Genomic DNA, 57,671 nt, shown 5'->3' on the forward strand with positions numbered 1-57,671 from the left:
CAAGCCAACACTCCCCCCGCCAGCGGTGGACAGCATGACGGTTAAAAAAAAATCGTATTCAATATTGGATTTTTTAGTTTACAGCTGATTCCTAGGCACCCAGTGTCCACCGCTGGTCCGTGGGACTCCATTGGAGCGGGGGAATTAAAGGGGATGGTCCTTCTCAATTATATAATAAGGATGACTAATAATTCTCCGAAAAACTGCCAAATTAAGCTGTATTAATCGTTTTTTAACCTTCACTAGATTATATGGCGAAGACAGTAATAAATCGAAAATGATAATGAAGAGGTTTTAAAGAGGTATGTATTTTCTTAGTACAGACCCTGTTCAAAATCAATTTAAAGGCTCTTTGTAAATCTAAAAAACATTAAATTACAATCGGCTTTAATGAAAAACATCCTCTAAAAAATTATACCATGAAAAAATTATTTTCCTGCATAATTATCTCTGTTCAAATTATTCTGCTCTCAGAAAGACCAGCAGCACAGGAAAACAGCCATTCAGGATGGAAAGCAGGAGTCGCCAGTGTGGTCATAACTCCTGAAGAATCTCTGTGGATGGCCGGATTTGCTCATAGAACAAAACCGTCGGACGGTAAGCTTCATGAGCTTTGGGCAAAAGCACTTGTAATAGAAGATGCTTCAGGTAAACAGGCTTTACTTATTACTACCGACCTTTCGGGGATACCCAAAAGCATTTCTGATTCGATCAGAAACCAACTGGAAAAAAGATTTAAGTTCTCAAGAAGTCAGATTATTTTCAATACCTCACATACCCATTCAGGGCCTGTACTGGTTGATGCATTATGGGATCTGTATCCGCTGGATGATACCCAAAAAGAAAGAATTACAAAATATACAAAGAAGTTTGAGCTACAGATTGAGTCTATTGTAAGGAAAGCCTTAGGTTCTATGAAGCCCGTAAATATTTCATCAGAAAATGGTATTACCCGCTTTGCTGTAAACAGAAGAAATAATATTGAGAATAAAATAGATGCTCAAACGGATCTGAAAGGGCCAAGTGATTATGCAGTTCCAGTTATCAGAGTAAGTGATCAAAAGGGTAAAATTCTCGCACTGGCCTTCGGATATGCATGCCACAATACCGTATTACATGGATATGAATGGTCGGGTGATTATGCCGGATACGCGCAGATCACTTTGGAAAAAGCGCATCCCGGTGCAACGGCATTATTTTTTCAGGGCTGCGGCGGTAATCAGAATGCTTTGCCCAGAAAAACTGTTCCACTTGCTACCCAATATGGAAAGGAACTTGCCCTGGCAGTTGATGCTGTACTTGAGGGGGAGATGAAAATTCTAGAACCCAAATTAAGCACAGCCTATTCAGAGGTTAAGCTTGAGCTGGAAAAGGCACCAAGCAAAGATGAACTCCTGACAATCGTTTCCAAAGAAACTGGTTATATCAAAAACTGGGCACTGAACATGATCAAAAAAGCTGACAAGGGCGAAACATTCATTAGTTCTTATCCCTATCCTGTTCAGTTCTGGCAATTGGGCAATCAGTCGATTGTGGCCCTGGGTGGTGAGCCGGTTGTAGACTATGCCATAAACCTTAAAAAGGTCTTTGGTCCTGATCTGTTTGTCATGGGCTATTCCAACGATGTGATGGCCTATATTCCAACGGCAGAAATATTACGGGAAGGCGGCTATGAAGGTCATACCTCTCAAATGGCCTTTGGAATGCCCGCAAAATGGAAGGAATCAATTGAACCAACCATCATGCGGGAAGTTATGATTTTGGCTGAGCAGCTTGGCGTAAAGGCAAAACCTAAACCATAAAAAATAGTGCAAATCTAAATTCGCATTTATTTAAAACAGATGCGAATTCAAACTCCTTATTTTAAAACATCACTTACCGGCACTCTCATAAAATACAAATCGCCTGAGCCTTCATATACGATACCTAAGGTGTTTTCATCAATCCTCGTTAAGGAAGAATATCCATAGCTGTGGCGTTCGTCAAGTAAGAGTTCATTGGCAGGAAGCCAGGTATTGCCCAGATCAAGACTAGCCTTGATGGTCATGTTTTTCCTTGCAATCTGACTGGCAACATTACTGAAGAATAAAACCTCATTCAACCTGCCATTTACCTTCACCCCGCATTTAATAAGGCTTGCCATACAAACAGGATCAGGAAGTGCTTCATTGGAAGTTGGATGTTCCAGCCAGGTTTTTCCCATATCCTTAGTGGTAGCAACCCTTCTGAATTTCCCGCGGTTATCGCGCATATTCAGCATCAAGGTACCAGGGGTAGTTTCAACAACCTGACTTTCGGTGGTATTTGATTTGGCACCTATTCCGCTTTTCCAGGTCTTTCCATGGTCATCACTATAAATAATGGAGGAATGCGGCATACCAGGTTTTTTACTTTCATCCCAATATTGGGAAGGGAAAACCAGGGTTCCATTTTGCATGACCATTCCATTACCGGGGCCATTGAAATAGATATGCCATTTGGGATCTTTAACCTGTGAGGTGATATTATAGGGCTCCGACCATGTTTTACCATCATCATCGCTACTAACCAGAACCAGCTGACCTGTTGTCTCCGGAGAAAGACCGGGTTCCGATCCTGCAATTGACCGGTTACCTTTACTCCATAATGCAGCTACCCATATTTTTTTGGTAAGCGGATCAATCAATATGGCAGGATCTCCAATTCCACTGTTTTCATGAGGAGGACCCATATCCATAATCACCTTCATTGGTTCCCAGGTCTGCCCACCATCGGTACTGCGGCTCAACCCTACATCAATGTTTGCAGGAAGATCACGGGAATTTACATAGCGAATATCATACACGGAGAGCAGGGTTCCTTTTTCTGTAGTGGCAAGCCCTGGAATTCGATAAGTATGGACGCCATCATCACCTGCCTTGCGGAAAGCGAGACCTGATCTTTTTGCAAAATTGGCCTTCCCGCCTGAGCTATTCAACTCTTTGTTTATTTTTTGTACGGATGTTCCTGTACTTAAAGCAAAAGCACGAATTGTCAGCTGTTTTGTTAAATCGGCAGTGCTTTTCAACACAGGACTGATCCAAATGGTATGCAAGCCGGCCTTAAAATTTATATCAATGGGAATGTTGACCTTACCTGAAAGATCTTTAACCGATCCAAGCAGTGTTGCACCAGTTAAAAAAGCGCGTTCATTATCTTTCCGGATATAAACATCAATCCTTTCAAGCGCATTTACGGCATTCTCATCCAGTAAGCAATGAACACTTTTATAGTTGACTTCTTTGCTTTCATTTACATAGATCCGTATCTGAATCGCCTCATTATAAGTATCACGGATAATTAAAGGAATATCTGCATAAATCGCTGAAAGCTGCGGAGCTGAAGTATCTGTCGCCTTGTTTATTGGCGAGCAGGCTGAGATAACTAATGCCAGAAATAGCAGGGAAAAATTAACAGTTTTATTCATCATGGTTATGATTTTAATTTCAAAGAATTATTGACTTTCCTGCGCTGTAAAGTCGTTATGTTTAGGCCGTAAAAAGGAGATCTGTATGATCAGCGCGACCAGTACAATTCCCGCAAGCATGGCAAAGTCCTTACCCAGGTTGCCCGCATCGGTTGATTTCCCTAAAAGGTTGGTGATATAAGCTCCGGCAAAAACACCGGTCATGTTCATAACACCATAGGCCGTTGCCCGGTGTTTGGCAGAAACAAACTGGCAGAGTATCGGCATATTATTGGCATCGAACATTCCAAAACCAATCCCAAAGCATACCCCTGCCCCAATCACATGCACAAGGCTGTTGCCAAATCCTAATAAAAGCAGCGAAGGAATGGTCAATCCCAAACCGATTGCACTGGTATAAATTCTCCCCTTCAGATTTTTCTGTACCCATCGGTCTGAAAGAATTCCTCCGAAGATTACGCCTATAAATGAAGAAGCAGCAATGGTAATGGTTGACAATGGACCAGCCAGAGTCATTGGAATATTTAAGTTTTCCGCAAATAAGGTAGGAAGCCAGTTTTTTGTGGCCCAACCCGGCAAACTAGGAATTGCAAAATAAAAGAGGATGATCCAGAATGAAACATTAGTAAAAAGCAGGGCTAAACCGCTGAAAAGTGAAGATCCTTTCTTCAGCTGAATCTGATCAGAACTTTCAGCAGCTTGTCCAGAAGATGTTTTATCTCGCAAAAAGAATATGAGGATCATTGAATAAATGATACCAATAAATCCGAATGTGTGAAAGGTCGTTTGCCATGAGTAGGCATTTGCCACTGTTGCGCCAAAGCCTCCCAAAGCCTGCCCCATGTACAGACCTGTCATATGAATTCCAATTGCGAGCGATCGGGTCTTCGTGCTGTGGAAGTCGGCAATTAAGGATAAACCGGCAGGAATATATAAAGCTTCACTTACCCCCATAATTGCTCTTAATACGTAAAGCTGATTAAATGTGGTCGCATATCCCATAGCAAAAGTTACACCTGACCAGACAAATAAACTCCCGATTATGAGCCATTTACGACTGAATTTATCGGCAATAATGCCTGAAACAGGACTCATAAAGCCATATATCCAAAGAAATATGGCCATGAGATATCCAAAACTGGTAGCAGATTGAAGTTCTGAAATATCCATTTGCATGGCAGGGCGCATAGTTGCCAGTATCTGCCTGTCCATGTAATTCAGGAGAGCAACTACCCAGAGTAAGCCGACCAGTATCCAGGGATAATTTTTCGAGTTCATATCTGTATAATGTTTCTAAAAGACAGGTTTCCCCAACATGATATTTGGTGTTCTGACCCCAGGTTTAATTTCACCGCTGGATAGAACAATGCATTCGCCCCATTTAGTGGCAGTAGTTGTTACATGGGCAGGAAATGGCAGTTCTTCAATTTTATTCCATGTATTTGCTTTTGTATCGTACAGTAAAAGTGCTTTGTCAAAGCCCTGATGATTGATTACCAAATGGTTTTTCTTAGTAACGAGCGATTCTTTTTCTTCGGATGATTTAGCTTGTGCGATCTGAACCAGATAGGTTTCTATCTGATGAAAAACTTTGCCATTATCCCCACCGGCAATTAATACTAAATGATCAGCGAGTGGAACAGCGGCACCGGCAGAAAAGTTCATACTAGCTGAACCATCAGAAATTGGAGCTCCACTTTTCCAGGTCTTTGTTTGCGGATTGTAGATGAACAAGGTATTGTGTAATTCACTGATGCCTGAAGGATCTTTTGAACGACCGCCAACAACATAAATATTCACCCCCTCAGGGCCATTTTGCACTACTGCCGCTGAGTTTGCCAGGGCAATTGGCATATTGGGTAGCTGTTTCCACCCTTCCTCCTTTTTATCCAGATCAAGACTTAGGAAAGCTGGGGATGAAAGGCTGGGGCCATCACCACCAATTGCATATACTACATTCCCGATATTGCAGAGAAAAATATTGGTTAAGGGATCTGGCAAATCAGGAAGTGCAGAAATCATTAGTTTGCCTTTCCCGGAATTCAATTTGATCAAAAAGGCTTTTTTTGAAAGTCCCGCTGCATTTTCACCTCCAGCATATATAATGCCTGATTGGGTAGATGTATTCCCGCAATACGCTATTGGTTCAGGTAATTTTGCATTTATTTTTTTGTTCCAGACATACTTACCATCAAGTTTTTGAAGGATATTAATTTCATCCGAATAATGTTTTTTTCCACCTTCCCATGGCATTTTATCAGGGAAATTAGCTCCGCCGGCAATTAGTAATGCATGATCATAAACAGCGTTAATAGCACCAGCAAGGCCTATTGACCTGCTCCCATCTGCATTTTCCAGAGTGGCGATCTTCTCCCACTGAATAGTTGCAATAGCTTTTTCCTGAGAGAATGCCTCTGTATTTATGATCATGATAAAAAGAGAAAGAGAGAATAAAAACTTATTCATGATTAATTAGCTGGTCTTTGCAGGACTTGAATTTGTCGAAATCAAGTGCTTCAACATCCAATTTAAATGATTCGAAATCTTTACTGCTCATATTCTTAACCGGAAGCCTGAATTCACCACAATCCACACCTGCTAATTTCATGTACGCTTTCCCAACAGATATCCCGCCATACTTGCCCAATAAGCGAATGAAATCAATTGATCTTTGCTGTAATTCGCCTGCCGTTTTAAGGTCGTTTGAATTAAAGGCATCGATCAGGGAATAATAAAGCGGAGCGATATAATTAAATGTGCTTCCAACGGAGGCTTTGTTACCAAGTGCCAGTGCGGAAAGCATATTCTCATCGCGACCCCACATCATATCATATTTGCCATTTTGGAAATTCATACAAGATTGAAAATCCATAAAATCTTCATGTGTATATTTTATTCCGGCAAAATTCGGAATCTGACCATCAATAGCCTTCAGCAGGTCATACATGGCAATATTCACTCCTGTTAATACAGGGATATGGTAATAATAAAAAGGCATATCCGGAACTTGCTCTGCTACTGCTTTGCATGAACGTGCGAGCATCTCTGCATTTGCAGGCTTGAAATAGAATGGTCCGGTAAATGATACGGCATATAATCCAATTTGTTGGGCATGTCTTGCGAGATCGATACAATCAGCAATACATGTTCCTCCCAGAAACATCATGACTTTAAACTCTTCATCATGATTTGAACATGCCGCCCATGCTTCTGCGACAGCTTTTTTCTCGGCAAGTGTTAACGAAACACCTTCACCGGTAGATCCGCAAATAAAGGCACCGGTAACGCCATTTGACTTTAAAAATTTATAATAATCTGGAATTAATGACAGATTTAGCTCACCCAAACTATCAAATGGAGTAAAGGGAGCAGATATTAAACCTTGTAAATGATCTTTCATTTTACATAATTAATTTAAACACAATAATATGTGCTTAGCTATATTAAAACTATTTTTCAGGATTATCAATACGGCTCGTTCATTTCGTACCTATTGAATCTTCACTGACCTTATCAGAGCCGAAGCGATCTGATTATCAATTGGAATAATTTAAATTGCAGAAGCTGTTGTTCAGCTCCCGCAATTTATTATACTGATCAGGTTCCCGGGTAACCTGTATTCTGATCATTTTTTAAAGTTTCATCACTCGCAAGAGTGCTCCTGTCGATTGGCCATATTATTTTATGGGCTTCCATAGCCTTATCAAGTACACCTACAAGAGGAAGATCTTTCCTGAAAACCAGAGGCTCAGCAGAACCATCCTGCATGCGGCGCAGATCGTACCAGCGCTTACCTTCAGCAACGAACTCTTTCCCTCTTTCCTCAAAAATAGCCAGCTCATTTTGCTCAAATGATCCGCTGATAAAAATTGGTGCAGCTACAGCTCCATGGGCACGAACCCTGATCGTGTTGATTTCAGCAGCAGGGCTTTGTCCCTGTTTATTTTTTATTTCAGCTAACAGAAGATAAGCTTCTGCCAAACGGTAGATTGGGAAATCATCCGAAAAACTACGGGCACCTTCAACAAAGGTTCCAAGAAACTTCCGGAGATTAAGGGCTTTAACGGTCCCTTTATTAAAGTTTAAGAAAGTAACATTCGCACGGGTATCAGTAATACCATATTTTGCATAAAGCTCATACTTGTATTCATAACGAATGATAGTTCCACCACCGGCAACCTGCAGAGGATCACTTGAAGGAATTGCAACACCTTTATCATCAACATAACCACTTAAAGGGTCAGTTATAGCATAAATAAACTGTCCATAGCTATTTGTTGCTTCTCCCTGCTGATATCTCAGTGCAAAGATGATCTCATTGTTACCGCGACTTGAAGCTACTGCTGCTGAATTGAAAACATTCGCAAAAGAAGACTGTAAACTGTACTTACCAATAACCTGCTCAACAGCTGCACGGGCGGTTGCAAGATCTGCTGCTGTTGTTGTTGGGGCGCTTCCATCAATTTTAACTTTAGCCGACCATAAATAAACTTCTGTTTGCAACATCTGGCTGGCAGCTAATGACCACTGAGCTTTTTGAAATTTAGTAGTGTAATTAGCGGCAAAACTGCTTACCGATTTATTCACATCACTCTTAATAAAATCCAAAGTTTCCTTTTCAGTTTTAGCACGTGCGAGGTATGCATCCTGTGAAGTGGCCGGGGTATTGGTGATCACTTTCGGTTCAAGGGCCAATGGAACTCTACCATAAGTGCGATAAAGATGAAAGTAATAATATGCTCTCAAACCGTAAGCCTGTCCTAAATAATAAGATTTATCAGCAGCGCTTAAATAATCCGCCTTTTCTACCTGAAAAATAAAATTGTTAACCTGAAATATCGGGCCATAAAAACCTGCCCATCCGCTGATTCCGGGGGATGATTCACGTATATCCTGACGGATCACTGCAGCAGAGTTTAAGGATGCCGTTCCAGTAAAACTGGTTCCCTCACGAAGAGTTCCTCCTCTTAGTTCACCCAATGTGAAGAAAGTGAATTGAAAGCCTCTTAGCTGATTATGCAGTCCTACCATTGCCCCATCAACCTGTGATGTAGTTTTCCAAAAACTCTCACTGGCAAAATAATCTTCAGGAGTTAAATCCAGCTTTTGGCATGCGCTGAATGTCAGGATCAGCACAATGCTTAAAATATTTCTATATATCTGTTTCATCTTTTTATAATTTTTATTTAATGGTGATCATTAAAATGTTAACTGAGCTCCAAAAATGATAGTCCGCGGTAAAGGGTAACCTCCTGATCCGCCAATTCCAATACTTCCTGACTCAGGAGAATATAAGGTCGACTGGCTGAAATAGGTCAGGTTCTGTCCTGAAACAGATAAATTAATGTTCTGGCTTTTAATTTTGTTCGCCCATTTAGTTGGCAATGAATAAGTTACATTTACCTCTCTTAAAGCCAGATAATCTCCCTTTTTATAGAACATACTGGATTCTCTGAATGTGTTGTTTTTATACAGCTGATCAGCCCAGTAATAAGTTGGGAAAGTAGCATTTGTGTTCTCAGGAGTATAGGTATCAAATACATCATCTGTGGTATTGAATGTTCCCTGTGCATTACTCAAGAACCATGATCTTGGTCCGTCATACTGAACAAATCCCAAAGCATAATCAAAGCGGGAATATAAAGCAAGGCTTTTCCATTTGAAATTAGCTCCAAAACCACCGATCCATTTTGGAACGGTACTTCCCATTTTAACCCTGTCGAAAGAGTTGATCGTTCCATCACCATTCACATCCTGCCATTTCACATCACCTAAGGCGATCGGGAAAACAGTTGCTTTCTGTGCTGTTGTCATTCCGCTATAAATACCCGGTCCTACTAAGACTTTTGCACCTAAAAGATCTCTTCTGTTTGCATCCGCATCAAGGTCGGCCTGTGTTCTGTAAAGATTCTGAGCAACATAAGCATAAGCAACATTCGGATCCTGACCTTGCTGAGTTCCACCCACAAATACCAATTGTCCGCTTTTCGGATCATATACTTCAAATCCACCAATACGGTTATTTAACAATCCATTTTCAGGAAGCTTTAAAACTTTATTAGTGTTATAAGCCATGTTTGCTGAAAAATTAATGGTCCAGTCGCGTTTGCGAAGCACATTATAATTCAGATCAACTTCAACACCTCTGTTTTGCATACTACCATTATTTGTAGTTAATGAGGTAAAACCTGAAGTTGCAGGTAGTGTGAAGCTTGAAATCTTATCAGTTGTTTTACGATCATAATAGGCAACAGAAACATCAAGCCTGTCTAGTAAGCGTGATTCCAAACCAATTTCATAAGTAGCAGAACGCTCCCATAACAAATTAGGGAACGGTAAACCTCCTGCTAAATATCCTATGCTACCATTGTATTTACCGGTAGAGTAAGAACCCTGCAAACCATACTGACTGATACCACTCACATTTCCATTCTCTCCGTAACTGGCTCTTAACTTTAATGAATTAACCACATTGCTGAAGCGTTTGAAGAAATCTTCCTTGTGAATATTCCATCCTGCAGAAATACCCGGGAAATTACCCCAGCGGTTGTTCAGCAATTTAGAGTATCCATCACGGCGGAAGGAAAGTGTTAAAAGGTATTTCTCATCAAAATCATAATTGGCACGGCTAAAGAATGATAAAATACTCTCTCTGTTATGATATGAATCAATCGCACGTCTGTCTTTATCGGAGTTTGTTAAGGCAAGATCCATGAAATCATCAGAAGGTGCACCAGAACCTGATGCTGAAAGGCCCTTAGCATAACTATCAAAGAATTCTGTTCCTGCCATTAGGTCGAAATGGTGTTTTTCAAGTAAAGTTGCTCTGTAGTTTAAAACCCCATTATAGGTTTGATTGAGGCCGCGGCCGAAAGATGCACTGCTGGCACGGGTAACGTTTATATTTCCCGGACTGTTCAGGTAATCTTTGTTAAAGGATTCACTAAAACCTTCATCATAGTACCAGTTTCCACTTGCCCTGAAACTCAGGTTAGGAAGAAAGTCAACCTTGAAAGCCTGTGATAAAGTGAATTTATTGCTGTTATTTCTTCTGATCAATTTAGCATCATTCACCGCAGGATTACCATCTGAAAGATCCCTTCCTATCAATAATTCTCCTTTTTCATTAACACCTCTCATTGTTGGAGGAGCTCCTAAAGCACGGGTTAAATAGTTCCCTTCTCCTGAAGTGGCAGGGTCACGCCATTTTGCATCTGCAAAGTTCAAACTTGAAATCGATGTTAGCCATGGCTTTACTTTATATTCACCGTTAAATACAAAGGTTAGTCGCTTATAAAAAGTATTGATTGGCATACCTGCTTCATCATATGCCCCTAAGCCTGCATAATATCTTCCTTTTTCATTACCACCTGTCATAGACACATTGTAATCCTGGGTTAATGCCTGATCACGCAAAGCATAATCCTTATAACTGAAATTATTAAAGATCAATTCTCTGCCGGTAACCGGATCGATCATTGTTTCCCAGCCATTCTGTAATTTTATTTTATTCACATCATCCAGGAACATGGTACTCCACACAGCATTTCCTGTTACATTTCCATCTAAGAAATTACCGCTGGCATCCTTAAATAAGTTTCCGGTACCAAAAGGACCAGTGGAAGTCAACTGTGTTAATCTGCTGGGTTCATATAAACCTGAAGTTTGAATGGCCTTCCTCGACCAGTACAGGTAATCTCTTCCATTTAAAAAGTTGAATGGAATATTTAATTTATTGATGCCGGTTTTACCCTTAAAGGAGATATTCGAAACACCCTCTTTGCCCTTTTTAGTAGTAATTAAAATTACCCCGTTATTGGCTCTTGCACCATAAATTGCAGTAGCGGATGCATCCTTTAAAACCTCAATAGATTCGATATCATCCTGGTTTATATCACTAAAGCCTCCGCGAAGTAAACCGTCAACAATAACCAGGGGAGATCCACCGCCACCATAAGTAGTTCCTCCACGTAAAACAATGTTAGGCACAGCACCCGGCCTTCCGGAAGTTTGCTGAACCCTTAAACCCGGGATGGTACCTGCCAGAGCTGAAGCTGGATTTGAACGAATGCCGGTCTCAAGAATCTTAGGATCCAATTTTGATACCGAACCGGTAATAGTCGATCTTTTTTGGGTTCCATATCCCAAAATAACTATTTCATCTAAATGAGATACATCCATTCTTAATGATGTATTTACAATATCAGAAGTACCTACCCGAATCTCCTGATTTAAATATCCGACAAATCGGAACACAAGGATATCGTTTGCTGAAGCCTCAATTGAGTAGGCTCCTTCTGCATTAGTTTGGCTAAGAGCAGATTTACCCTTAACCTGAATAGTAACACCTGGTAGAGGAAGTTTATCATCTTCAGAGATGACGCGACCTGTAATTCTACCGGTTTGAGCCTGTGCCACAGTAAACAGCAATAATGCAATTACCGAAAACAAGCACCTTAATGAGGTATTTTTTGATTTCATAATTCTTTAATTTAGTTTTGTATTATGTATGACATAATACAAACTTGTTTTTTTAAATTTATATTTCCAAATTTTAGGGGAGATTTATTTTTGAGGAACTGAAATACGAATATCGTTTTAGAAAACGATCCCGTTTAATTACTTTGCAGCACGAAAAATGAAAAAAATAAATACAGATAATAAGCTTCAAAAGATAGATACAACCTCATTGGTTGACCGGGTTGAGAAGAGTATTATTGAATTTCTGACAGAGAGGAACCTGAAGGTTGGCGACTCCATTCCAAAAGAACTGGAGCTATCTTCTGCTCTTGGAGTTAGCCGCACCGTTATACGGGAAGCCTTGTCGCGTTTACGCATGATCGGCTTACTTGAATCCAAAAAGAAAAAAGGATCTGTGATTACTAGTCCGGATCTGATATCGATCCTTGGAAAAAGTATGGATCCAAGACTTCTGGACGATGAAACTTTAAAAGAAATTTTTGAAATGCGTCTATCCTTAGAGATTGGAATGGCTGATTTCATTGTGGAGCGTGTTACTGAGGATGATATTAAGGAATTGCGTCAGATTGTAGCCAATGATCCTCCAAGATCTTTTGATACCATGTTTTTAATTGAAGAGGAGATCAAATTTCATGGAAAACTATATGAAATTACGAGGAATGAAACTTTGAAGAAATTTCAGAAACTCCTGCTCCCTGTATTTAATTATGTCCACCTGAGCGGGCTGCTCAAGAAACCAATGATCAATAAAAGATATGCTTCACATAAAGAACTGGTAGATGTAATAGAAACCAGGGATGCTGAGGCTTTCAGAAATGCGATGCGAAACCATCTTGAAAATCATTTTTCTAGATTATTTGGTTGATATAAGACAATTTTTACCTCATTAATACTTTTACACCTCTCCTGCATAGTGAATATCTCTAAAATTCACATGAAATAACCTGCTTTCTGTTAAAGTTCCCTGCAATTATTTATATTTAGATATAACAACAGGTAACAATGAAACGTAGAGAAATACTAAAAGGCTTATCCATTTTGCCATTAGCAGGAGTTGCAGGAAGCGCTATTGCTAATCAGGCAATGGAGGAAAAAGCAGAACCCGAAAAGCCGGCAGCTGAAGAATGGCTGCCAAAGAAAGAACTCGTTAAAACTCCCGCAGGATCCTGCCTGCGATCAGGTCATTTACTATTTATCGGAGGTATCGGAGGCTGGTATGCAAACCAGAGAGCCGAACCGGGAGATATTAAGGTCCAGATCCGCAGTGTTCTGACCACCATGAAAGGAATTCTGGAAGGTGCCGGTTCTTCCATGTCTAACGTCCTGAAGATCCAGATGACTGTGGCCGAACCCAATAAAAACATTCCTGCATTGAATGAGGCATACAGTGAATTCTTTCCGGAAAATCCGCCTGTACGTTCCTACAGCGGATCCAAAACAAGTCAGATGGGTAGAGATGGCATCCTCTGTCAGGTCAGCTGCATTGCCTACGTAGATTGAAAAAATGAACCTTATTTTTAAATTAATACCTACAAAATTTATCATATGAATCGCAGAAATTTATTGAAAAGCCTTTCACTCCTTCCACTGGCAGGAGCTGCCGCAGCAATCCCTAATGAAGCCAATGCTCAGAAAAAATCTCAAAGAGATCAATGGACACCAAAAAAACAAGTGATCCGCAAAAGTAATAGTGGTGGCAACACCAATCCTACAGTTGCTGCTCCCGCAACCGGAGCAAAACCTGCTGCGCCAGCACCTGTTCTTTCAGGATGTATCCGCTCAGGCCACTTACTATTTGTTTCAGGAATCGGAGGATGGTATGCCGAAAGAAGAGCTGAACCTGGAGACATTAAAGTGCAGATCCAAAGTGCATTGACAACCATGAAGGAGGTATTGGAAGATGCAGGTTCATCCATGGCCAATGTATTAAAAGTCCATATGACCGTTGCCGAACCAAATAAAAATATTGCCCTGCTGAATGAAGGTTACCGCGGATTTTTCCCTGATCCACCACCGGTACGTTCCTACACTGGCTGCGGCGTCGACCAAATGGGTCGCGATGGTATACTGGTTCAGGTAGATTGCATTGCTTACGTAGATTAAAAATAGTATTGATATAGGCCCGGGTTAAAGATGTTCTGTCTTAAACCCGGGTTTTTCATTTTTTCTATCCATAACTGAATACTCAGGGTAAACAGAAACTGCCTGTTCAACATTGCATTCAAATACATTCAACAGAAATGGTAAATTTGGTATCCGGAAAATACAAGAACATCCATCCGGTAATACTCAATTTCATTTATAAAAACCCCTTTCATGAGAATCCTGCTTTCCTTCATTTTGATAATTTCATCGGCCATCACATTTGCACAGTCAAAATCTGAAAGTAACAGCAAGCCATTTGTCCTGGGCCAGATCGATGAGATTCATTCTAAAGAACTGGGCGAAAAAAGGATCCTGAACATTTATCTTCCGGAAGGATACCAGGAAGACACTAAGGCCACCTATCCAGTGATCTACCTGCTGGATGGTTCGGCAGATGAAGATTTCATTCACGTTGCCGGACTCATACAGTTCAATAATTTTTCATGGATCGACCGTGTTCCAAAATCTATAATTGTAGGAATTGCCAATATCGACCGCAAAAGAGATTTCACCTATCCCACAACTATTGAAAAAGACCAGAAAAAATATCCTTCTTCCGGGAAATCCGATAAATTCATCGCTTTTATTGAGAAGGAATTACAACCCTATATCAATCAAAAATTCAGGACGAATGATTCCAAAATGATTATCGGGCAATCATTTGGCGGACTATTAGCTACCGAAATCCTGCTAAAGAAACCGGCACTCTTTAATAAATATATCATCATGAGTCCGAGTTTATGGTGGGATAATGGCTCTCTGCTAAATATCACATCAGAAATTTTCAATGAAAATTTTCTCCAAAAGACAGACGTCTACATCGGAGTTGGAAAAGAAGGGCTTGCACCCAGCGACATACCACATGTGATGGAAGTGGATGCAAATCTGCTCTCAGAAAAAATAAAAGGTACAAAAAGTAAAAACGTTCAGGTTTACTTCGACTATTTACCACAGGAAGACCATGCCACGATCACGCATCAGGCAATTTTCAATGCACTCAGACTTTTATATCCGCTTAAACCGGCAGAAAATTAATACCGGATAAAAGCCGGCCGTTCGGTTTTCCTAGTTCTAAATCGTATTCAAATAAAAATGTTGAAATACATTAGCAAAACAGTTTGGATCCTTTCCTTTATCAGTTTGCTGACGGATACGGCAAGTGAAATGCTATACCCAATAATGCCGATCTATTTGAAGAGTATCGGCTTTTCAATTGTACTGATCGGAATACTGGAAGGCTTTGCTGAGGCTACTGCCGGACTAAGTAAAGGATATTTCGGAAAGCTTTCGGATTCATCCGGCAAGCGTGTCCCCTTCGTTCAGATCGGTTATGCTTTAAGTGCCATCTCAAAACCAATGATGGCCATTTTCATTTACCCCATCTGGATATTCTTTGCCCGAACAATTGATCGTTTTGGGAAAGGTATCCGAACAGGGGCAAGAGATGCCCTGCTTTCTGATGAAGCCAGCATATCAACAAAAGGAAAAGTCTTTGGTTTCCACCGTTCAATGGACACCCTGGGAGCAGTTTTGGGACCCTCACTAGGGCTGGTTTACTTATATTTTTATCCTCAGGACTATAAAACACTCTTTTTTATTGCGTTTATTCCCGGACTTCTGGCCGTTTTTGTTTCCATACTTTTAAAAGAATCAAAAATTAATCATGGTGATCAAAAGAGAACTGTACCGCTATTTTCATTCCTGAAGTATTGGAAAGAAAGTCCGGAAGCCTATCGGAAATTAGTAGTCGGACTACTTTTCTTCACTTTATTCAATAGTTCTGATGTCTTCCTGCTTTTGAAAGCAAAAGAATCCGGTCTGGAGGACACCGCAGTGATCGGAATATATATTTTCTATAATCTTATCTATGCTTTATTTGCGTTTCCTCTGGGAATCCTTGCCGACAAACTAGGTATGAAACCAATTTTCATTAGCGGACTACTAATTTTTGCAGCTGTATATTTTGGGATGTCGATAAGCACTGACCTTTATCTGTTCATTGCACTGTTCTTTTTTTATGGCATCTATGCATCAGCTACAGAAGGGATCTCCAAAGCATGGATAAGCAATATCACGTATAAAAAAGATACTGCTACTGCCATTGGAACTTATACAGGACTACAGAGTATTTGTACCATGCTGGCGAGCTCACTAACCGGACTAATATGGTTTCAATTTGGGTCGAAGGCCGCATTTTTGCTAACTGCAACGGCAACTTTGTTAGTAGCCATTTATTTTCTGAGGGTTCCAAAACCGGCGGCAGAATAAATATTCAGTATTAAATTTCTTATTACAACGTTTTATACACCAGCCTTTTGAAAAACTTCAAGTGTTTTTCTGAGCCCTGTTTCAGCTACTTTTTGCAGGTCGCCTTTCCAATATTCCGGATTATATATTTCCAGTGAAACACATCCTTTAAAACCAGTCCCTTTGAGATCTTTAAAGATCTGTTCCAGAGGCAAAATACCATCACCAGGATAGACCCGATGCTCATCATTAAGCTGTGCCAGTGCAGGAGATGCCGGAGCATCATTGAACTGAAAAATAGCGATCATCTCACCTCTTAGCAGTTTGATGGCTTCAAAACCACCCTCACTAATATACATATGATAAACATCAGGAATGATCATTGCATGGGGATGATTGGCATCCATGGCTATGCCTGCTGCCTGCCCCAAAGTTTTGACAGGAAAATATTTAACAAATACCAGTGCAGGGTATATTTTAAATTCATTTATCCCGATTTCTATGATATCCCGGTAACGATCTGCAACCCACTTCTGACTGTAGTTTTCACCTACTGTGTTCGGAATTGTCTGGATGTGCTCTGCACCAATATCAGCCGCCATGCGCATCCGGTTACGGGTATCTTTAAGAGAACTTTCCCATAAATCTTTGGTAGGAGGCAAAGCATTCCAAAGTCCGATCACACTGGGTACGAACAAACCAAGGTCTTTTATTTCTTTGCCCAGATCTTTCAGACTACCACCTTCCGCCTCAAACTTCTGCAATTCACCATCCCATGGTTCGATGGCGTCATAACCCGCTTTGGCTGCAATTTTAACCTTATCTTTTAAAGAGGCAGGCCTGATGGTAGCGGTATCCAGGCAAACCGGCCAGGGACTAAGCCCCTTCTGATACCTTTTTCCCGGCACTTCAATTTTTGGAGTCCCGGCAAGAGTAGATCCGGGTAAAGAACCTGCAGCAATACCTGCAGTTACCCCAAGGGTGATAAATTTTCTGCGCTCCATTTTCGGTTGAATTAATTATTTAGGTTTTAAAACTCAAAAACAGAACTGCCCATATATTTTCCTCCAAGTTGCTCGTTGATCCTGAGTAGTTGATTATACTTGGCAAGTCTGGAAGATCCTGCTACTGAGCCGATCTTTATTTGTCCGCCATTCAGACCAACCGCAAGATCGGACAGTGTCGCATCCTCCGTTTCACCGGATCTGGCAGAAACAATTGTCTTAAAGCCCGCATTCTTAGCCATGTTCAGAGTAAATACGGTTTCTGTAAGCGTGCCTATCTGATTCATTTTTACAAGAATAGAATTGCCCGCCTTCAGATCAAATCCTTTTTGTAAACGTGCCGGATTGGTAGTAAACAGATCATCTCCAATCAGCTGAATATGTTTACCCAGCCTTTGGGTCAATAATGTCCATCCTTCCCAGTCATTTTCAGCAAGACCATCTTCGATGGAAATTACAGGATGATCTTTAGTCCATTTCTCCAGCATATCAATCATTTCCACGGAGCTCAGGGAGCGGTCTTCGGAATTCAGGCGGTAATTATTTTTTTCTGCATCATAAAAATGAGAAGAAGCAACATCCAAAGCAATGGCCACATCTGTATGAGGTTTATACCCGCATTGATGAAAGACTTCCGACAAAACCTCGAGCGCTTCTTCATTCGATGAAAGCTGAGGACCAAAACCGCCTTCATCAGCAAGCAGGTAGGCATTATGTCCTTTTTTGATCAGGACTTCCCTGGTCTTCCAATACACGTTGTAGATCATTTCCAGCGCTTCCGGATAGGATGTAGGTGATACTGGAATAATTAAGAAGTCCTGCAGATCGATATTTTTACCGGCATGCAATCCCCCACTGATGATATTAACCATGGGAACAGGAATTGAAAGCTCTTCTCCTGCAGGAAGATATTTTTTAGCCAGATGTCTGAACAAGGGCAGACCTGCCTCATTTGCTGCGGCGTGGATGCATGCAAAAGAAGCCCCTAATATAGCATTGGCACCAAGATTCGACTTTTCTGCAGTTCCATCTATTTTGTTCATCAGATTATCCAGATGTGCCTGATCCTCAATATCCTGACCAATAAGAGCAGATCTGATGATGGTATTGGCATTTTCAACCGCCTTCATTACTCCCTTTCCTCTATGACGGGTTCCGCCGTCCCTTAATTCAAGCGCTTCAAACTGCCCTGTAGAAGCTCCTGACGGAACCATCATCCTGCCCGATATTCCGGATTCCAGAATGATATCAACCTCAACTGTAGGGTTACCGCGTGAATCAAATATTTCTCTCGCTCTTAGATCTTTAATTTTAGACATGATGCTTTTTATTCCCGGACCCAAAAAGATCCATTTTATTAAATTAATTATAATTTTTAGTTCAAATTGTATTGCTGCTCAATAGCATTCATGACATGGGTATCAGGTGCTGTATTTTTGATCCAGCTAATCGCTACCATCCTGATGATTTGCTTCAGATCTTCATCCTGAATATAATTTACCGGTGATTTACCATCCATTCTTGCCAGCAGCATCAGTCCGAGATGAGGCAAAAGATTGCTAACCTTCCCTCTGTACGAATCGAGAAAGGCCCTGATCAAACTTAAAATCTCTTCATATTTCTTGAGATGCCAGGCTTTCAGCATGAGGTGTCCAAGACAATAGGCCAGATCAAAAACAGGGTTTCCCCAGTGCGCCACCTCAAAATCGATCAGAACAATTTCGCCATTCTTTTGAACGAGCATATTCTTGGGAGAGAAATCACCATGCACCAAACAGGTCTTTTCCAACGTGAGCTCGTCAATTAATTTATTGATAGCTGAAGTAAGTTCAGGATACTTTTGAATCAGGAAGCGGTGAAAAGGATCTATTCTAAGCTGGTTGAAATATTTCTGGTCGCTGAATTCGGCCTTCTGCTCTTCATCAATTTTAAAACTCTGAGAATGTATCTGGCTCAATAAAGAGGCTGCACTCTTTGCAGTGCTGACATTAAAAACACCACTGATCAAAAGATCCTTCCAGGTTTCGACACCCTCTTCAGCGCAGGTCATCATATACACATGATTGGTATAATCTGTATGCAGCACCTTAGGAACATTTGAATCAGGAACGATACGTTCGATCTGCTTCATTACATGATGCTCCCGGTGAATGCGTTCTACATCAGAGAACCAATCTACTTTTACATCCAATTTTTCAAGCGCCTGCTTAATCACCCAGCGGTCATTGTTCCGGACTATCTTCCAAACCCGGCAGGATACCCCGCCGGACAGATACTCCACCTGTACAACATCATCTGAACTAACCAGTCCTTCTGCTAACAGGTATTTCTTTACTTCTTCAATAGTATCAAGTGTCATCAGAAAAACTACCAGTAAATACCGTACATAGCAGCAACGAAGCCAATGACCAGCAATGCTCCAACTGTAAATGCTGCTGTAGGACGGAACATGCTCTTGTCAACCTCCAAACCATTAGGTGTAACTCCATTGCGATTTTCGTACATGCTGATAAAGTACATCAAAACCACACAGATCAGGAATACAAAACCCATCCGGTCAATGAATGGAATTTCATATACTCCATCGGCATTCGGAATTGCATAACCGGATGCGTAAAGGAATTCCAGATCTATATAGTTGGGTGAGATCTTAAACAATACTGATAAAATAAAACCACCTACCGTTGCAAACAAAGCCGCATTTGAAGTGGTCTTTTTCCAGAAGAATCCAAGCAGGAACATGGCAAAAATACCGGGTGAAACAAAGCCGGTATATTCCTGAATGTACTGGAATCCACCCTTTTTATCTATCCCAAGGTAAGGGGCAATGGCTACTGCCATGATCATGGAGATTACAATTACAAGGCGTCCTACCTGCACCTGCTTATTTTCACTTGCCGAAGGGTTTATTTTCTTTTTATAAATATCAAGAGTAAAAATTGTGGCGATACTATTTGCTTTACCCGCCAGGGAAGCCACAACAGCGGCAGTAAGGGCTGCGAAAGACAGTCCTTTTAATCCCACAGGAAGGAGGTTCAATAATACCGGATAGGCACGATCGCCTACTACTTCCCCATTCAAAGTCATCTCAGTAGTAAAGACCCCTTCTTTGTAAAGAACAAAGGCTGCAATTCCAGGTAAAACAACAATTACAGGCATCAATAATTTCAGGAAAGCAGCAAAGAGAATTCCACTGCGTGCTGTTTGCAGATCTGCACCAAGCGCCCTTTGAGTGATATACTGATTACATCCCCAATAGTTCAGGTTTACGATCCACATACCTCCAACCAATACAGCAAGTCCCGGAAGATCCATATAATAAGGGTCGTCCTTCTTAAAGATCATCTTAAAATGATCCGCTGAATTCTCTGTCATCAAATTGAAACCGTTAAGTGCTCCGGATGATCCGTAATGTTCAGCAACCAGGTCCAGTGCAAGGTAGGTAGTGACCAATCCGCCAAGAATCAGAAATACAACCTGAATCACATCCGTATAGCCGATCACATTCATCCCCCCCAGGGTAATGATCACAGCAAATACTGCCAGAGCGATCATACAGAGGCCGAAATCAAGTCCCGAGATACTACTGATTGCCAGAGCCCCAAGGAAGAGTATGGAGGTAAGATTGACTACTACATATAAAAGCAGCCAAAATACGGCCATGATCATCGCTACTGTATCATTATACCTCGTTTTTAAAAACTGAGGCATCGTATAGATCTTATTCTTGAGATAGATAGGAATGAAAAATACAGCCACAATGATCAGGGTTACTGCTGCAAGCCATTCATAAGCCGCAATAGCGAGTCCCATAGTAAATCCAGAGCCGCTCATCCCAATAAATTGCTCTGCCGAAATATTGGATGCGATCAATGATGCACCAATGGCCCACCAGGTGAGCGAATCTTTCGCAAGAAAATAATCTTTGGAATCTTCATGCTTCTTTTTCTTGTATACATACCATCCGTAGGTACTTACAATAATGAAATAAATAAAGAAGACTATATAGTCAGGAGTTTGCATACTCTTAATAGATTGAATTACTAAACCTATTAAAAATTTTGCAATAATTTACATCAGGAAGCAGGGATAAAAAAGGAATGTATTTTTCCTGCATAATCCTGCTAAAATGATTTTTTCATACTAGCTAAAATCAGGTATTCAAGCTTTTAAAGTAGTGCAGAGCAAAGGCAAGATTGCGGGAGGGAGTTCTGAAACAGCTGCCACAATCTAATGCCAATGGGCATTGGATTGAAGTTTTATTAAATTAATTGCGGTATGGATTAGCTAAAAATAATTTGAGGTTATCAATAATCATAAATTTATAAGGCAGACTCATTTTCATTTAAATAATTGTAATTTGGATATAAACTAAATGAAAATCGGAAATTAGGATTAGCATATCTTAAAAAGATTTTACACGTAGTTTAGCAGCTTCCTGCTCATTTTGTATTGCTAGAAGCAGGCTTCAAAATTATTTATTCAGGTGCAGCGTATTGTTAATAACAATTATAAAATCACAGCTATGAATCGTATAAAATTTCTGATATTACTGATCATACCCTCCTTTATTGTCGGTATTCTAATTGGTTATTTAGATGAAATGTATGGAGACAAATATTTCAACCTCGTAATAAGTCTTTGGATAATTGTCTATATACCTCTTCTGCTTATTTTCAGAATGAGAAACCTGGGCTTTACAATAAAAGAAGGGTTCAAAGCAATGGTTCCATTTTGGGGTTCTAATCTTAGAAATAGAATTTGGTTTGAAAAATAAATAATTAAGTACCCTAAATCCAGCCCATGATTATCAGGATAACAATTCCACAGATTTTCAGCAAGCTATGGGATGAGTTTTTTTTCAGTTAAGTATTCTAAAAATTACGAGTATTTTTAATAGGCGGTAAGCTCACCGCGCAGGTCTGTTTCAAGGTACTCAGCAATTTTTTTATTGCTTCTTACATTGCCCAAAAGGTACATCAGCTTTGTAACAGCTGCTTCAAAGGTCATGTCATAACCACTTACCACACCCATTTCAAGGAGTTCTCTGCTGGTTTCGTAACGGCCAAGCTCCACAGTACCAACCTTGCACTGGGAGATATTCAGGATCAGCTTACCTCCGCTTATTGCTTCTCTTAAAAGATCAAGAAACCATTTCTGAGTAGAGGTATTACCCGAACCGAATGTCTCCATGATCACGGCTTTACATTCTGCTGAAAGAGCGGCTTTTACAATTGCCGGACTAATACCCGGATATAATTTCAGAATTCCTATTGCACTATCCAGTTTAGTATGAAATTTGACCGGATCTCCACTGGGTTTCAAAATGACATTTCTGTTGAATTTCAAATAAACACCGGCCTCGGCAAGTATTGGATAGTTTGGAGATCTGAAAGCTTCAAACTTTTCTGAATTATATTTGAATGATCGGTTAGCTCTAAAAAGTTTATAGTCAAAATAGATGCAAACTTCAGGGACCATTGTCTTTCCCTTACGTTTTTCTGCTGCAATCTCCAGAGCAGTGATCAGATTTTCCTTGGCATCTGTACGGATCCCATTGACAGGAAGCTGTGAACCTGTAAAAATAACAGGCTTACCCAGATTTTCGATCATAAAACTCAGAGCCGATGCAGTGTAAGACATGGTGTCTGATCCATGCAAGACTACGAAACCATCATAGTTGTTATATTCCTTTTTGATCAGTTGAGCAATTTCCTTGTAAACCTCAGGGCTCATATTGGATGAATCGATCAATGGATCAAATGAATGAACTTTAAACTGGTATTTCAGCCTTTTCAGCTCGGGAACATGATCTGTGATCTGCTCAAAATTGAAAGGTACAAGTACCCCCGATTTTGGATCATTAATCATACCGATGGTCCCTCCGGTATAGATAATCAGAACATTGGTCATGGAATGTTTTTATTTTTGGTTAGGGATAGTAAAGATATAAAAAGTGTTCAAATGAGGCTATTTATGAAGAAATATTTGGTTTTTTTGATTTTTGTCTGGTCTTAACGGGGTAATTTATATTTGTTTCAGGCGATGAGGTAGCTTATTGTGAAGAGAATTTGTTTTTTGCCTGTGGCAAAGAGAATTTGATACTTTTTCTTGATAAAAAGTATCCAAAAAATCAAGAAAGAACCCCGAATGAAGATCGGGACAGGCTTCGCTTCCATCGCCGAGGGCAAAACACCTGGCCCGCCGTTCTTTCATCCCACCGCTCGAGTATTCTGCTTCATTTGGGATTAATTTTCATTAATCGAAATCACACAGGGTACTAAGATGATCATTTCCAAGTTATGAATGTTCATCCATCAACAGCTGCGTACAGGGCTATGATAGTTTCTTTATGAGATGCTATTGGATCTTCCGCCCTGTCCAATGCCGCGCAAAACGTTTATCAAGGCTTAGCACAATTATTTTTATCCGACACGCTAGCACCGAACTTTAATAACCGTTCTTCCGCCTTGGCTGGTGCGGCACGCACACAACTAGCCAAACCACTGCCTTTCATAGCATCAGGCGCAGCGGTGGGATTTTGGTACTTTTTTCCTACAGAAAAAGGACTAGGCCCCGCGGCTATGAGCGGGCGAAACATCATAGGTGGTTGGTGGGAAACACCAACCAGGAAATCTAAACCCCAAACACTAATCTTGAATTCCTGGTAGTAACTTCCGCTATCTCATCCAAACTAACATGCTTCAAATCAGCCAGTTTCTGTGCAACATAGATTAAATAACTGCTTTCATTCGGCTTGCCACGAAATGGAACAGGTGTCAGATACGGAGAATCAGTTTCAAGAACGAGATGCTCCAGTGAAATATCCTGAACAACCTTATCCAATCCGGAATTCTTATAAGTTAGTACTCCCCCAATGCCAAGGTAAAATCCAAGTCCAATTACTTTTTCTGCTTGATCTAAAGTACCTGAAAAGCAATGAAATATTCCTCTTAGCTTTTCATCCTTCAATTCACAGAGAATTTCAAAGATCTCATCAAAAGCTTCACGGCAGTGTATCACAATTGGCAGATCCAATTGCTTTGCCCATCCGATCTGGGTACGAAAAGCTTCCTGTTGTATAGTTAAAGTTGTCTTATCCCAATGGAGATCAATACCTATCTCACCAATTGCATAGATCTTTCTTTGCGCAATTTCCTTGTTGATTATGGAGAGCTCTTCTTTAAAGTTTTCCTTCACATCGCAGGGATGAAGTCCCAGCATAGGAAAACAATACTCCGGATACTGTTCTGAGAGACCAAAAACTAAAGCCATTGATTCAGAATCTACATTAGGAAGGAACAACCTGCTGACCTTATTATCAAGGCTTCTTTGCATCAGATCAGAAAGTTTCTCCGGATCTGTTTCGTAATATAAATGAGTATGCGTGTCGGTTAAGATCATGGTGCAAATTAACAAAAATGCCCTCAGGTTTCGCTGAAGGCATGTAATCTTATTTTATCAGGTGTTTAAGCTGAATAATTTCCTTTTCTTCAAGGTATCTCCATCTTCCTCGCGGAAGATCCTTTTTTGTCAGGTGTGAATACACCACACGGTCAAGTTTCACAACTTCATAACCAAGGCTTTCGAAGATCCTGCGTACAACTCTGTTTTTTCCGCTATGGATCTGAATACCAACTTCTTTCTTACTTCCGCCAGCTACATAGCTTACCTGATCAGGTTTGATCAATCCGTCTTCAAGTTCAACACCAAATGCGATCTTATTCATATCACCCTGGGATAAACTCTTGTTTAGTTCAACCTGATAAAGTTTAGTGATGTTATTACGTGGATGAGATAATTTCTCAGCAAGGTCCCCATCATTGGTCATCAGAAGCAAACCGGTTGTATTACGATCCAATCGTCCAACAGGATAGATCCGTTCACGGGACGCTTTTTCAACAAGGCTCATCACTGTCTTACGCTCCTGCGGATCGTCGGTTGTAGTGATATAATCTTTCGGCTTGTTCAATAATACGTAAACATTTTTTTCACGCTTAAGTGCCTCACCATTATAGCGAACTGAATCTTTAGCAGGGTCTACCTTAAAACCAAGCTCTGTTACAGGTTCACCATTTACAGAAACTACACCTGCCGCTATCAGCTCATCAGCTTTACGCCTGGAGCAGATCCCTGCATTTGCAATGAAACGGTTTAAGCGAATCAGGCCGTCATCTTCCTTAAGAGGAGCCGGCTTTTTACTGCGTTTATTTACAAAACGCTCTTCGGAACTCCATTTATTATCTTCCGATCTTAATTTCGGACGATCAGATGAAGAATATTCTTCTTTTACCCTTGATTTGAATGGCTTGTCATTGAATCGCTTAGCCGGAGCATTTTTATCTGAGTATTTATTTTCGCGGGCTGCGAATGGTTTATCGCCCTGTGGTCTGTCACTTTGAGGTCTGTCGCCAAATGGTCTCTTCTCTCCTGATGGTCTGTTACCATAAGGTCTGTCACCCTGAGGTCTGTCGCCAAATGGTCTTTTCTCACCTGAAGGTCTGTTACCGTATGGTTTGTCGCTCTGAGGTCTGTCGCCAAATGGCCTCTTCTCTCCTGAAGGTCTGTTACCGTATGGTTTGCCACTTTGAGGCCTGTCACTTTGAGGTCTGTCGCCGTATGGTCTATCACCCTGTGGCTTTCTGTTAAATGAACGTTCTCCTGAGGGCTTATCTTCAGCTCCACCAGATCGGCCAAAGCTTTTCGGACTTCTTTTCTCAGAAGAGAAACTTGATCCTGGCTTATCGTCTGTCTTCTTAAAACCGGTTTTAAACGGTCTTTTTGAATCATCCGAAAACAATTTCTTTTTTGTGTTGTTTGTACTTTCAGTTCTGTCTGTTTTAAAAGAATTACTTTTTGCAGACGAACCAGAAGTACGTTTTGATTTTTCGGATTTGTCGTCCCGACTGTTCCTTTTGTTTTTGAATGGCATGATAAACTTTTTATCTCTTTAAAAGAGGACCACAAATCTAATCAAAAATACCGAAAGAGAGCTGATAAATCGAGAAATACGCCGGAAAATATAATCCGGAAATTTATAATAAACCAGGCCCATTTACAAGGGCCATTTCATAACTATTTGATAATTAGATATATATTTATATCTTTGTCAAAATTTTACTGTTTGGAATTAAAAAGAGAGGTTAAAATGATAAGGAAACACATAATAACGTGTTCGGGGATGTTGGGCTTGCTGTTGACCGCCAAGTTGTTTATTTTTAGTACACCAGCTGATTTTGATACGTTCTTAAATATCAGCTTAGTCCCCCAAAAAAGCGAAATTACTGTCGAACCATACTTTAATACACTAAGATTCGCAGATGAGAGTCTACCCCTTGGCGACCAGAGGATCAAGACCAGAATGAATGCTTCACTTCGTGCTCATTCATACCAGAAGCTACAGACTTCAAAACTTCACAAACAAGCAGAAAAATGGTTTCCGGTGATTGAACCGATATTGAAAAAATATGGAGTTCCTGCCGACTTTAAATATATGCCATTGGTAGAAAGCGGACTTAAATCAGGCACTTCACCAAAGGGAGCATCCGGTTACTGGCAATTTATGCCGCAAACAGCCCGTGATTTCGGATTGCGCGTTAATTCTGAGATGGATGAACGCCAGAACATGAAAAGATCAACAGTTGCCGCCGCAAAATATTTAAAGTCTTTGTATCGTGAGTTTGGAAGCTGGACATTAGCTGCAGCTGCCTATAATATTGGCGAGGGAAGCCTCAAGAGGCAGATCAACAAGCAAAATCAGGACAATTATTTCAAAATGAAGCTGAACAGGGAAACGGCATCTTATGTGTATAAACTGATCTCCATGAAAGAGATCATCGAAAATCCAACCCGCCATGGTTATACCAGCCGGGTGAGCAGGCTTTTGGCAAAAAATGCTAATTCAGACGAGGAAAATTTTCCGTTTGAAGCAAAGAAAACTTTAAAATCGCCGCAAATTTTAAGAAACTAACAATTATAAACTGGACAGAGAGGGCTGAAGAAATTCAGCCCTTTTCTGTTTAATACAGTATAGGCTTGCGAAATAATCCGCACCACCTAAAAAATCTCGTCCCCATATCTCTAATCCACAGCGAATTCCCATTATTTGTGACCCTGAAAAAATAATCCCTACCTGAAAAAATCGCATCTTTGCAAAAATTCAGAGCGAGTATTCAATTTATGAATAAATCTAACCCCGATCTTGGCGAGCAAAGTGAAGTAGAAGTATTTGGTGCCAGGGTTCATAATTTAAAAAATATAGATGTTTCCTTCCCACGAAATAAGCTGGTTGTTATAACCGGCCTGAGTGGAAGCGGGAAATCATCACTGGCATTCGACACCATATACGCTGAAGGACAGCGCAGGTATATGGAGACTTTCAGCGCCTATTCCCGTCAGTTTTTGGGAGGAATGGAACGTCCTGATGTAGATAAAATCTCCGGCTTAAGTCCGGTGATCGCTATTGAACAAAAAACAACCAGCAAAAATCCTCGTTCAACAGTCGGCACAATTACTGAGATCTATGATTTCATGCGCCTGCTTTATGCACGTACAGGGGAAGCTTATTCCTATGTCAGCGGCCAAAAAATGGAACGCATGACCGAGGATCAGATCCTGAAAAGCATTCTCGAAAAATTTGAAGGACAGGCAGTAAACATATTGGCTCCGGTAGTAAAAGGGCGTAAAGGACATTACCGAGAATTATTTGAACAGATCCGCAAGCAGGGTTATTTAAAGGTTAGGGTCGACGGAGACATTTTAGACCTCTCTCCTAAAATGCAGCTCGACCGCTATAAGATCCATGATATTGAGATGGTCATCGATCGCTTACTGGTAGCTGAAGCAGATAAAAAGCGGCTGTACGATTCTATCCAGTCGGCATTGAAGGTTTCAAAAGGTATTATCAAGATCAGCGATAAAGAGAACAAAGAATTTTTCTATAGTAAATATCTGATGGATCCTATTTCCGGGATATCCTACGATGAGCCTCAGCCGAATACATTCTCATTCAATTCACCTTATGGTGCTTGTGAACGATGCAGCGGACTGGGATATATATTTGAGGTGGACCGCCATTCGGTTATCCCGAACCCAAAGCTCAGCATTATGCAGGGTGGTCTGGCCCCGCTAGGTGAATACCGTGAAACATGGGTTTTCCAGATCCTGAAAGCACTTGCCAAAAAATACAATTTCTCGCTCTCCACTCCGATCGAAAAAATTCCTGAAGAACTTATCGAGATAATTTTAAATGGATCGGAAGATATCATCAGCGTTCCGGTAGAGTACAATAAATGGAATGTACAGAACTATCAGATCTCCTTTGACGGTATCATTAAGATGCTGGAAGAACAGACTGAGCGTCGTGGTGATGATGTTGGGGAAGACCTGGAGAACTTCCGGGTACTGAAAACCTGTCCGGAATGTTTTGGTGCACGCCTCAAAAAGGAATCACTTCACATTAAGGTTGACGAGAAAAACATTTATGAGCTTGCCTGTATGGATATTTCCACGCTGAGCAAGTGGTTCGAGGGACTGGAAAGCCGTTTAACAGAGAGGCAAAATACCATTGCAAGAGAAATATTAAAGGAAATACGTTCCAGAATTGGTTTCCTGCTGGATGTGGGATTGAACTACCTGACCCTGGACCGTACTGCCAAAACATTATCGGGCGGTGAGGCACAACGTATCCGATTGGCAACACAGATCGGATCGCAATTAGTAAACGTGCTTTATATCCTGGATGAACCAAGCATCGGACTGCATCAAAGGGATAATGCCCGATTGATATCTGCCTTGAAAAACCTGCGTGATATCGGAAATACGGTACTCGTTGTGGAGCATGATAAAGACATGATCATGAATGCCGATCATGTGATCGACATGGGTCCGGCTGCAGGTGAACATGGTGGTGAAGTAGTTGGGCAGGGAACTCCTGAAGAGTTTTCTAAAGCTAATACATTAACCAACGACTATATCAGCGGAAGGAAAGAGATCGCTATACCTGCAGAAAGGAGAAAAGGTAACGGAAAATCACTGATTCTTAAAAATGCAACCGGGAATAACCTCAGGGATGTTTCTGTTGAATTTCCATTGGGAAAACTGATCTGTGTGAGCGGAGTTTCAGGAAGTGGTAAATCCACTCTGATCGCTGAAACGCTCTACCCTATTCTTAACCATCACTTTTTCAGGGCTAAGAAAAAGCCAATGCCCTATAAAAAAATTGAGGGACTTGAACATATCGACAAAGTTATAGAAATTGACCAGACTCCTATCGGACGTACTCCAAGATCTAATCCATCTACATATACCGGAGTTTTTTCAGACATCAGAAACCTCTATGTTATGCTTCCTGAAGCAAAGATCAGAGGTTATAAACCGGGACGATTCTCTTTCAATGTAAAGGGTGGACGTTGCGAAACTTGCCAGGGTGCCGGAATGAAACTCATAGAAATGAATTTCCTGCCTGATGTACAGGTTCCATGTGAAGAATGCAGCGGAAAGCGCTATAACAGGGAAACATTGGAAGTTCGCTACCGTGGTAAATCGATCAGCGATGTGTTAGATATGAGCATCGAAGAGGCCGTGGCTTTCTTTGAACCTATACCAGCTATTTACCGTAAGATCAAAACATTGCAGGAAGTCGGCCTTGGATATATTCGCCTGGGACAATCATCCACTACTTTATCAGGAGGCGAGGCACAACGGGTTAAACTGGCGACTGAACTTTCTAAAAAAGATACCGGAAACACCTTCTATATTCTTGATGAACCAACCACAGGACTCCATTTTGAAGATATCAATGTGCTTTTGGGTGTACTGAACAGATTAGTAGATCATGGAAATACTATACTTGTTATCGAACATAACCTGGATGTAGTTAAAGTTTCCGATTGGGTGATCGATCTTGGTCCGGAGGGCGGTTCAGGTGGTGGTCAGATCCTGTTTGAAGGCACACCGGAAGACCTTATAAAGGTTAAGGATAGCCATACGGGGAGGTTTTTGGCTGCGGAGATGGGTGTTGGGGTAAGTAAATAGTTTGTTTTATCAACAGGCTGAACTGAAATCATTATGCGTGGAGAAATCCCCAACCGATTGTCATCTGTCCCGAGTTGAAGCAGGCATTAATATTAATTTTTATGAAAGTCAAATAACCTTTTTATTCTAAATTATCTCAGGTGGCTCCTATTGCTGTTCAGGGCTGTCAAACAATTATCCAGTTCTGTCCAAAAATCTGAGGGATTGAAATGTCTTTCAAAAAGAATATTGCTCAAAAGCACACTTATGCCCTTCCTTCAGCTCCTCAATTAATGACTGAGGCTCAATTACTTTCATAGCATCACCGAATGAAAGCAATTCCTTTACCAGATCAAATGCAATGTAAACCTTTAATTGAATGCGCAGTTCTGTTTCATTATCAATGATAATCTTCTGGCTATGATGCAATGGCAGGGTTTTGAGATATTTACCCTGGTCCGGCCTGATGGACAGAACAACTTTTTCAGGGATAGAACCGACAACTGAACTGATAATCCCAAAACTATCCTTAAATATATCTCGTGGGTTAAACTCGACAGGGATTCTAAACTTCTTTTTAGTGATTTCGGGATTGCTGAGCCTGTCTAAAGCATAGGTTTTGATCATGCCATCTGATAAGTTCTTGGCAATCAGGTACCAGCGACCCCTAAACTCCTTTAACAAAAATGGATTGGTTTTTCTTAAATGAGGCTTATCCTGCTCAAAAGACTGATAATCAAAATTTAGCTGCAGCCGGTTTTTTATTGCGTGAAGTAATCCGTGAAAATTCTCCAATCCGATGGATTTACGTTTCTCAAAATCAATGTACTTCGAAACATCACGGCTGACTGTTAATGCACTTAATGTTTCAAATGCTTCTAGAGTACGCTCATTAAATCCTCCATTCTCAGCAATTCGGATCAGATATTTCTTCCGTGAATAATCATATTCTATTTCAATCTGATAGAGGGAATAAATATCATCAAGGTCACGCTGAAAAGTACGGGCTGAGATATTCAGATCATAACCCTGAATATTAGACTCATTCTCCAGGTATGCCTTTATTTCCTTCAAGCTTGCAGCCGAGGAACGAAGACAACGGATAATAGCACTATAGCGCAATAAAGTTTCTCTTTTAGACATCAGAAATATAATAAGAACCTGTTCATTAAAACCATTTTGCGGGTCAAACTACCGGCTTAGTTCATCTTTATATCTTTCAACGATGCGCTCAAAATAATCCTGAAAGTCAGGTTCATTAAAGCTTTCAAATAGGTTGATCCAGTTATTGTACGGGGAATCAGATTTTTTAGCTGTTTCTAACCATTTATTTTGAAATAATCCATATCTCAAATCAGAGTAAAATGAATTCTGAAATTCAAAACACAAGGCTTTAGTATTACGAGATTGAAATTTAAAAGCCCCAAACCTTGCACTTAACTTATCTCTGTCTATATGGAGTAATAAGTCCTTACTGTCTGCTATTTGTTTAAGTATCCTTAATATTTTCGTAATTGTTTCCCCCATACTTGCCATAAGGGGTTTGCTAAACCAGTCGGAATATAAAGCCAGTCCTATAGTTTTTCTTCTGTCATCCGTTATTTTCCAAGCAGAAGGATGGGTCATACCATAAACAGGGATATTATTTATTTCAGTCTTTTGTAAATCTCCGGCAATTAGTACTTCCGACTTTGAACCGGATGTAAAAGATTTAAAACACTTATCAATCCCTAAGCACAGTATTTGCTTTGGCTGAATTATTTCAAAAATTAAATATTTTGATAATTGAACACATGTATCATATATTTCCTTCCAGTGTTTACCGGTACTGGCTATAAACTCTTTATAATCATCGGAGTTGAAATATAAAATATTCATATAGACAATCTTATCCACAGTAAACAGAACTTGGAGATCTGGATGTACTGCAACAGTTTTCTTCAGATTCTTTAAAATATTCCATTCTTTTTTCTCCTCCTGACAGTATCTACCTCCGTAATACCATTGGTTCTGCTGAACAAATACTTCTGGCGTCATCCTTCCGGCTTCTTTCAAGCCCCACTTTTCATTACTGTATTGAGCCTTATAACTATCCTTTCCTCTTGGATTCAGGCCTAAAATAAGAACCTCCGGGTTATATTGGGGCATGGATTGAAAAGCAAAAAAAGCTCTGTCAATTTTCTTCTCCATATTCAAATTATGGCAGTATTCAACGGTTAATTCAGCCCATTTATTAAGCTTTTCATTATAGTCAGAGTATTTAGCAACTTCAGTGCTAACCTCGTTCAGTAAATCAATATTCATGATTGGATTGGGTTTAAATTTAAAATATTAAGATAATATAAGTTAGGATATATTAGTTGAGAGTGTCATTAATTTTATAGAGGTTTTAATTAAGCACATTTGCACGAAACCCAATAGAGCTCAGTCTAACTAACTCCTTAAACTCCTTTTCCTCCTGGTTATAGATGGCCGTAAGGGTTTGCGGACTATCAATCTCCGATTTAAAACCCAGTTTATTGGAAAGTGCCTGCGCCTTATTTACTTCCAGTTCTTTGAACTCGTACTTAGCGATCAGTCTGCCCTTCCTTAATAAGGCACTATCCACCTTAGAAATATCGGTATTAAATGAGCAAATGATCTGAATGTTCAGGCAATCGGAAAGTAGTCCATCAGAGATATTAAGCAAGGTTGAAACCGGAGAATTTCCGTCTTTCTCCCGGTCCACGATAATATTCTCAGCATCTTCAATAACAAATATGGAATCCGGATTTTCTATCAGGACAGAGATCAGGTTTGGATCTGCAATAACCGCCGCCATATTGGGAGGAAGAAAAATAACACTCTTTTTTACTGATCCTATAAGATAACGGATGTATGAAGTCTTACCTGTACCCGGCTTTCCGTGTAATAGAATTAATCCCTTATCCTTTTTCTTAGAAAGCCTTTTTAAAATGGTCTGATGTATTTCCATGAAATCATCATTGTAATTATCCCTGATATTCAATTTAGGTTTCGATATTTCCAATTCCTTGGTATCAATTCGTCCATGCGAATTAACGAGCAGTGAAATTTCAGGTCCTGCTTTTGCCCTTCTGAATTTTTTGACCTTCATAACAAGCGCTTCAACCTTTGATATCTCTGTTTGTTTAAAAAGAAATCTGACAGATAAATTATTAGAATCAAAATATACCAGTAAATCTTCATACAAAAAGTATATCATATCATCGGCCTTAGACTCTTTAATATTATTATCCCACGTTCTTTTATTAAAATAGCTTTCCACTATTTCATCTTTATATGTGTCTGCGAACCATTTTATTGATCTTTTACAATCTATCCCTCCCTCCAAGATTATGTTCGGTATGCGATTGAAATGCCCTATGAACATAGTGAATTCATTATAAGATCCTACCCTGGGGTCAAATACATGAGCGAGATCCATTTTCACTGTTGTTTTGTCCAGATTAAATGCCTGATCCTGTCCCTGATTTAGATTTATTTCCATATTTTTTTCTTTAATCATACGAAGGTAGATGTAGACTAAGTCAAAATATGGCGTAGTAAAATTATTTAAGATAGATTATGTTTTGCAACTTTTAGTGTCTTTAGATAATTATTATTTCTTCGCTATTGCTACTATCACTAATCCTTCCACCCTTTTCCGTAATTTAGTACATGCTCCAGCTACTCACGTCTTCCCAAACCAGGGAAGCAGATGCCCATACCATTAAAAACAAGCCCATCAGTTCGCTCGATCTTATGGAGTCAGCATCCAATGCATTTATCTATGCATTTAAACAAGATGTGCCCACTATTGACAGCCTGATCAGCGTTTACTGCGGGACAGGAAATAATGGAGGAGATGGGCTAGCAATTGCCCGCTTATTAAAAGAGAATGCATACGATCGGATCTCTGTTAAGATCGCCCGATTCTCAGCAAAGGAAAGCGCTGATTTTAGTGCTAACCTTGAACGCCTGAAATTGACAGGAATTCCCATCACTGAAATCACAAATACGGATGTCTTTCCTGAAGAAAATGCAGAAGTAATCATTGACGCATTAATTGGTTCGGGATTGAACAAGGCACTGCAGGGTGATTTGAAATCACTCGTCATTCATCTCAATCAGCTTCAAAAAAAAGTTATTGCAGTAGATATTCCCACCGGATTGCCATCTGAAGGCCCCATTGATCCGGATGCCTGCATTTTAAAAGCATCACTTTGTGTCTGTTTTCAAAGGCCAAAGATAAATTTCTTCTTCCCTGAATCTGCAAAGGCATTAGAGCGGTTCAAAGTTGTTGAGATCGGCCTGGATGAGCAATTCATTCAGTCACAAGCTGGTCCATGGAAATACATCGAAGAAAAAGACATCAGATATAGTATCAAACCACGAAAAGCATTCAGTCATAAAGGAACATACGGACATGCCCTGATAATTGCCGGTTATACGGAGACCATGGGCGCTGCACTTCTTTGCGCAGATGCCTGTCTGCATTCAGGTGCCGGACTCACTACTGCATGTATCCCTGAAAATGGCTATAGTGCATTGAACAGTTTTGCTCCGGAAGTTATGATCTTGCCAAGGTCTGAACTAATTTTAGGTAAATCACTTGAAAAGTACAGCTCAATAGCAATAGGACCAGGCTTAGGTACCGACAAGGAAGCTACAGATTTGCTTGAATATGTACTGAATTTCAATAAGGCCCGGATAGTTATTGATGCAGATGCGATCAATATTTTAGCCGCAAATACTGAACTTCTTACGAAGCTGCCTAAAGATTGTATTATCTGTCCGCATGTTAAAGAATTTGACCGGCTTTTTGGCAAATCTAATTCCTGGTGGGATCGGGTGACATTGGCTCTGAAAAAAGCAAAAGAGTTCAATCTGATCATCCTCTTAAAGAATCAGTATACCTTTATTGTAACTCCTGATGGAGATATCTTAATCAATCCTACCGGAAATCCAGGAATGGCTGTGGGTGGCATGGGAGATATTCTGACCGGTATGATCGCTTCATTTTTGGCACAATCATATCCAGCAATAGAGGCTGCGATGCTAGCCGCTTATATTCATGGAGCAGCAGGAGATCAGTTAATTCAAATGAATTCAATCCCCCCAAGATATATAACAGAACAGATCCCTGCGTTAATAAAAAGATTTACTGCTCCTGATTGATCTGAAAAGTTTAATGACCCGGCTTTTTTTTCAGCCGGTATGAATAACAGTTAAGATGCTTGTTTAAAACTCGAACAAATGTTTTTCTGCATGATAAGAAGAACGAACCAGTGGTCCGCTTTCCACATATTTGAAACCCATTTCCATACCGACAACCTTGTACTTCTCAAACTGCTCAGGAGTGATCCAGTCAACAACAGGATGATGACTACGTGATGGCTGCAGGTATTGCCCTAAGGTTAAGATATGAACACCAACGGCAAGAAGATCTGCCATTGCTTCCAGAACATCCTCTTCAGTCTCTCCCAGTCCAAGCATAATACCTGATTTTGTCCTTAATCCTGCTTCATTTATACGGCGAAGACACTCCAAACTACGGTCATACTTAGCCTGAATCCGAACTTCCTTCGTTAAACGGCGTACTGTTTCCAGATTATGTGAAACCACTTCCGGACGGGTAGCCAGTACACGGTCAAGATTATCCCACACACCCCTGAAATCAGGAATTAAAGTCTCTAAAGTAGTATCGGGGCTTTCCCTTCTGATCGTATTGATTGTCTCAGCCCAGATGGTAGAACCGCCATCTTTCAGATCATCACGGTCTACCGAAGTGATCACGCAATGTTTTACCTGCATCAACTTCACCGAATTGGCTACACGGTTAGGTTCATCAGTATCCACCGCCAATGGTCTTCCTGTTGCAACAGCACAAAAAGAACATGAACGGGTACAGATATTCCCCAGTATCATAAATGTAGCTGTTCCCGCCCCCCAGCATTCACCCATATTAGGGCAATTACCACTCTCGCAAATGGTATGAAGTTTATGGGTATCTACAAGGCTGCGAACATGAGCGTACTCTTTTCCAACCGGAAGCTTAACACGAAGCCAGTTTGGCTTGCGCTGCATTTGATTAACTGGGATAACCGGTAATTCGATCATGGGGCAAAAGTAAAGAATTTTAGGAAGATTTGAGAGTCAATTATTCAGTTCTGTTATTTTGACATTGGAGTGTTATTCTGCAGAAGATTCTTAAAAATGATAGGCATACACTCATATATTTATTTATTTTTGAGAATAAACACTATTACAATCTGTAAAATGGCAACTATTGAGACCACCTACCTGGGCGACCTGAGAACTGAAGCAAAGCATGTTTTATCCAGCAACGAAATAATTACTGATGCACCATTAGATAATCAGGGCAAGGGAGCAGCATTTTCACCAACCGACCTTATGTCGGCATCATTGGGAAGCTGTATGTTCACGATCATGGGAATTGCAGCCAGAGAGCATGGGATTGAAATTGACGGTAGCAGCTGCTCCATAACTAAAATCATGGCGTCAGAACCAAGGAGAGTAAGTGAAATTCAAATCAGCTTCAACTTTCCGGATATCAGGTATACCGACAAACAAAAATTAATTCTGGAAAGAGCCGCAAGAAATTGTCCGGTGGCAAAAAGTCTGCACCCTGATCTGATTCAAAGCATCAGCTTCAACTTTCAGGAATAATTAAACCGAAAAGAATATTTCTTAATATTTGACAGTTTAGGATATCTGTTCCGCAAGATCTTCTGCAGAGATCTCACCATGCGAAGTTTCGTAGATACATTCGCCATTTTTTATCAGAAGTATCTGAGGTGATTCGTGATACACATTAAATTGCTGGGCAATAGTATTGGAGACCTCTCTGTTACTTATCAGATCAAGAAAATAAACAGAAGTACCTTCAGGAATAGCATCCCAATCATGCTCAAACCTTTTTTTCGCCATCATACTTACAGGGCAACGTGTACTATGCTTAAAAATTACACTATAGCCTTCAGCATCACTTATACTTTTTAATTGCTCGAGATTATTTAATGTGATCCAGTTCATTATAATACCTTATAAATTAGGATACAAAAGTATCAAAAATGGAGATTTGGCCGGTCAGATTCCGGTCAAATTGAATTAAGAAAAAAAAATGCAGAATTAACGTCTTGACTTTGGATAAGTTCCATAAGCCGGACATAGTCTTGACGAACATGCCTGTAATACTGTTGTGGCTAAAAATAAGGCAATTACGCCAATAACTATTTTCTTCATGTTTGAAGTTTTTTTAAAACTATTGAATTAAGTCCAATAATCAAACTTTATTTTACAGATTCAGGGAAGGCTTAATTCCTGCCATCATTATTGCTGTTACAGCAGCTTCTTCACCCTTATTTCCATGCTTGCCTCCGGCCCTGTCAAGTGCCTGCTGCAAATTATCAGTTGTTAACACGCCGAAGATGACCGGTTTAGTATGTTTGATCGAAACTTTTGTTACTCCATTGGCTACAGCATTGCAAATAAAGCCAAAATGAGGGGTTTCTCCCTGGATCACACATCCAAGACAAATAACCGCATCCAGGTTTTTAGAGCCCAGCAAAATATCAGCACCAGAGGTCAGCTCAAAACTTCCCGGAACTTTTATAGTTGTGATATTTTCTTCCAGAGCACCATGCTTCAATAGTGATGAATAAGCACCTTCATATAATGCTCCTGTAACTGCGGCATTCCATTGTGAAACAATGATCCCAAATTTGTAAGCCTCTGCTGAAGGGACTTCGATATGGGAGAAATCTGATAGACTCTTTAAGCTTGTAGCCATAGCTGAAAATAATAAATGGCTGTTACCGGAATATCAGGTAACAGCCATTTGAAAAAATATTTTTACTGTTGTGCTTCTGCACGTGCAATGTAGGTATCAACTGAAGCAGCTTCAACGCTTTCAGGAAAATCAGTTCTGATCTTATTATAAGCATCAGCTGCAGATTTAAAATCCTTTTGCTCCTCGTAAACCAATCCTAGTTTTTTAAGGAATAGCGGACTGGTAAAGGCATTTTTACTTTTATCAGCAGCTTTTTTATAAAAAGTTATTGCTTTTGAATAATCTTTCAGTTCGCTATAAGCATCACCAAGCATTCCAAGAACTAATGGATCAATGATAGGACTACCAGTGCTGCTGTATTTACCCAAAGCATCAGTAGCTTTTTGAAACTCACCCTTCTGAAGATACAAACCACCCAGGTATGCGTTTGCAAGATTGGCAGATTTTGTATTTGAATACTCTTCTACGATCTTCTCAAAACCAGGATATGAACCATCGCCCGATATCGCCCTGTCTTTAAGCGAGTCGATAGCTAAATATTCTTCAGCTTTAAACATTTCATTAGCTGCTTTCTCTGCTCTTGGAGCAAGATAGAAATTCTGATAACCAAAGTATAAAAGCACTAAGGCAATAATGGCGGCACCAATTACGGCTAAGCTCTTTGCATTTTCCTGAACAAATTTGCTTGTGTTTCCAAGCTGATTGTCAGTTTCTGTTATGTTATGTTTTTGATCTTTTGACATTGGTATTTTAAAAATTGTAAACCCTCTCACTTAAACAATCCCGCAAAAATACATTTTTCAGACTAAGTATCAACTTTTAAATCAGAGAGATTGATTTTTTTTAAGGAAGATACCTCTAAAGATGGTCAGGATGATTTTATTTATTACAAAAGACATTCTTAATAGCCGCTATGTGATTAAAGGAAAGGAGCTATCTGTAAAAGATCATTACATTTTAGAAGAACTAAAAAACATTCAGTTTTACGAACTTAAAGAAACGAAAAGAGTAAATTTGCTGATTAGCTCTCAGTACTGGTATCAATATGTGGCTCCAAAAATTATCCGTAATAAATTTCAAAAATTATTCTGAAGCTGAATTAATTTTTTCGGATACAGTCAATGCCTTTACAGGAAATAATGGTGCCGGAAAAACCAATATCCTCGACGCCATACATTACCTTTCTCTTTGTAAAAGTTATTTCAATCCCATCGACAGTCAGCAGATCCGTCAGGGTGAAGATCTTTTTATGATTCAGGGAACATTTCAAAAAGACCAGAATGATGAAGTGATCTTTTGCGGGTTAAAGCGTACTCAAAAGAAGAAATTCAAACGCAATAAAAAGGAGTATCAGCGTCTGGCCGATCATATCGGAATTTTTCCATTAGTGATGATCTCTCCCAATGATATCAGTCTGATCATTGAAGGAAGTGAAGAAAGAAGAAGATTCATTGACAATGTGATCTCTCAGACTGACAGTCAATATCTCGATGAACTCATCAGCTATAACAAGAGTTTGATGAACAGAAATGCTCTCTTAAGACAGATCGCAATTTCGGGGAGGTATGATCCGGCATTGATGGAGATCTATGATGATCAGCTGATCCTTTCCGGAAATAAGATCTTCGAAAAACGGAAAGCTTTTATGATTGAATTTACGGAGATTTTCAACAAGCACTATCAATACCTGAGTGGGGATGCCGAGCAGGTGGAGCTGGTATACGATTCCCCTTTACTTCTGAACGACTTCTCCGACATCCTGAAAAAGAACCTGGAGCGCGACCGTATTCTGGAGCGTACTTCAAGCGGAATTCATAAAGATGAACTGAATTTTACCATACATGGGATGGTTTTGAAAAAATTTGGATCGCAGGGACAGCAGAAATCATTTTTGATCGCCCTGAAACTGGCACAATATACGTTCCTGTACAGGCAGAAAGGCTTCGAACCTTTACTGCTGCTGGATGATATTTTTGACAAGCTGGATGATGCCCGAACAACCAAGTTAATGAAAATGGTATCAGACAAAGATTTCGGACAGATCTTTATTACTGACACGAGCAGGAAAAGAATTGAAGCAATTTTCAGTGAACTGGATGTGCCGGTAAGTATTTTCGATATTGAAAAAGGAAATATTGTTGTTTAACATCAATTGAAAACAAAAGGTTAATAATTAGCACAATACATGGGCCGCACAAACGACAGATCATTAAAGGATGCCATAGAGCAGATGCTTCAGGTTTACAAGCTGAGAAGGAAGTTTGATGAGACCTCATTGATCGTTGCCTGGCCAGAAATGATGGGCAAAGCCGTAGCTAACCGGACTAAAGATATCTTTATCCGTGACCGTAAATTATTCATCAGACTGGAGTCGGCGGTAATTAAAAATGAATTGCTGATGATGCGCTCAAACATCATAGAGAAAATGAATGAACGTGCGGGAACCAGTATTATCGATGAGATAATATTCCTGTAAACTATCTGCCCCGTTCGCTAAAGTTCTTAACCAGGAGGTAGTATAGAACGGTAATAAAGAAGGCGATTGAAAATGCCTTGAGAACAAATAAATAATCAATATTACGGTCCCAGCCTCCAAAATAAGAAACCGTACCGGGAATGATAAGCATTACCAGAAAAAATATCAGGTAACGGGTTTGTAATATCTTCATTCTATTTATATAAATATTATCGCCCTGCACAAGCGAAAAACAGCTCCGGGCAGGGCGATAACAAAGGTTTCTTAGAAACGCTCGAATGCAGTGAAGAAAAAGCTTCCCTCTATCTGTGCATTTTCATCAGAGTCAGATCCGTGGATCGCATTAGCATCAATAGATTTTGCATACTTATTACGAATAGTTCCAGGCTCAGCCTTTGATGGATCAGTAGCTCCGATCAGTTTACGAAAATCTTCAACTGCATTGTCTTTTTCAAGAATAGCAGCTACAATCGGACCTGAGGACATGAAGTCAACAAGATCATTGTAAAAAGGACGCTCACTGTGAACAGCATAAAACTGTCCGGCGATATCTTTACTCAAACGAGTGTATTTTAAAGCTATAACTTTAAATCCGCCCTTAATAATATCATCTAAAATAGCTCCGGTGTGGCCATTGGCTACAGCATCGGGCTTAATCATTGTAAAAGTTCTGTTCGTTGCCATCTTATTATTTGAAAATTGCTGCAAAAGTACAGCTAATAAATCAAAGGCTAAAGGATTTTAAAAAATCAGCCCGTGTAAATCAGTAATTTTAATAGCTTTGCATTCCTTTTGACCGTACATGTTGGAAATAACCCATTTAAAAGAGTTTTTAGCTGAACCTAAGCACATTGTAATCACAACACATCCCAAGCCGGATGGTGATGCAATGGGATCTTCACTGGGTTTATACAATTATCTGATCCAAAAAGGACACCAGGTAAAGGTGATCACTCCTACCGATTACCCAAGTTTTTTACACTGGATCCCGAATAATTCTGAAGTGATCATTTTCACTGAAAAGCAGGAAGAATCTAAGCAGTTTGTAGCCAATGCGGATCTGATTTTTTGTCTCGATTTCAATGCGCTGGTAAGGATCAATGAATTAGGCATCTATGTTCGCGAATCAAAGGCAAAAAAGGTGTTGATCGATCATCATCTGGAACCTGAGGGCTTTGAAGATTACCGTCTTTGGACCACCAGCGCCTGCGCAACCGCACAATTGGTCTATGATTTCATTGTAAATATCATGGGCGACAGACATCTGTTAAATAAAGATGTAGCAAGCTGCCTTTATACAGGAATCATGACTGATACGGGATCCTTCCGTTTTCGTTCAACAACTGCTACTGTACACCAAATTGTGGCTGACCTGATCGAGTGCGGAGCAGATAATACGCTGATACATCAGTTGGTATACGATGATTTCTCACTTAACAGACTACGTTTTCTGGGACATTGCCTCCTGAATAAACTGGAAGTTTTACCGGAATATAATACTGCAATAATCGTGATCACTGCTCAGGAACTTGATCAATTTCAAATCTCGACAGGTGATACCGAAGGCATTGTCAATTATGCACTTTCCATCAGCGGAATTCGTCTGGCAGTGCTGATCATCGAACGCCAGGATGTTGTTAAATTATCTTTACGTTCAATAGGAGATTTCCCGGCCAATGAAATTTGTAAAAAATATTTCAGCGGAGGAGGACATAAAAATGCATCAGGTGGAATTTCATCAGAGAAAATAGATGCGGTAAGGGAAAAGTTTAATGTAATTTTACCGGAATATAAATCACTTTTAGTAAAATAGTACGTTAAACGATTTAGTAATAAACACAAACAGCAAATAATTAATAAACGAATAAACCAAAAAAGAAGATATCAGGAGTAAAAATTAAAATCTCATGGTAGAATCATTAAAAAAACAAATGTATATTTCAAGATGAAAAAATTAGTAATCGTATTAGGGCTGGCAGTTACGGGATTAGCCGGTTGCAGCAATTTTGAAAAAGGTGAGGGAGATATGTTGTATAAGATCCACACTGACAAATCAGGAGAAACAATTAAAGAAGGTGATTTCGTAGCGTTCAAAGCTGTTGAAAAAACTGAAGGAGATTCAGTGTTGTACAGTTCATACGATTATGACCGTCCGTCATTATTAGTTAAAGAAAAATCTGTATTCAAAGGAGACCTTTTTGCTGCTCTTGGTCTGTTAAGTGAAGGTGATAGTGCAACATTCAAAATCAACATCGACTCAATGGTTCAAAAAATGGGCCGTCCTCAACCTTCAGATACCACAAAGAAATATCTGATCTACACAATTAAAATTGACAAAGTAATTCCAAAAGGTAAATTGACCGACAGTCTTTTCCGTGGAAAGATCGATGCTTTCCTGAAAGCTGAAATGGACCAGGCTAAAACTGGTGAAGTAACTAAGTTGAAAGCTTATGTTTCAGCAAAAAGTTTAAAACCAACAGTAACTGCATCAGGATTGAATTATGTTGTTACCACTCAGGGAAGCGGTCCAAAAGCTAACCCGGGTGATACTGTATTAGTAAATTATACAGGAATGTTCTTAAGCGGAAAAGTATTTGACAGCAGCTTAGCTGATGTAGCTAAAAAGAACGGAACATTTAATCCTCAGCGTCCTTATGAGCCACTTAAGCTTCCGGTTGGAATGAATGGTTCAATCGCTGGATTCGAAGAAGGATTAATGCTATTACCAAAAGGCGCTAAAGCAACCTTGATCTTACCTTCAAGCCTGGCTTATGGTGAGCAGGGAAATCAGGGAATTCCTCCATTTACTCCTCTTATATTTGAAGTGGATGTGGTGAATATCATCCCTGCAAAAGCAGGATCTGTAATAGCTCCTCCACCTGCACCAGTACCTGCTGTTAAATAATCAGAATTATAATCATATAAAAAAGGCTTCCCGGATATCCGGGAAGCCTTTTTTGTATTACTGACAGGAGTTTAGCACCTGTGAGCAGAATATATTAAACCTTTACGGCATTAGCCATTACATCCTTATAATACTGTTCGTAAATAGGAAGGATAAGACTCAACTCAAATTCTTTTGCACGATTAAGAGCTCCCTCTTTAAATAAAGCCAGTTGCTCATCATCCTTTAAAATGAAGATAGCATGAGCAGCCATGGCATCGATATCGCCCACATTATCCATAAAACCGGTAACACCATTAATATTTAGCTCTGGCAGACCACCAGCATTGGATGTGATCACAGGAACCTTACAGGCCATAGCCTCGAGTGCAGCCAATCCAAAGCTTTCTGATTCAGATGGCATAATGAACAGATCAGAAACAGACAGAATTTCTTCTACTGCATCCTGTTTTCCTAAAAAGCGAACACTATCACATATTTCAAGATCACGGCAAAGCTGTTCGCAATACACACGCTCCGGTCCGTCGCCAACCATTAAAAGTTTGGAGGGTATCTCCTTTTGAATTTTTTCAAAAATATGGACCACATCCTGAGTCCTTTTTACCTTTCTGAAATTTGAAGTATGGACTACTATTCGCTCATTATTGGGTGCGATAGCAAGTTTAAAGTGATCTTTTGCCTTCAGACTAAAACGCTCCAGATCAATAAAATTCGGTATTACTTTGATGTCCTTGTTAACTTCAAAGTGCTTATAGGTATCTTCTTTCAGGTTTTCTGAAACGGCAGTCACACCATCAGACTGATTGATAGAAAAAGTAACAACAGGCTTATAAGTAGGATCTTTCCCAACAAGGGTAATATCTGTTCCGTGTAGTGTTGTCACAACCGGAATATGAATTCCGAAGGTGGCCAGGATCTGCTTTGCCATAAATGCTGCCGAAGCATGCGGTATGGCATAATGTACATGCAAAAGATCTAGCTTCTCAAATCGTACCACGTCTACCAGCTTACTTGCTAAGGCAAGTTCATAAGGCGGATAATCAAACAGCGGATAGTTGGAAACTGAAACTTCATGGTAGAATAGGTTCTCGGAAAAAAAATCAAGACGCGCCGGCTGTCTGTACGTTATAAAATGTACCTGATGCCCGTTATCAGCGAGGGCCTTTCCTAATTCGGTGGCTACCACCCCGCTACCGCCGAAGGTAGGATAACATACAATTCCAATTTTCATAGTGGATCTTAACTGTAGGCAAATTTAATAAAAATGTAGCTAACAGTCCGTAATAACAGATTAACCTGATTTTAAGCAACAACACAAAGTAAATTGATTAAGTGGATAGTATTGTTAACTTAATGTAACAAATACTATCCTGAAAATGACAAAAAAAGATCAGTTCCCTATGGCCTCATAGATCACATCCTGAATTCTTCCGCGGATATTCAGTTCGATCAATTTTGTGCTGACACCCGGGTTTACCCTGTTCGACAAGAAAATATAGACCAGATTATACTTCGGATCGACCCAAACGCAGGTTCCTGTATAGCCGGTATGACCAAAGGTTTGTGGTGATGCCAGTCTGGAAGGATATCCCTTGGTACTTTCAGGATCCCAGCGATCAAAACCGAGGCCGCGGCGGCTCACATCCGATTGTTTTGCCGTGAACATATCAACCGTACCCGGTTTAAAGTATTCAGTTCCACCGTAAGAACCTCTGTTCAATAGCATCTGGTATAAAATAGCGAGGTCATTCGTGCTTGAAAATAGTCCCGCATGCCCCGAAACACCCCCAACCATGGCAGCTCCCTGATCATGTACATAACCTTCAAGCAATGTTTTCCTGAAGGCCTGATCATCTTCGGTTGGAATGATCTCATCCTTTGAGAACCGAAGACGCGGATTGAAACCAGCTCTGGTCATCCCCAAAGGCTTATAGAACTGATCCATGACATAATTTTCCATAGGCTTACCGGATTGCCTCTCAACCATCTCCTTCATGAAATACATGCTCAAATCGCTATAAACATATTTTCCACGATTTGCCAGTGTTGAATTAAGCATCTGGGGCCACATCACCTTTGCGAAGTACCCTTTTCTGATAAAATAATTATCTGCCACCTTGGTTGGAAAGGCTGCTGTTGAATCGCGTCTAAAATCACTTTCAATCAGGTTTCTGTAGAATGGAATATATGGAATAAAACCTGCCTGATGAAGCATAACCTCACGGACAGAGATCTCAGTTTTATTGGTACTGCGAGCTTTTGGAATGTAAGCCCCAACATTTGTATCAAGCTTAAGCTTTTCCTGTTCAAAAAGACGCATCACAGCCATGGTTGTAGCGGATGTTTTTGTAACTGACGCAAGATCATAAATGTCATTGATTCGGGTAGGTGTGCTGTCTGTATAGGTTCTGGTGCCAAAAGCCTTATTATAGATAACCTTACCGTCAAGCACCACCATCACAACCGCACCGGGAGCTGCCTTTGAACGGATAGCTTCGGCAGCGATCTCATCAATCCCTCTCAGCGCTGCACTATTGATACCGACTTCCTCGGGAACGGTATATTTTAACCTGTTTACAATGCTTTCAAATCCCGAGCCCGAAGTATAGTTTGCAGAAATATCCTGCTTAAGTTTTGCCATTGCCGCTACTCCTCCGAAAATAAGCTGAGCCGCAAAATTGGAAGACTCATCAGATTTTTTTTCTGACCAGATCAAGGGTGCTTTTAAAAAATTCAATAATTTAAGACTTTGCACATCGCCAGAAAGGCTAACAATAATCTGTTTATTCAATTGAAGATCTAATAATAAAGGAATGGTGCGCGGGTCATTCAGAGATTGATCTGTAACCTGAATAATTATAGTATTATAAAACTTAAGATCATCATTCAGCTCATTGAAGCTCAGCATATCATAATTATAAGCTGAAGACTCAAATCGCCTGACCAGTGTGTACTTATTTAAAATACTATCAAATTCCGATGAAAATGCAGACCCAATATTGACACTTGCAATGGTCAGATTCTGCAAACTTTTTAAAGGAATCAGCTTCCCCTCATTATTAAGTAATACTGTGGATCTTTCAATATTCTTCTCTTCCTTCAAAAAAGCTTCATTCCTTAAATGCTCAGTAGTTTGAGCACAGGCAGACACCGAAAATAAAACTACCACACAAAAAGCGGTAACAACAGGACTAAACCTGAACAAATTATTTAGTATAAACATTTTCACCATTTAAATACGTTTTTAAAACCTTAGCCTTAAAGAGCGAGGCTGCATCCGCTTTCATGAGATCCTGATCAAGGATGACAAAATCTGCAAACTTCCCGGCTTCCAGGCTACCCTTTTCTTTTTCCTCAAAATTCCCCTTTGCTGCCCAGATGGTCATCCCTCTGATCGCCTCTTCCCGGCTCAGGGCATTTTCCATCTGATACCCATTTTCAGGATAACTCTTCATATCCTTCCTTACAACTGCTGCATAAAAGGTTAACATCGGATTAATATCCTCAACAGGAAAATCCGTTCCCAATACCAGCCAGCCATTTTGATCCAGCAATTGTTTAAAAGCATAGGCACCTTTTACACGATTGGGACCAAGCCTGTCGGCAGCCCAATACATATCTGAAGTGGCATGAGTGCTTTGAACGGAAGGAATCACACTATTATTGCCGAATAATTTAAAATCCGCTTCATTTACAACCTGTGCATGCTCTATCCGCCAGCGGGCATCGTTTTTGCCTTTTAAAACTCTTCCGTATACATTTAAGATCTCACGGTTTGCTGAATCACCAATAGCATGGGTATTCATCTGAAAGCCCTTTTCAGCTATTTTTAGTGCCACCTCCTCAAAATGCTTTTTATCACTCAACAGAAAACCTGAAGTGGTCGGCTTATCCGAATATGGCTCCAGAAGACAGGCGCCGCGGGAACCCAAAGCACCATCCATATAAACTTTGAAAGACCTGACATTTAAACGATCTGTTTTGATCGCTCCGGTCTTGAACAGGTATTCATAATTGGCGGCATTGTCTGAAAGCATTCCATAGATCCGCATTTTAAGCTGATCACTTTTTTGCAGGTCAGTTATTACCGGAATAAGCTCATGGCTGATACCACAATCCGTTACAGTAGTAAGACCTACAGCGAAACAATTCTTCTGAGCATCTAACAGTGATTCGCTAATCTGCTTTGCCGAAGGGGGTGGAACCTTCGAGAAAACCAGTCCCTCAGCATTATCCACAAGTATTCCTGTTAATTTTCCATTAACAGTCTCTATTTCGCCGCCACCAATCTTCTGACCAGGTTTTAGTCCTGCCAGATCCAAAGCAAATTTATTAGCAATAGCAGCATGTCCATCAACCCGGGTAAGAATTACGGGCCTGTTTGGGAATAATTCATTGAGTTTTTGATTATCAGGAAACTCTTTCACAGACCAGTCGTTCTGATCCCAGCCTCTGCCGATGATCCATCCTTCAGGATTTTCAAGGCTAAATGCTTTTAACTTTTCAAGAATCTCCTCCCAGCTTTTTGTCCCGACAAGATCTGCATTCTGCAAACCTGTTCCGTAACCATAAAAATGAGCATGCCCATCAATGAAGCCCGGAAAGATAGCCTTGCCTTCTGCATCGACCTTCTGCCCCTGATACTTTTTCAAAATATCTTCAGAAGTGCCCAGCTCAAGGATCTTTCCATCCTTAACGGCAAAAGCCTCTGCCCTTGAAAACTGTTCATCAACAGTATAAACCATCCCATTGTGAACGATAAGATCAGCCTCTTTTTGAGAACTGCATGAAAACAAAAAAACAAAGCTTAATAACCAAAGAATATTCCTTGCCATATATTTTTTTGAATTAGGTGATCATTTGATCGGTAAATATAAATCATTGCAGAGAATATGACCTTTAAATAAACATTTAAAATAATCTGATCGCAGTTCAAAGACAAATGATGGGATAAAAAATATTCTATTTTAAGAGTAAATAATATTTTATTTTTTAACTATCTTTAATACAGTTACTTGTAAGGTCAATAATGATTTTTACATTGATAATTGAATCGTTCTAATTCGGTAATTCCAAATTCTTATAAGATGAAAAAGAAGATCATAAAAGGAATTAAGTACTTCGTACTATTGGTTGTTGTCGCTATAACAGGATTACTTAGTTATATCAGCTTCGCACTTCCTGATGTTGGCGATCCGGAAGCCATTAGCATTGAAATAAGCCCTGAGAGGGTGGAAAGAGGAAAGTACCTGGCCAACAGTGTCAATGCCTGCCTGGATTGCCATTCAACCCGCGACTGGAGTAAATTTGCTGGTCCTCTGGTAGAGGGTACTCTTGGAAAGGGCGGTCAGGAATTCAACCAGGATTTTGGGCTACCGGGCACTTTTTATTCCAAAAATATCACTCCTTTTGCATTAAAAGACTGGACTAACGGTGAAATATTGAGAGCAATATCTTCCGGAGTAAGCAAGGATGGCAGTCCCATATTTCCGTTGATGCCACATCCTAATTATGGTAAGGCAGACCGTGAGGATCTATATTCAATTATAGCCTATATAAGAACTCTGCAGCCTATAGATAACATAGTCCCAAAATCAAAACCTGATTTTCCAATGAACTTTATCATTCATACTATCCCTCAAAAGGCTCAATTTTCAAAAATTCCAGACCAAAATGATCAGGTGGCCTATGGTGCCTACCTTTTTAATTCTGCCGACTGCGGGACCTGCCATTCGAAGCATGAAAAAGGTGTACCCGTACCTGGTATGGAACTGGCCGGAGGATATGAATTTAAAATGCCCCGCGGCGGTATTGTTCGTTCTGCAAATATAAGTCCGGATAAAGAAACAGGGATCGGTAACTGGTCGGAAGAATTCTTTGTAAACCGTTTTAAAACCTATGCTGATAGTGCCTACAAGCCTATTGAAGTAAAACCCGGAGAGTTTAATACAGTGATGCCATGGATGATGTTTGCAACTATGACACAGGAAGATCTGAAAGCGATCTATGCCTATCTGCGCACTGTTAAACCAATTAAAAATACGGTTGTAAAGTTCAGTAAGGAACAGAGCAATTAGTTCGGAGATCACTTTCATTAAAAATTTCCAATGCCAGGATGTAAAAAATATAGCAAGCTATATTTTTTACATCCTGGCATTATCCACATTATACCTCCCTTAAGAGTAAAAGACCTTATCTTTGAAGACTGAAAACAAGCGATCAGAAATCTGATATTTTCCTAAGGGTTTTCAGAAGAATTTAATTATGTTACGGATCACCCCGGGGTGTATTCAAGAAATAAATAAACAGAACTATTTTGTCTGATATCATAAAGCTTTTACCCGATTCGGTCGCCAATCAGATTGCAGCAGGAGAGGTGGTGCAAAGACCAGCCTCAGCACTTAAAGAACTTATTGAAAATGCCATTGATTCGGGTGCTGATAAGATCCAGATACTGATCAAGGATGCCGGAAAATCACTTATTCAGGTAATCGATAATGGCTGTGGAATGAGCCTTACAGATGCACGCATGTGCTTTGAGCGCCATGCTACTTCTAAGATATGCAAGGCCGAAGACCTGTTTGCGATCCGTACCATGGGCTTCAGGGGCGAAGCGATGGCTTCGATTGCCGCCATTGCCCAGGTTGAGTTAAAAACTCGTCGTCATGAGGATGAGCTGGGAACCTGTATTCGGATCGAAGGATCAGAGATCATCGGCCAGGAGCCTGTTTCTACCATGCCCGGAACAAGCATAAGTGTAAAAAACCTGTTTTATAATACCCCGGCACGCCGTAATTTCCTGAAGGGAAATCCGGTTGAGATCCGTCATCTCAATGATGAGTTCCAGCGTGTTGCTCTTGCAAACCCGGATATATTTTTCACACTGCACCAGGATGGAAATGAAATATTTCATTTGCCTAAAGGAAGTCTGAAACAACGCATCATCCACCTCTTTGGAAATGCCTATAATCAGAAATTAGTACCGGTTGAGGAAACAACATCCATCATTGACCTCAAAGGATATATCGGCAAACCAGAGTTCGCAAAAAAAACAAGGGGGGAGCAGTTCTTCTTTGTGAATAATCGCTTTATAAAAGACCCTTACCTTAATCATGCGGTTTTGAATGCCTTTGAAGAGGTATTAAGTGCCGACAGTTATCCGCTTTATGTTCTCTTTATTGACATCGACCCCTCGAAGATCGACATCAATGTGCATCCAACTAAAACGGAGATCAAGTACCAGGACGAAAAGGCGATCTATGCCATTATCCGTTCAGCGGTAAAACGGTCACTGGGCCGGTACAATATCAGTCCGACGCTGGATTTTAATCAGGAGACAGGCTTCAGCCAAATGATCAGCCCCAAGGCTCATGAAGACATTGTACCTCCTGCTATTTCATTCAATCCTGATTTCAATCCATTCAGCCCCGAAAAAAAGGAACGGGAGATCCCTTTTTTAAGGAACAGTCAGGAAGAAAGGAAGACCGTTACAAAAAACTGGGGTTCATTATACGAAATTGTTCAGCCCGAAGCACAACAAAACGGGCTTGAACTTGACGGGAATCGTCAGGTTGAGATTGGAAGCCAGGTATTCAAGAGCATTGGAAAACAGATATTTCAGCTGCATAATCGTTTCATCATTTCGCAGATCAAGTCTGGTTTCATGCTGATCGATCAGCAGGCCGCCCATGAGCGAATCCTGTTCGAGCGTTTCCTGGAGCACCTCGAAAGCAGACAGGGAGCCAGTCAGCAGAGTTTATTTCCTCAAACAGTTACTCTGAATGCCGTAGATTTTGAGCTTGTCAAAGAACTGTTAACAGACATACAATCCCTTGGCTTTCAGATACGTGAGTTCGGCAAAAACACCATGATCATTGAAGGTGTACCTGCAGATATCGGTACAAACATCAGCGAGCTTGAAATCCTGGAACACCTTTTAGAAGGGTTTAAAAATAACCAAAGTGCATTAAAACTCAATAAGCGCGATAGCCTGGCACGGGCTCTTGCACGCAATACATCGATCAAATCAGGACAATCACTATCGTCAGAAGAGATGAATCTGCTGATCGATGAATTATTTGCCTGCGAAATGCCTAATACTTCACTTAGTGGAAAGCCTGTAATCAGTACCTTTACGCTGGAAGAGTTATTACAACGATTTGAAAAGTAACACCATCGACATTTATCTATGACCCCATTCGCCAATATTCCTCCGGTAGTAAAGAATCTGCTGATCATCAATATCATTTTCTATGTAGCAACGCTGATGTTTGGCGGTCCTATGATGACCCAGATATTGGGAGTGCATTATTTTGACGGGCCAGACTTCAGGATCTGGCAGGTGATCACCTATATGTTCATGCATGATTATTCTTCGCTGTTCCATATCATGTTCAATATGTTTGCCCTTTATACTTTCGGATCATCACTGGAGTACGTTATGGGATCCAAACGGTTCCTTAACTTCTACCTGATCACCGGACTTGGGGCATTGGCATTGCAGCTGATGGTACAGAGTATTGAAGTTTACAACATTACCGGAAGCGCCGTTAATAATGGTTCATTCATGATCGATTCAGTTAAAAGGACCATCTCCTTTAATCCCGACCTTATCAGCCAGGATCAGGCTTCTACACTTTTAGGAATTTACCTCACCCCAATGGTTGGTGCATCCGGTGCGATATTTGGCTTATTGATCGCCTTTGGAATGCTGTTTCCCAATGCAGAACTCTTCATTATGTTCATCCCAGTTCCTGTAAAAGCAAAATATATTATTCCAGTTTATGTTATCCTTGAGTTATTCCTGGGTGTAAAACAATTTTCAGGTGATTCTGTTGCTCACTTTGCCCATCTGGGCGGAGCATTATTTGGTTTTATTTTAATTAAAATGTGGCACTTTAAGCGCCGAGACAATTTTTATGAATAGATCAATTTTTAGCGAATTATTCAATAAAGCATTCCGTTCCGGGAATCCGCTGTTCCTCTTTATCGGGATCAATATTCTGGTTTTTACTGCCATCAACCTTTTTGCACTAGGCGAATACCTGGTTGGGGGCCAATCTTCAGGTGCCGACTGGCTCACAAGCCAGGTATCAGTGCCTGCCTACTATGCTGATCTTCCACTTAAATTCTGGACCATCATTACCTATATGTTCGTGCAGCGTGATTTCTTTCATCTTTTGTTTAATATGCTCTGGATGTATTGGATGGGGCTCATTTTCATGGACTTCCTGAATAAACGCCAGTTCATATTCGTTTATTTTTCAGGTGGAATAGCAGGTGCCCTGCTTTATTTACTGGCATACAATACAATCCCTGTATTTATGAACAGCGCACAGAACTCTATCCTGCTTGGATCTTCAGCGAGTGTAATGGCCATTGTGGTAGCTACTGCAACACTGGTACCTGATTTCACTATACGTCTCATGCTTTTCGGTACTGTGCGCTTGAAATATCTGGCCATGGCCTATTTTGTGCTCGATATTATTGGTATGGGTGGTGGGAACCCAGGTGGAAGTATTGCCCATATCGGGGGTGCATTAATGGGATTTATTTTCATCAAGCAATTGCAAAGCGGAAATGACCTCAGCAAAATTCTAACTAAACGGTCAAAGCTAAAGGTTGTTAAAAGCACCGAAAGCAAACCTGTAAAGAATGATTTTACTGATCAGGCTACTATAGACAGTATCCTGGATAAGATCTCAAAATCAGGATACGACAGCCTGAGTAAAACAGAAAAGGAGCAATTGTTCAAAGCCAGTAAAAAATAATGAACCGCCGTATAAGAAAAAGACCGGGCATCCACATCTTCAGCAAGTTCGTCCTTACAATGAATGTTTTTGCTGTTGCAGCACTTCTTTTAAGCTATCTGGCATCCTATATTGACCCTGCAAAATTCTGGGTCATCTCCTTTTTTGGTCTTGCCTACCCTGCCATATTAGCCATCAATATTCTATTCATAATCTATTGGCTTTTACGCATGCCTAAACTGGCTATGATATCCGGAATAACGATAATTGCAGGCTGGAGCGTGATCCTGAATTACATAGGATTCAGAGAAAGTACGGCAATCATGGTGCCTAAATCATCTGAGAGCTTTTTAAGGGTAATGACCTATAACGTACATAATTTCAAGCAGTTCGGGGATAAGAACGATAAATTCACCAAAGAACTTATCCTCGACATTATCAGAAATGAACAACCCGATGTTATTTGTTTTCAGGAGTTCTTCAGCAGAAAAAGAGGTGAATATAATTTCAGGAAACTGATCCTTCAGATCCTTGAAACTGAACACTATTACTTCAAGCCTTCTACAGATAATGGTTATGAGGCTATAGGAATGGCCATATTTTCAAAATTCCCAATCGTTAATAAAGGCAATATTCAGTTTGCTAAAAAGATGAACTGGAATGAGGCAGTGTATGCTGACATAAAGAAAGGTGATAAGACCTTCAGAATTTATAATGTGCATTTCCAGTCTATAAATTTTCAGCCGGAAGATTATCGATATTTAAAGAAGGTAACCAGTGAGATCGAAACAGATGTAGAATCCTCAAAAAAGATTGGTTACAGGCTTAAACAGGCATTTATTAAACGCAGTAATCAGGCAAGAATGCTGAAAGAGCATACTGAAAAGAGCCCTCTCCCTTATATTATAGCAGGCGATTTTAATGATACGCCTATCTCTTATACGGTAAAGACAATTTCAAGGGGTATGAATAATAGTTTCAGAGAAATGGGTAGCGGATTTGGTGTAACCTATAACGGGGCATTCCCAAACTTTCAGATAGATTATATATTCACTTCGCCGGAATTTACTGTAAAAAATTACCTGATCATCAACAAAAAATTATCAGATCACTATCCTGTCCGGACCGACCTGGAATTAAAATAAAAGCTGTCAATATCCCCGAAAAATCGATTTCCAATTTTTAAATTTGCACTATGGATAGTAATCTGGTCATTTATAATACCCTTTCGAGAACTAAAGAAAAATTCGAGCCTCTTCATCCGCCATTGGTTGGATTGTATGTTTGCGGCCCAACTGTTTACAGTGATGTTCATTTAGGAAATTGCCGCACTTTTGTCTCGTTTGACCTGATCTACCGCTATCTGCTGCATTCCGGATATAAGGTAAGATATGTCCGTAATATCACAGATGCAGGTCATCTTGAGGGTGATATGGATGAAGGAGATGATAAATTCGCCAAAAAAGCCAGGCTTGAGCAGCTGGAGCCGATGGAGATCGTTCAAAAATACACACTTGGTTTCCATGATGTAATGAGGCTTTTTAATGCTCTTCCTCCCAATATTGAGCCAACCGCAACGGGTCATATTATTGAGCAGATCGAAATGGTTAAGCAGATCCTTGAGAATGGATATGCCTATGAAGTAAATGGCACCGTTTATTTTGATGTAGAAAAATATTGCAAAGAGTTTAATTATACAATATTAACTAACAGGCAGTTAGATGATCTGCTGGAAAATACCAGAGAGCTGGGCGGTCAAAATGAAAAGAGAGGAAGGCTTGATTTTGCACTCTGGATCAAAGCAAAACCTGAGCATATTATGCGCTGGCCTTCCCCATGGGGAGTAGGTTTCCCGGGCTGGCATATTGAATGTTCTGCTATGAGCAGTAAATACCTGGGCGATAATTTTGACATCCACGGAGGAGGTATGGATCTTGCAGCTACCCATCATACCAATGAGATCGCACAATCCCAGGCTTGTAATCATGTTACTCCGGCTAAATACTGGATGCATACCAATATGCTTACAGTGAATGGTACCCGAATGTCAAAATCAAAAGGTAATGGGTTTTTACCCTATGAGCTTTTTACGGGTGAACACGAACTGCTTTCCCGCGGCTTCTCCCCTATGTCTGTACGGTTCTTTATGCTTCAGGCACATTACAGAAGCACATTAGATTTTTCCAACGAGGCATTAGAAGCATCCGACAAGGGCTTTAAGCGCCTGATGAATGCCTATTCATTACTTGAGAAATTAAGTCCCGCACAGCAATCTGAGATCGATCTGAAAAGCTTGTCTGACAGATGTTACGCAGCCATGAACGATGACTTTAACAGCCCCGTTCTTATCGCCGAGCTATTCGAAGCTGTTCACCTTATCAACAGTATCTATGATGGTAAAACAGCTGCAACACTGGCTGACATTGCTGATCTGAAGAAACTGATGAACAATTTTGTTTTTGAAGTGTTAGGACTTAAAGAAGAAAGCGACCAGACCGATGATATGGGAAAGCTGCTTGATTTCATCATCGGATTACGAACTGAAGCTAAGTCAAATAAAGATTATGCTACTTCAGACAAGATCAGAATTGGCTTAAACTCTTTAGGGATCCAATTGAAAGACAATAAGGAGGGTACTACCTGGAACAAGATCTAAATCGAATTTAAAAAAGACCAGTGTTACCGGCAATAATTCATTGCGGAACTCAGGTTTTTATTTTGACAATGGCTATTTTCTTTATTATGGCATCATTCATGCCTACGTACTATTAATAAAAAAAATGGTATGAACCGATATCTCCTGCTTATAGCTTTATTCCTTTTAGCTTCAAAGAACAATTTTGCTCAGTTAAGCAATGGAAGAGTCAATTCACTGCTTGCAGCCGAGAACTATTTTGCTGCATATGCCAAAGATAAAGGGATCAGGGATGCATTTTTAAAGGTTTCGGATAATGAAACTATTCTGTTCAGGCCCAATCCTGTAAAAGCCGAAGACTTTTTCGACAAAAAATCAAATGATGATCAAGGTCAGCTGGACTGGACGCCTGTATTTGCCAAAATATCCAAAAGCGGCGACTGGGGTTTTACAAGCGGGCCCTATTCTTATACTTCAGCAAACGATTCAACGACTTCTTATGGGCAATACCTTTCTGTTTGGCGAGCAAATAATAAAGGAGTATGGAAATTGGCGCTAGATCTGGGTATTTCCCATCCCAAACCATTAACTGAAGCCAGTTTAAACTTTACGGACCCAAAAAGCTTTAAGTTTTTCAGACAGCCTTCAGAGGGCAGGCTGAAGCAAAGAGAGGATATGATCCTGACAACCGACAAACTATTTTCCAATACACTGATCAAAAACCAGAGTTTGGCCTATGATTCATTTTTTGCAGATGAAGGCCGACTTTTGTTCCCCGGTCATGAGCCTGTTACAGGCAAAACAAAGATCAATAATTTCCTTAGAAAACAACAGGTTAGTATTGAAACTAAACCTACCGTTGCCAACCGTGCCCCAGGAAGCGACCTTGCCTATACCTATGGAAACGCATTAATTACAAGAAATAATGTGAGCACCAAATTCCATTATGTCAGAATTTGGGAATCACAGGAAGGATTTAAATGGAATGTTATTTTGGAGATCTTCAGTCCGGCAGGAGAGTAATTGGCTCGATTTTAGCTGTAATACAGGGGCTGACAGTGTAGTTCAGGAGTGTGATCGCACTGATTCATAAAATCCATTTTGTCTGAATCTTTCTCCAGATCAGGTGACACTTAAAGCACATTACTTTAAATCTTAATGAATATAATTATGAGCACAAATCCACACAACTATAAAAATCTGCTTGAAGCTGTTGACGGCTTGCGGAACAGAGGCTTTACCTTTGATTTTCAATATCAGGATTCATGCCTGCATTGTGATAAGATAAGTGAAAAATTTGCTGCCGATGATCTTATGATCACAGAGTATTATCGCTTTGAAGGAATGAGTGATCCGGAAGATAGTTCGGTGATATATGCTTTAGAAAGCAAAGATGGCCACAAAGGAATTATTATCGATGCCTATGGCGCGTATTCCGACGAGCACATTTCAGCATTTTTATCAAATGTTAAAGTAAAAGATTAAAGCAGGTTACTGATGATCATTTCAGTACTGATCCCTTCGGCTTCCGCTTTATAATTACGGACGATACGGTGTCTGAGAATTGATTCAGCAACAGCACGTACATCTTCCTTATCAGGAGAATATTTACCGGAAATGGCGGCATGACATTTTGCACCCAGTACTAAAAACTGAGAAGCCCTTGGGCCTGCACCCCAGCTTAAGAATTTATTAATCTCATCTGTTGCTGTAGCAGTACCGGGACGAGTTTTTGCGGCAATTGATACCGCATATTC

General features: G+C 40.3%; 49 protein-coding genes (1 of these 49 running past the window's edge). 23 read left to right on the top strand and 26 right to left on the bottom strand.

Annotated features, from left to right (window positions below):
- Positions 1-419 precede the first annotated feature (419 nt).
- Positions 420-1,802, top strand: coding sequence for a neutral/alkaline non-lysosomal ceramidase N-terminal domain-containing protein (locus tag BLR27_RS14160; RefSeq protein WP_090705946.1), 1,383 nt, complete (start codon positions 420-422; stop codon positions 1,800-1,802).
- A gap of 56 nt (positions 1,803-1,858) precedes the next feature.
- On the opposite strand, the gene BLR27_RS14165 is transcribed toward BLR27_RS14160, so the two are convergent.
- The 6 genes from BLR27_RS14165 to BLR27_RS14190 form a co-directional block, all read right to left on the bottom strand.
- Positions 1,859-3,448, bottom strand: a complete 1,590-nt coding sequence (locus BLR27_RS14165) for a sialidase family protein (protein WP_221406350.1) — start codon at positions 3,446-3,448, stop codon at positions 1,859-1,861.
- Between the two features lie 24 nt (positions 3,449-3,472).
- Entirely contained in the window at positions 3,473-4,723 is a 1,251-nt protein-coding gene (locus BLR27_RS14170) for an MFS transporter (protein ID WP_090705948.1), read from the bottom strand.
- A 15-nt stretch (positions 4,724-4,738) separates the two neighbouring features.
- On the bottom strand, positions 4,739-5,911 hold the full coding sequence (locus BLR27_RS14175; RefSeq protein WP_090705949.1) for a kelch repeat-containing protein: 1,173 nt from the start codon (positions 5,909-5,911) through the stop codon (positions 4,739-4,741).
- A complete protein-coding gene (locus BLR27_RS14180; protein ID WP_090705951.1) occupies positions 5,904-6,845 on the bottom strand; it encodes a dihydrodipicolinate synthase family protein in 942 nt (313 codons plus the stop codon). Before BLR27_RS14180 ends, BLR27_RS14175 begins: the two co-directional genes overlap by 8 nt.
- Positions 6,846-7,042: 197 nt before the next feature.
- Complete coding sequence (locus BLR27_RS14185; protein ID WP_090705953.1) at positions 7,043-8,614, bottom strand: RagB/SusD family nutrient uptake outer membrane protein; 1,572 nt, start codon at positions 8,612-8,614, stop codon at positions 7,043-7,045.
- A 30-nt stretch (positions 8,615-8,644) separates the two neighbouring features.
- Positions 8,645-11,926 carry a SusC/RagA family TonB-linked outer membrane protein gene (locus BLR27_RS14190; RefSeq protein WP_090705955.1) on the bottom strand — a complete coding sequence of 1,094 codons (3,282 nt, stop codon included), beginning with the start codon at positions 11,924-11,926 and terminating at the stop codon, positions 8,645-8,647.
- A 157-nt stretch (positions 11,927-12,083) separates the two neighbouring features.
- Between BLR27_RS14190 and BLR27_RS14195 the strand changes: the two genes are divergently transcribed.
- The 5 genes from BLR27_RS14195 to BLR27_RS14215 all read left to right on the top strand — a co-directional run bounded on the left by BLR27_RS14195 (position 12,084) and on the right by BLR27_RS14215 (position 16,339).
- On the top strand, positions 12,084-12,791 hold the full coding sequence (locus tag BLR27_RS14195; RefSeq protein WP_090705958.1) for a FadR/GntR family transcriptional regulator: 708 nt from the start codon (positions 12,084-12,086) through the stop codon (positions 12,789-12,791).
- A gap of 137 nt (positions 12,792-12,928) precedes the next feature.
- The gene (locus tag BLR27_RS14200; RefSeq protein WP_090705960.1) at positions 12,929-13,426 is read left to right on the top strand and encodes a RidA family protein; all 498 of its coding nucleotides are present in this window, start codon (positions 12,929-12,931) and stop codon (positions 13,424-13,426) included.
- A 45-nt stretch (positions 13,427-13,471) separates the two neighbouring features.
- Positions 13,472-14,029 (top strand): RidA family protein, encoded by a 558-nt coding sequence (locus BLR27_RS14205; RefSeq protein ID WP_090705962.1) that lies wholly within the window; start codon positions 13,472-13,474, stop codon positions 14,027-14,029.
- A gap of 213 nt (positions 14,030-14,242) precedes the next feature.
- A complete protein-coding gene (locus BLR27_RS14210) occupies positions 14,243-15,106 on the top strand; it encodes an alpha/beta hydrolase (RefSeq protein ID WP_090705963.1) in 864 nt (287 codons plus the stop codon).
- 57 nt (positions 15,107-15,163) lie between these two features.
- Entirely contained in the window at positions 15,164-16,339 is a 1,176-nt protein-coding gene (locus tag BLR27_RS14215) for an MFS transporter (protein WP_221406351.1), read from the top strand.
- Positions 16,340-16,371: 32 nt separating this feature from the next.
- Here BLR27_RS14215 and BLR27_RS14220 read toward each other — a convergent pair whose 3' ends face one another.
- From BLR27_RS14220 to BLR27_RS14235, 4 genes are read right to left on the bottom strand one after another with little or no spacing between them, the layout of a single operon-like run.
- Positions 16,372-17,322, bottom strand: coding sequence for a sugar phosphate isomerase/epimerase family protein (locus tag BLR27_RS14220; RefSeq protein ID WP_090705965.1), 951 nt, complete (start codon positions 17,320-17,322; stop codon positions 16,372-16,374).
- Positions 17,323-17,348: 26 nt separating this feature from the next.
- On the bottom strand, positions 17,349-18,641 hold the full coding sequence (gene eno, locus BLR27_RS14225) for a phosphopyruvate hydratase (protein ID WP_090705967.1): 1,293 nt from the start codon (positions 18,639-18,641) through the stop codon (positions 17,349-17,351).
- 56 nt (positions 18,642-18,697) lie between these two features.
- Complete coding sequence (locus tag BLR27_RS14230) at positions 18,698-19,681, bottom strand: phosphotransferase family protein (protein ID WP_090705970.1); 984 nt, start codon at positions 19,679-19,681, stop codon at positions 18,698-18,700.
- Positions 19,682-19,689: 8 nt separating this feature from the next.
- Complete coding sequence (locus tag BLR27_RS14235; protein ID WP_407641188.1) at positions 19,690-21,345, bottom strand: sodium/sugar symporter; 1,656 nt, start codon at positions 21,343-21,345, stop codon at positions 19,690-19,692.
- 502 nt (positions 21,346-21,847) lie between these two features.
- Here BLR27_RS14235 and BLR27_RS14240 point away from each other — a divergent pair.
- Entirely contained in the window at positions 21,848-22,099 is a 252-nt protein-coding gene (locus tag BLR27_RS14240) for a hypothetical protein (RefSeq protein WP_143007753.1), read from the top strand.
- A gap of 116 nt (positions 22,100-22,215) precedes the next feature.
- Here BLR27_RS14240 and BLR27_RS14245 read toward each other — a convergent pair whose 3' ends face one another.
- The 3 genes from BLR27_RS14245 to BLR27_RS14260 form a co-directional block, all read right to left on the bottom strand.
- A complete protein-coding gene (locus BLR27_RS14245) occupies positions 22,216-23,235 on the bottom strand; it encodes an asparaginase (RefSeq protein ID WP_090705974.1) in 1,020 nt (339 codons plus the stop codon).
- 723 nt (positions 23,236-23,958) lie between these two features.
- Positions 23,959-24,726, bottom strand: a complete 768-nt coding sequence (locus BLR27_RS14255; RefSeq protein WP_090705977.1) for a TatD family hydrolase — start codon at positions 24,724-24,726, stop codon at positions 23,959-23,961.
- A 49-nt stretch (positions 24,727-24,775) separates the two neighbouring features.
- Positions 24,776-26,254: a pseudouridine synthase gene (locus BLR27_RS14260; RefSeq protein WP_090705979.1), complete on the bottom strand. Its 1,479-nt coding sequence runs from the start codon at positions 26,252-26,254 to the stop codon at positions 24,776-24,778.
- A 216-nt stretch (positions 26,255-26,470) separates the two neighbouring features.
- On the opposite strand from BLR27_RS14260, the gene BLR27_RS14265 reads away from it, so the two are divergent.
- Both BLR27_RS14265 and uvrA read left to right on the top strand, forming a co-directional pair.
- On the top strand, positions 26,471-27,292 hold the full coding sequence (locus BLR27_RS14265; RefSeq protein ID WP_090706041.1) for a lytic transglycosylase domain-containing protein: 822 nt from the start codon (positions 26,471-26,473) through the stop codon (positions 27,290-27,292).
- A gap of 209 nt (positions 27,293-27,501) precedes the next feature.
- On the top strand, positions 27,502-30,357 hold the full coding sequence (gene uvrA / locus BLR27_RS14270; protein WP_090705981.1) for an excinuclease ABC subunit UvrA: 2,856 nt from the start codon (positions 27,502-27,504) through the stop codon (positions 30,355-30,357).
- A 216-nt stretch (positions 30,358-30,573) separates the two neighbouring features.
- Here uvrA and BLR27_RS14275 read toward each other — a convergent pair whose 3' ends face one another.
- From BLR27_RS14275 to BLR27_RS14285, 3 genes are all read right to left on the bottom strand, one after another.
- On the bottom strand, positions 30,574-31,479 hold the full coding sequence (locus BLR27_RS14275; protein WP_090705983.1) for a helix-turn-helix transcriptional regulator: 906 nt from the start codon (positions 31,477-31,479) through the stop codon (positions 30,574-30,576).
- A gap of 48 nt (positions 31,480-31,527) precedes the next feature.
- A complete protein-coding gene (locus tag BLR27_RS14280; RefSeq protein ID WP_090705985.1) occupies positions 31,528-32,640 on the bottom strand; it encodes a hypothetical protein in 1,113 nt (370 codons plus the stop codon).
- 85 nt (positions 32,641-32,725) lie between these two features.
- A complete protein-coding gene (locus BLR27_RS14285; RefSeq protein WP_176767712.1) occupies positions 32,726-33,844 on the bottom strand; it encodes an AAA family ATPase in 1,119 nt (372 codons plus the stop codon).
- Positions 33,845-34,014: 170 nt separating this feature from the next.
- On the opposite strand from BLR27_RS14285, the gene BLR27_RS14290 reads away from it, so the two are divergent.
- A complete protein-coding gene (locus tag BLR27_RS14290) occupies positions 34,015-35,514 on the top strand; it encodes an NAD(P)H-hydrate dehydratase (protein ID WP_090705989.1) in 1,500 nt (499 codons plus the stop codon).
- A gap of 63 nt (positions 35,515-35,577) precedes the next feature.
- Here the strand turns inward: BLR27_RS14290 and lipA are convergent, their stop codons facing one another.
- Positions 35,578-36,456 carry a lipoyl synthase gene (gene lipA / locus BLR27_RS14295; RefSeq protein WP_090705991.1) on the bottom strand — a complete coding sequence of 293 codons (879 nt, stop codon included), beginning with the start codon at positions 36,454-36,456 and terminating at the stop codon, positions 35,578-35,580.
- A gap of 159 nt (positions 36,457-36,615) precedes the next feature.
- Between lipA and BLR27_RS14300 the strand changes: the two genes are divergently transcribed.
- On the top strand, positions 36,616-37,026 hold the full coding sequence (locus BLR27_RS14300; RefSeq protein ID WP_090705993.1) for an OsmC family protein: 411 nt from the start codon (positions 36,616-36,618) through the stop codon (positions 37,024-37,026).
- A gap of 36 nt (positions 37,027-37,062) precedes the next feature.
- Here the strand turns inward: BLR27_RS14300 and ytxJ are convergent, their stop codons facing one another.
- The 3 genes from ytxJ to BLR27_RS14315 all read right to left on the bottom strand — a co-directional run bounded on the left by ytxJ (position 37,063) and on the right by BLR27_RS14315 (position 38,892).
- Positions 37,063-37,392: a bacillithiol system redox-active protein YtxJ gene (gene ytxJ, locus BLR27_RS14305; RefSeq protein WP_090705996.1), complete on the bottom strand. Its 330-nt coding sequence runs from the start codon at positions 37,390-37,392 to the stop codon at positions 37,063-37,065.
- A 262-nt stretch (positions 37,393-37,654) separates the two neighbouring features.
- Complete coding sequence (ribH, locus tag BLR27_RS14310) at positions 37,655-38,149, bottom strand: 6,7-dimethyl-8-ribityllumazine synthase (protein ID WP_090705998.1); 495 nt, start codon at positions 38,147-38,149, stop codon at positions 37,655-37,657.
- A gap of 62 nt (positions 38,150-38,211) precedes the next feature.
- Entirely contained in the window at positions 38,212-38,892 is a 681-nt protein-coding gene (locus BLR27_RS14315) for a tetratricopeptide repeat protein (RefSeq protein WP_090706000.1), read from the bottom strand.
- Between the two features lie 302 nt (positions 38,893-39,194).
- Here BLR27_RS14315 and recF point away from each other — a divergent pair, with 302 nt between their 5' ends.
- Both recF and BLR27_RS14330 read left to right on the top strand, forming a co-directional pair.
- Positions 39,195-40,295 carry a DNA replication/repair protein RecF gene (gene recF, locus BLR27_RS14325; protein WP_090706004.1) on the top strand — a complete coding sequence of 367 codons (1,101 nt, stop codon included), beginning with the start codon at positions 39,195-39,197 and terminating at the stop codon, positions 40,293-40,295.
- Between the two features lie 39 nt (positions 40,296-40,334).
- Positions 40,335-40,625, top strand: a complete 291-nt coding sequence (locus tag BLR27_RS14330; protein WP_090706005.1) for a DUF721 domain-containing protein — start codon at positions 40,335-40,337, stop codon at positions 40,623-40,625.
- 1 nt (position 40,626) lies between these two features.
- Here the strand turns inward: BLR27_RS14330 and BLR27_RS14335 are convergent, their stop codons facing one another.
- Together BLR27_RS14335 and BLR27_RS14340 are read right to left on the bottom strand one after the other, a co-directional pair.
- Complete coding sequence (locus BLR27_RS14335; RefSeq protein WP_090706007.1) at positions 40,627-40,818, bottom strand: hypothetical protein; 192 nt, start codon at positions 40,816-40,818, stop codon at positions 40,627-40,629.
- Positions 40,819-40,889: 71 nt separating this feature from the next.
- A complete protein-coding gene (locus BLR27_RS14340) occupies positions 40,890-41,309 on the bottom strand; it encodes a nucleoside-diphosphate kinase (protein WP_090706009.1) in 420 nt (139 codons plus the stop codon).
- A 118-nt stretch (positions 41,310-41,427) separates the two neighbouring features.
- Between BLR27_RS14340 and BLR27_RS14345 the strand changes: the two genes are divergently transcribed.
- Together BLR27_RS14345 and BLR27_RS14350 are read left to right on the top strand one after the other, a co-directional pair.
- Complete coding sequence (locus BLR27_RS14345; RefSeq protein WP_090706011.1) at positions 41,428-42,438, top strand: DHH family phosphoesterase; 1,011 nt, start codon at positions 41,428-41,430, stop codon at positions 42,436-42,438.
- A gap of 132 nt (positions 42,439-42,570) precedes the next feature.
- The gene (locus BLR27_RS14350; protein WP_090706012.1) at positions 42,571-43,530 is read left to right on the top strand and encodes an FKBP-type peptidyl-prolyl cis-trans isomerase; all 960 of its coding nucleotides are present in this window, start codon (positions 42,571-42,573) and stop codon (positions 43,528-43,530) included.
- 94 nt (positions 43,531-43,624) lie between these two features.
- On the opposite strand, the gene bshA is transcribed toward BLR27_RS14350, so the two are convergent.
- The 3 genes from bshA to BLR27_RS14365 form a co-directional block, all read right to left on the bottom strand.
- Positions 43,625-44,761, bottom strand: a complete 1,137-nt coding sequence (gene bshA / locus BLR27_RS14355; RefSeq protein ID WP_090706014.1) for an N-acetyl-alpha-D-glucosaminyl L-malate synthase BshA — start codon at positions 44,759-44,761, stop codon at positions 43,625-43,627.
- Between the two features lie 159 nt (positions 44,762-44,920).
- Positions 44,921-46,753, bottom strand: coding sequence for a serine hydrolase domain-containing protein (locus tag BLR27_RS14360; protein ID WP_245704529.1), 1,833 nt, complete (start codon positions 46,751-46,753; stop codon positions 44,921-44,923).
- On the bottom strand, positions 46,737-48,365 hold the full coding sequence (locus BLR27_RS14365; RefSeq protein WP_090706018.1) for an amidohydrolase: 1,629 nt from the start codon (positions 48,363-48,365) through the stop codon (positions 46,737-46,739). The genes BLR27_RS14360 and BLR27_RS14365 overlap by 17 nt, the downstream gene beginning before the upstream one ends.
- Positions 48,366-48,617: 252 nt before the next feature.
- On the opposite strand from BLR27_RS14365, the gene BLR27_RS14370 reads away from it, so the two are divergent.
- The 8 genes from BLR27_RS14370 (at position 48,618) to BLR27_RS14405 (ending at position 57,399) form a co-directional block, all read left to right on the top strand.
- Complete coding sequence (locus tag BLR27_RS14370; RefSeq protein ID WP_090706020.1) at positions 48,618-49,607, top strand: c-type cytochrome; 990 nt, start codon at positions 48,618-48,620, stop codon at positions 49,605-49,607.
- A gap of 239 nt (positions 49,608-49,846) precedes the next feature.
- The gene (gene mutL, locus BLR27_RS14375; protein ID WP_090706021.1) at positions 49,847-51,700 is read left to right on the top strand and encodes a DNA mismatch repair endonuclease MutL; all 1,854 of its coding nucleotides are present in this window, start codon (positions 49,847-49,849) and stop codon (positions 51,698-51,700) included.
- Between the two features lie 18 nt (positions 51,701-51,718).
- Positions 51,719-52,456 carry a rhomboid family intramembrane serine protease gene (locus BLR27_RS14380; RefSeq protein ID WP_090706023.1) on the top strand — a complete coding sequence of 246 codons (738 nt, stop codon included), beginning with the start codon at positions 51,719-51,721 and terminating at the stop codon, positions 52,454-52,456.
- Positions 52,449-53,300, top strand: a complete 852-nt coding sequence (locus BLR27_RS14385; RefSeq protein ID WP_090706024.1) for a rhomboid family intramembrane serine protease — start codon at positions 52,449-52,451, stop codon at positions 53,298-53,300. The genes BLR27_RS14380 and BLR27_RS14385 overlap by 8 nt, the downstream gene beginning before the upstream one ends.
- The gene (locus BLR27_RS14390; protein WP_090706026.1) at positions 53,300-54,424 is read left to right on the top strand and encodes an endonuclease/exonuclease/phosphatase family protein; all 1,125 of its coding nucleotides are present in this window, start codon (positions 53,300-53,302) and stop codon (positions 54,422-54,424) included. The genes BLR27_RS14385 and BLR27_RS14390 overlap by 1 nt, the downstream gene beginning before the upstream one ends.
- A 50-nt stretch (positions 54,425-54,474) precedes the next feature.
- Positions 54,475-55,935, top strand: coding sequence for a cysteine--tRNA ligase (cysS, locus tag BLR27_RS14395; RefSeq protein WP_090706027.1), 1,461 nt, complete (start codon positions 54,475-54,477; stop codon positions 55,933-55,935).
- A gap of 129 nt (positions 55,936-56,064) precedes the next feature.
- The gene (locus BLR27_RS14400; RefSeq protein WP_090706028.1) at positions 56,065-56,937 is read left to right on the top strand and encodes a Cif family virulence factor; all 873 of its coding nucleotides are present in this window, start codon (positions 56,065-56,067) and stop codon (positions 56,935-56,937) included.
- Between the two features lie 147 nt (positions 56,938-57,084).
- A complete protein-coding gene (locus BLR27_RS14405) occupies positions 57,085-57,399 on the top strand; it encodes a phosphoribosylpyrophosphate synthetase (protein ID WP_090706030.1) in 315 nt (104 codons plus the stop codon).
- Here the strand turns inward: BLR27_RS14405 and BLR27_RS14410 are convergent.
- Positions 57,396-57,671 carry the 3' portion of an AAA family ATPase gene (locus tag BLR27_RS14410; RefSeq protein ID WP_090706032.1) on the bottom strand. Its footprint extends 690 nt past the window's final position, so 276 of the gene's 966 nt are visible here — the last part of the coding sequence; its start codon lies off the right edge, out of view; its stop codon occupies positions 57,396-57,398. The two genes, BLR27_RS14405 and BLR27_RS14410, sit on opposite strands and share 4 nt — an antisense overlap.

The organism is Daejeonella rubra, from assembly GCF_900103545.1.
In the GTDB taxonomy this organism is placed as follows: Bacteria; Bacteroidota; Bacteroidia; order Sphingobacteriales; family Sphingobacteriaceae; genus Daejeonella; species Daejeonella rubra.

What these genes read in the sequence shown, in the direction of transcription:
- BLR27_RS14190 (WP_090705955.1), bottom strand. Translation starts at nt 11,926, where the DNA reads ATGAAATCAAAAAATACCTCATTAAGGTGCTTGTTTTCGGTAATTGCA.
- BLR27_RS14200 (WP_090705960.1), top strand. Translation starts at nt 12,929, where the DNA reads ATGAAACGTAGAGAAATACTAAAAGGCTTATCCATTTTGCCATTAGCA.
- BLR27_RS14390 (WP_090706026.1), top strand. Translation starts at nt 53,300, where the DNA reads ATGAACCGCCGTATAAGAAAAAGACCGGGCATCCACATCTTCAGCAAG.
- BLR27_RS14220 (WP_090705965.1), bottom strand. Translation starts at nt 17,322, where the DNA reads ATGGAGCGCAGAAAATTTATCACCCTTGGGGTAACTGCAGGTATTGCT.
- BLR27_RS14300 (WP_090705993.1), top strand. Translation starts at nt 36,616, where the DNA reads ATGGCAACTATTGAGACCACCTACCTGGGCGACCTGAGAACTGAAGCA.
- BLR27_RS14335 (WP_090706007.1), bottom strand. Translation starts at nt 40,818, where the DNA reads ATGAAGATATTACAAACCCGTTACCTGATATTTTTTCTGGTAATGCTT.
- BLR27_RS14260 (WP_090705979.1), bottom strand. Translation starts at nt 26,254, where the DNA reads ATGCCATTCAAAAACAAAAGGAACAGTCGGGACGACAAATCCGAAAAA.
- uvrA (WP_090705981.1), top strand. Translation starts at nt 27,502, where the DNA reads ATGAATAAATCTAACCCCGATCTTGGCGAGCAAAGTGAAGTAGAAGTA.
- BLR27_RS14165 (WP_221406350.1), bottom strand. Translation starts at nt 3,448, where the DNA reads ATGATGAATAAAACTGTTAATTTTTCCCTGCTATTTCTGGCATTAGTT.
- BLR27_RS14245 (WP_090705974.1), bottom strand. Translation starts at nt 23,235, where the DNA reads ATGACCAATGTTCTGATTATCTATACCGGAGGGACCATCGGTATGATT.
- BLR27_RS14360 (WP_245704529.1), bottom strand. Translation starts at nt 46,753, where the DNA reads ATGTTTATACTAAATAATTTGTTCAGGTTTAGTCCTGTTGTTACCGCT.
- BLR27_RS14180 (WP_090705951.1), bottom strand. Translation starts at nt 6,845, where the DNA reads ATGAAAGATCATTTACAAGGTTTAATATCTGCTCCCTTTACTCCATTT.
- BLR27_RS14185 (WP_090705953.1), bottom strand. Translation starts at nt 8,614, where the DNA reads ATGAAACAGATATATAGAAATATTTTAAGCATTGTGCTGATCCTGACA.
- BLR27_RS14405 (WP_090706030.1), top strand. Translation starts at nt 57,085, where the DNA reads ATGAGCACAAATCCACACAACTATAAAAATCTGCTTGAAGCTGTTGAC.
- lipA (WP_090705991.1), bottom strand. Translation starts at nt 36,456, where the DNA reads ATGATCGAATTACCGGTTATCCCAGTTAATCAAATGCAGCGCAAGCCA.
- bshA (WP_090706014.1), bottom strand. Translation starts at nt 44,761, where the DNA reads ATGAAAATTGGAATTGTATGTTATCCTACCTTCGGCGGTAGCGGGGTG.
- BLR27_RS14290 (WP_090705989.1), top strand. Translation starts at nt 34,015, where the DNA reads ATGCTCCAGCTACTCACGTCTTCCCAAACCAGGGAAGCAGATGCCCAT.
- recF (WP_090706004.1), top strand. Translation starts at nt 39,195, where the DNA reads ATGTGGCTCCAAAAATTATCCGTAATAAATTTCAAAAATTATTCTGAA.
- BLR27_RS14350 (WP_090706012.1), top strand. Translation starts at nt 42,571, where the DNA reads ATGAAAAAATTAGTAATCGTATTAGGGCTGGCAGTTACGGGATTAGCC.
- cysS (WP_090706027.1), top strand. Translation starts at nt 54,475, where the DNA reads ATGGATAGTAATCTGGTCATTTATAATACCCTTTCGAGAACTAAAGAA.
- BLR27_RS14175 (WP_090705949.1), bottom strand. Translation starts at nt 5,911, where the DNA reads ATGAATAAGTTTTTATTCTCTCTTTCTCTTTTTATCATGATCATAAAT.
- BLR27_RS14235 (WP_407641188.1), bottom strand. Translation starts at nt 21,345, where the DNA reads ATGCAAACTCCTGACTATATAGTCTTCTTTATTTATTTCATTATTGTA.
- BLR27_RS14345 (WP_090706011.1), top strand. Translation starts at nt 41,428, where the DNA reads ATGTTGGAAATAACCCATTTAAAAGAGTTTTTAGCTGAACCTAAGCAC.
- BLR27_RS14160 (WP_090705946.1), top strand. Translation starts at nt 420, where the DNA reads ATGAAAAAATTATTTTCCTGCATAATTATCTCTGTTCAAATTATTCTG.
- BLR27_RS14315 (WP_090706000.1), bottom strand. Translation starts at nt 38,892, where the DNA reads ATGTCAAAAGATCAAAAACATAACATAACAGAAACTGACAATCAGCTT.
- BLR27_RS14365 (WP_090706018.1), bottom strand. Translation starts at nt 48,365, where the DNA reads ATGGCAAGGAATATTCTTTGGTTATTAAGCTTTGTTTTTTTGTTTTCA.
- BLR27_RS14195 (WP_090705958.1), top strand. Translation starts at nt 12,084, where the DNA reads ATGAAAAAAATAAATACAGATAATAAGCTTCAAAAGATAGATACAACC.
- eno (WP_090705967.1), bottom strand. Translation starts at nt 18,641, where the DNA reads ATGTCTAAAATTAAAGATCTAAGAGCGAGAGAAATATTTGATTCACGC.
- BLR27_RS14255 (WP_090705977.1), bottom strand. Translation starts at nt 24,726, where the DNA reads ATGATCTTAACCGACACGCATACTCATTTATATTACGAAACAGATCCG.
- BLR27_RS14275 (WP_090705983.1), bottom strand. Translation starts at nt 31,479, where the DNA reads ATGTCTAAAAGAGAAACTTTATTGCGCTATAGTGCTATTATCCGTTGT.
- BLR27_RS14170 (WP_090705948.1), bottom strand. Translation starts at nt 4,723, where the DNA reads ATGAACTCGAAAAATTATCCCTGGATACTGGTCGGCTTACTCTGGGTA.
- BLR27_RS14400 (WP_090706028.1), top strand. Translation starts at nt 56,065, where the DNA reads ATGAACCGATATCTCCTGCTTATAGCTTTATTCCTTTTAGCTTCAAAG.
- BLR27_RS14215 (WP_221406351.1), top strand. Translation starts at nt 15,164, where the DNA reads ATGTTGAAATACATTAGCAAAACAGTTTGGATCCTTTCCTTTATCAGT.
- BLR27_RS14230 (WP_090705970.1), bottom strand. Translation starts at nt 19,681, where the DNA reads ATGACACTTGATACTATTGAAGAAGTAAAGAAATACCTGTTAGCAGAA.
- BLR27_RS14205 (WP_090705962.1), top strand. Translation starts at nt 13,472, where the DNA reads ATGAATCGCAGAAATTTATTGAAAAGCCTTTCACTCCTTCCACTGGCA.
- BLR27_RS14380 (WP_090706023.1), top strand. Translation starts at nt 51,719, where the DNA reads ATGACCCCATTCGCCAATATTCCTCCGGTAGTAAAGAATCTGCTGATC.
- BLR27_RS14240 (WP_143007753.1), top strand. Translation starts at nt 21,848, where the DNA reads ATGAATCGTATAAAATTTCTGATATTACTGATCATACCCTCCTTTATT.
- BLR27_RS14340 (WP_090706009.1), bottom strand. Translation starts at nt 41,309, where the DNA reads ATGGCAACGAACAGAACTTTTACAATGATTAAGCCCGATGCTGTAGCC.
- BLR27_RS14385 (WP_090706024.1), top strand. Translation starts at nt 52,449, where the DNA reads ATGAATAGATCAATTTTTAGCGAATTATTCAATAAAGCATTCCGTTCC.
- ribH (WP_090705998.1), bottom strand. Translation starts at nt 38,149, where the DNA reads ATGGCTACAAGCTTAAAGAGTCTATCAGATTTCTCCCATATCGAAGTC.
- BLR27_RS14370 (WP_090706020.1), top strand. Translation starts at nt 48,618, where the DNA reads ATGAAAAAGAAGATCATAAAAGGAATTAAGTACTTCGTACTATTGGTT.
- BLR27_RS14210 (WP_090705963.1), top strand. Translation starts at nt 14,243, where the DNA reads ATGAGAATCCTGCTTTCCTTCATTTTGATAATTTCATCGGCCATCACA.
- BLR27_RS14280 (WP_090705985.1), bottom strand. Translation starts at nt 32,640, where the DNA reads ATGAATATTGATTTACTGAACGAGGTTAGCACTGAAGTTGCTAAATAC.
- BLR27_RS14265 (WP_090706041.1), top strand. Translation starts at nt 26,471, where the DNA reads ATGATAAGGAAACACATAATAACGTGTTCGGGGATGTTGGGCTTGCTG.
- BLR27_RS14285 (WP_176767712.1), bottom strand. Translation starts at nt 33,844, where the DNA reads ATGGAAATAAATCTAAATCAGGGACAGGATCAGGCATTTAATCTGGAC.
- BLR27_RS14330 (WP_090706005.1), top strand. Translation starts at nt 40,335, where the DNA reads ATGGGCCGCACAAACGACAGATCATTAAAGGATGCCATAGAGCAGATG.
- ytxJ (WP_090705996.1), bottom strand. Translation starts at nt 37,392, where the DNA reads ATGAACTGGATCACATTAAATAATCTCGAGCAATTAAAAAGTATAAGT.